A 56,591-nucleotide genomic window follows, 5' to 3' on the forward strand; every position below is an offset into this window, starting at 1 on the left:
CCTCACCGCAGTGACCGGCGGTCAGGAAGTAGTAGGTGCTCCCGCTGTGCACGTTGAAGCCGAGCGAGCAGCGGTAGGAGCCGCCGTAGATGGCGTCCCCGCCGGTGATCAGCTTCTTGAACGTACCCGGGGTGTGCTTGATGGTCAGGGCACCGGCGTTGCCGCCGGCCTGGCTCTTGATCTTCGCGATCTCGGCCTGGGAGACCGTGCTGTCGACGGTGACGACGACACGGTTGGTCCTGCTGTCGACGGACCAGGCGGTGCCCGGCACGTCGGCCTTCAGCACCGAGGCATTGGCGCTCTTGAGCTGGGCGGTGCTGAAGGGAGTGGCGGTGGACGCGTTCGCGCTGGGGACCGCGATCGCTGCGGCGGCCACGAGTCCGGTGGTGACGGCGATCAGCCGGGTCCGTCTCGCGATACCGCTGCGGGGGGTTGTGCGCTTGATCCTCACGTTCGTTCCTCCCAAGGGGAAGTAAGGGGCCCGCGTGGGGTCGGGGCCTGTGAGGCGCAGCCAGGGCACTGATCGTCCGGATTCCGGACAGGCCGTGCCCCTGACAAGCGCTTGCGGGGAGTATTCGGCCGAACGGCCGGTAGGCGCAAGGGCGCCTTTCGGCCGTCAGCCTTTGAACGAACTATGGGGTTTGGCCGCGCCTTGTCCGCCGGGCCGGGGCCGGCCACGAGCCGGAACTCACCGAGAGGACCTGCCGCAGCGATGTCGTGATGTCCACCATCAATGGCCTGCATTACGCGGCGGCCCACCGGCAAGGCGTGATGTTCCTCAGCGAATACCACCGCTTCGATGTCGGGTTTCGCCTTCAAGAGGAACCCGGAGCTCGCGCCCGCTTTCCAGTCGGCGGTGAACAGGCTGATAGCGGACGGCACTTACGCCAAGATCCTCAAGAAGGGGAGCACGACGGGCTCGGCGATCGAGAAGTCCCAGATCTCCCCTTCGGAACTGGACTCCCCGCCCGAACCGGAAAACTGACCCGCACCCGCTAAGGCACCATCACCACCCCCTTCCTGGACGCACCCCGAACACCCAGGACCCGGTCCATCAGCACCCCCAGAACATCCCGCACGGAGGACCGCTCCCGCGCATCGCACTCAAGTACCGGCACATCCTCACGCAGGCCCAACACCTCGCGAACCTCGTCCAGTTCGATGCGCTCGGCCCCGTCAAAGAGATTCACGGCAAGGACAAAGGGCACGCCCCGGGCTTCGAAGTAGTCAACAGCCGGAAAGCAGTCCTCGATCCGCCGGGTGTCCGCGAGGACCACCGTCCCCAGGGCCCCCTCCGCCAGCTCCTCCCACATGAAGGAGAACCGCCCCTGCCCGGGCGTGCCGAACAGATACAGCGTGATCGTCGGATCGAGAGTGATCCGCCCGAAGTCCAGCGCAACGGTCGTGGTCGTCTTCGACTCGACCCCTTCGAGCGAGTCCACACCCACGGAGACCTGTGTGATCGCAGCCTCCGTGTCCAGCGGCTCGATCTCCGAGATCGCCCCGATGAACGTGGTCTTGCCCACCCCGAGTCCCCCGCTCACCACGACCTTCACGGCGAGCGGGACGATCCTGCCAGAGCGCCCGGACATGATCCCCGATCCTTTCGAGCACGACTGTCACATCCCCAACAGGCTTTACGGGCATGGGCCGTTCACCGTTCATCGTGGACGCCAGGAAATGGCGGACCGCGGTTCAGCAGTCACACCCGCAGTCGCAGCAGTCGCAGCCATCACAGCAGTCGCAGTCGCAGCAGCTGCAGCACTCACAGCAATCGCCGCAGTCCGTGTCCTTGCAGAGTCCGTCCTTGCGCTCATGGCTCCACGGATCGTCGTACTCGCCGCAGCACATCTGGCACGTACAGGCCAGCCCGGCCCACACCGCACAGCCCGCCAGCAGCCCGCGCCTGTCGCGCCGAGGCGGCTGAGGGGGCAGCGGCGGACCGCCGGGCGGCGCGTACGACCCGGCCGGCGTCGGGGCCGGCCCGTGCGCACAGGCCGCCGTACCGAAGGCCCGGTCGACGGAGACGCGCAGCTCGTGCACGAGCAGCCGATGCGCCAGCTTGCCCTCCTCGAACTCCACCTCGCGCAGCGCGAGCCGTATTCCGTGCAGGGCGTCGTCGGCGAGCCGCCGGGCCTCGTCGAGCGAGGTCCCGGTCGCGGTGAGGGGGTTCCACGCACCCGACGAGGCGTCAGTTTCCTTGTCCTCCACGGCATCCAGCAGATGCGCGAGCCGACCGAAGAGCCGCCCGGCCTCGGCGAGCGGCTCGGCGTTGCCCGGCCGTCCCGCCAGGACAGCGGTGTGCGCGAAGGCCGCCGCGGTGGCCGTCTCCGTCGGTTCGGTGACCGTCAGCACCGGCGTCCCGGGCCCGGCGAGCGCCTCGATGCCGAGCTGCCGCTCCACGGCGTCCACGAGAACCGCCGTGTCGAACCCGACCTCGGATCCCGTACGGGCCCCTGCCGCACCCCAGCTCGACGCCACCCGGCGTGCGGCGAGCGCGACCGGCCTGCGCGCCAGCAGCCCGTCCCCGTCGGCGACATGGTCCCTGACCTTGGCCGAGGCGAGCACCAGCGAGACGGCGGCGGCGAGCCGCGCTCCTTCTCCCTGCGCGACCGACGCGGTGCGCATCCCGCGCAACGGACAGGGCCCGGCCGTACGCCGCCATGCCCCGGCCCGTTCCGCCTGAGCCTCCGTCAGAACCGATATGAGCAGTCCGTCATAGTTGGTGACGACCCGCGCGAACTGCCCGTGATCCTTGCGCAGCGCGAGACACAGCCCGCACAAGTGCGCCATCCACTGGGACTTGAGACGCTCACCGAGCCGATGACGGCAGGGCCTGACGATTCCGAACACGATGATCCCCCGTGACGCATGTGACTTCTGATGCGGCGTTGAGCGGCGGCCGCGTATCGACCACCCCGTTCACCCGTACGCCCCGCCCATCACCCGTACGCCGTGAAGAATCATATTTCACTCACAGTCAGCATCGGCATACTGCAACGCCCTTGGGATACCCGGGCTCTCGACGGATTCGCTCTGCACCAGTACCGTCACAAACCCCCCGCGCGGCGTCTATCCACTTGGCGCGCCAACCGCATCATGGATGACCATAGGGGTGCGGAAAGCAGAAGGACCGCTGTGAGAGGAGGCGTCCATGGGATCGGTACGCAAGGCAAGTGCCTGGCTTGGCCTCGTCGACGACAACGATGACGAGCGTTACTACGACGACGACTACTCCGAAGGGACCGAGCAGCCCGGGGAGGCCTGGGTCACGGACCCGCGGGTCAAGGTGGCCTCGGACGCCGCGGAGGAAAGGGACCGTCGCATCGGCACGGTGACCCCGGACAGCTTCCGGGACGCCCGCGCCATCGGCGAGCTGTTCCGTGAAGGCGTGCCGGTCATCGTGAACCTCACCGCCATGGAGGCGGGCGACGCCAAGCGCGTCGTCGACTTCGCGGCCGGGCTCATCTTCGGCCTGCGCGGTTCGATCGACCGCGTGTCCAACCGCGTTTTCCTGCTCACTCCGGCCGACACGGAGATCGTGAGCGGGGAACCGGCCGCGCGCCGTGCGGACGGTTTCTTCAACCAGAGCTGAGGCAGGGCCGCTCACCGGCCCTGCCCCCGCGCAGGGTTTACCGAAAGGCGTCGAGTCCGGTGAGCGCCTTGCCCAGTACGAGCTGGTGCATCTCGACGGTGCCTTCGTACGTCAGCACCGACTCGAGGTTGGTCGCATGCCGCATGACGGGGTATTCGAGCGAGATCCCGTTGGCGCCGAGGATCGTGCGTGACGTACGGCAGATCTCGATCGCCTCTCGTACGTTGTTGAGCTTGCCGAAGCTGACCTGCTCGGGACGCAGGCGGCCGGCGTCCATGCGCCGCCCCAGATGGTGGGCGAGCAGAATCCCCTTGTGCAGTTCGACCGCCATGTCGGCGAGTTTGGCCTGGGTGAGCTGGAACCCCCCGATGGGCCGCCCGAACTGTTCCCGCGACTTCGCGTAGTCGACGGCGGCCTCGAAGCAGCTGCGTGCCGCGCCCATCGCTCCCCAGACGATGCCGTAACGGGCGTGCGAGAGACAGCTGAGAGGGCCCTTGAGGCCGACGGCCTCGGGCAGTACGGCGTCGGCGGGCAGCCGTACGTCGTCGAGGACGAGTTCGCTCGTGACGCTGGCCCGCAGCGACCACTTGTGCTTGATCTCGGGCGCGGAGAACCCGGCGCTGTCGGTGGGCACGACGAACCCCCGGATCCCGGCATCGGTCTGTGCCCAGACCACCGCGACCCCGGCGACGGAGCCGTTGGTGATCCACATCTTCCGTCCGTTGAGGATCCAGTCGCCGCCGTCCCGCTTGGCGTACGTCCGCATCGCGGCGGGGTCGGAGCCGTGGTCGGGTTCGGTCAGCCCGAAGCAGCCGATGACCTCACCGGCGGCCATGCGCGGCAGCCAGGCCTGCTTCTGCTCCTCGCTCCCGAACCGGTGAATCGCGTACATCGCGAGCGATCCCTGCACCGAGACCAGGGACCGGATCCCGGAATCGGCGGCCTCCAGCTCCAGGCAGGCGAGCCCGTACTGCACGGCACTCGCCCCCGCGCACCCGTATCCGCTGAGCGACATGCCGAGGGCACCGATACCGCCGAGCTCACGGGCGAGTTCCCGGATCTGTGGCAGCTCCCCCTTCTCGTACCAGTCGGCCACGAACGGCAGCACCCGGTCCGCGGCCCAGGCCCGCACCGTGTCGCGGACGGCCAGGTCCTCCGGTTCCAGCAGGTCGTCGATCCCGAGCGGGTCGGCGGGATCGAAGGGTGGCAACTTCGAGGACGCGGACATGGGGCAACCTCCGGCACGCATGAAAACTAGCACCGCTAGTTACAGTTTGGTGCGACGTTACGACGCAGTGTCCCGTACGTCCAGTGGGAGGGGTCAGGCCGAGACGCGGGAGTCCGCGACCTCGCGGGGCGCCGGGAGTTCCACCGGCGGCGCCGCGGGCTCGCCGCACTGCATGACCCGCGGCAGCCGCAGCGCCATCACCGCACCCAGCAGCAACAGCCCCGCGCTGACCAGCAAGGTCACATGCAGCCCGTGCACGAAGGAGTCCCGGGCCGCCCGTCGCAGCGCCACTCCCAGGGGCCCGCCGAGCCGCGCGGCGACGTCGTACGCCTCACCCAGCGAATGCCCCGCGGCCGAGGACGCCGAGGCGGGGACGCCGGGCACCTTCGAGAGGCCGGGCGCGTAGGCCGCGTTCATGACGGTGCCCAGGAGGGCGATGCCCATGCCCGCCCCGAGCTGGTACGACGTCTCGCCGATCGCCGCCGCGCCACCCGCCTGAGCGGGCGGGGCCTCGCTCAGCATCGACTCGTACGCCCCGAAGAGCGTCGTCTCCAGGCCGAAGCCCAGCAGGAGGAACCCGAACAGCAGCAGGCCCGTGTTGTCGGTCGCGCCCATCGCCGTGAGCACCAGTACCGCCACGGCGGTGAGGCAGAACCCGAAGCAGACCATCCGGCGCGGGCCGAAACGACGGAGCATGCGTGCCCCCGCCAGGCCCGCCGCCATCGCCGCGAACGTCAGCGGCAGCAGTCGCAGGCCCGTTTCCAGCGGTGACAGATCCAGCACCAGCTGCAGATACTGCGCCGCGATCAGCTCAAGGCCCACCAGGGCGAGCATCGCGAGCACGATGCACCCCACGGCCGTGCTGAAGGCGGGCCGCGCGAACATTCCGAGGTCGACGAGCGGATGCGTACGGCGCCGCTGCCGTCGTACGAAAAGGACCAGCAGCAGGGCACCCACGGCCAGGGGCACCACGGCGAGCGCGCCCGGCCCGCCGCCGAGCTGCTTCACGCCCAGGACCACGCCGAACAGTCCGGCAGCGGCCATCAGCGCGCCGACGACATCCCAGGGGCCGTCGCCGACGCCCCGCGACTCGGGCAGCAGCAGCCGGCCCACCGGCAGGCTGACCAGCATCAGCGGGATGTTGACGAGGAAGACCGAGCCCCACCAGAAGTGCTCCAGCAGGAAGCCGCCGAGCAGCGGGCCGATCGCGGCGCCGACCGCGGCGACCGCGCTCCAGACGCCGATCGCGACCGCCCGCTCGCGCCGGTCGGGAAAGACCTGGCGGAGGATCGAGAGCGTCGCGGGCATGATCATCGCGCCGCCGACGCCGAGCAGCGCCCGCGCGAGAATCAGGACCAGCGGGTCGTGGGCGAGGGCCGCGAGACCGGAGGCGACGCCGAAGAGGCCGTAACCGAGCAGGAGGATCCGTCTGCGGCCGACCCGGTCACCGAGCGTGCCGAAGAGGATCAGCAGCGAGGCGCAGGCGAGCGGGTAGACATCGACGATCCAGAGCAGCGATATCGCGCCGGGCTTGAGGTCCTCGGTGACGGCGGGCACTGCGACGTGCAGCACCGTCGCGTCGACCGCGACGAGCAGCAGGCTCGTACAGAGGACGACGAGGACGACCCAGCGGTTTGCACCGGCCCCGGCCGCCCGACGGCGCAGCGCAGCGGCGGCCGTGGTCGTCCCGGACATGTACGTACCTCCCAGATGTTCCCTCGCGGTCGGCGGGCACACGGGGTGGGGGCTCCCCGTGATCTCGGCCGGAGAAGAGCGGTGGTCTCCGGCCCGCGCAACGAAGGCGAGTGACACATGAGCGTACGCGAGTTCGCGCCAGGGTCACGTGGCGGACCTCTCAGACTTCGCACCCACCCGTGTGGCGTACGCCACTCCTCTCCTCCTCGTCCACGCCCCGTCCGGCCTCCCGGTTCCGTGGGCCGTCGATAATCGAGCCCGTGACCGATCTCGCGACGCGCGTGACAGCCCCTGGCGACACGGCCCTGCGCAGAGCGGCCCCGGCCCTGCTCGGGTACGCGGCCGTGCGCGCCCTGGGTCTGCTCGCCCTGGTCCTGTGGACCGGTGCACGCGACAAGAGCGCGTACACACTGCTGACGGCCCGCTGGGACGCGCTGTGGTACTCGCGGGTCGCCGAGCTCGGCTACGGCTACGAGGTGCGCCTGCCGAACGGGGACGTGCACTCCAACCTGGCCTTCTTCCCGCTGCTGCCCTGGCTGGAGCGGCTGCTGCACGCCGTCACGCCCCTGTCGTACGCCGGCGCCGGCTTCGCCGTCAGCCTGCTCGCCTCGCTCGCGGCGGCCTGGGGGATCTTCGCGGTCGCGGACCATGTGTACGGCCGCAGGACCGGTGTCTGCGCGGTGCTGCTGTGGGCCGTGCTGCCGGTCGGGATCGTGCAGTCGATGGCGTACAGCGAGTCACTGTTCACGGCACTCGCCGCCTGGTCGCTGTACGCGGTGCTGACCGGGCGCTGGATGACGGCGGGCCTGTCGGCCGCGCTGGCGGGGCTGACCCGGCCGGTCGGGCTCGCCGTCGTCGCCGCCCTGTGGGCCGCCGCGGTGGTCTCGTTCGGGCGAGAGCGAAGCACGGCGGGCGGGCAGGTCGCTCGTCCGGGCGAACGCGCCCCAGCGCCGTCCGGGGATCGTCCCGCAGAGCGCGTGGCCGCGCTCGACGGCGCGCGAGATGCGGCGCGCGCCCCCAGCGTCGTACGACGCGCCCTGGCCATGCTGCTGGCCCCGCTCGGCGCCGCCGGCTACGTCCTGTGGGTCGGCCATCACACCGGCAAGGGCCCGCTGGGCTATCTGGACGTCCAGGCGGGCTGGCGCAACGGCTTCGACGGTGGGGCCGCCTTCGCCCGCTTCGTCGCCGGCAAGTTCACGTCGTTCCCGTCGGCCCTGGCGGGCGTCGGACTGATCGTCGGGGTCGGGCTGCTGGTCTGGCTGTACGTCGTCTGCGTACGGCAGCGTCAGCCGCTTGCGCTGCTGGTGTACGCGGGCGTGGTCACCGCGCTCGCCCTGTGCGCGTCGAGCTACTTCGGCTCGAAACCGCGCCTGCTGCTGCCCGCCTTCCCGCTGCTGCTGCCCCTCGCCACGGCCCTCGCGCGGCTGCGTATCCCCAGGTCGGCGCTGGTGGTCGGCGGTTTCGCGATGGTATCGGCCGTGTACGGAGCGTTCTGGCTGAACGGCTCCGGTCCACCGTGATCCGCCCGCCGGGCCGGGTGAGCGCCCGGAAAAATCCGCCCCAGCATTCGGTGAACGAATTCATAAGTCCCATAAAACTGATTCGCGGAATGATCAAAGGAATTGAAGGGACGCATCGTCCGGCATTGCGGATTCCTTGGAAATAGACGACCTCCTGAGAGGAATCCCACATCACATCGTCATCACAAAGCAGCTGATTCGACGGAGAACTGAGCTCCCCCGCTGTAACGTCGATTGGGTGCGTACCGAACGAAACCTCACCCGTCTGGACCGGGTGTTCGCGAGGCTGGACCGGGAGCCGGAACGGCCGGCCCACATCGATGTACCGAAGATGAGCAGGCACAGGGTCGCGTTGCTGACCGGGACCCTGGCCTTCTATCTGGCGATCGTGTGGGCCGTGGTGACCACCTCCTGGCTGGTCCGCCTGGACTGGCAGGTCATGTTCTTCCGGCCGTACCAGCAGTGGCAGGGCATCCACTGGTTCGTCGACTACTACGTGGTGCTCGGCCAGCGCGGCCCGACCGCGGTGATGGTCGCGGCCTGGCTGGGCTGGCGCTCCTGGCGGCAGCACACACTGCGCCCGCTGCTGACGCTGGGCGCCTCGCTGCTGCTGCTGAACATCACGGTCGGCGCCGCCAAACTCGGCATGGGCCGCCTGGGACCGCACTACGCGACCACGATCGGCTCGAACGAGATGGGTCTGGGCGGCGATATATTTCCCAGCGGCCACACCGCGAACGCCGTGGTGACCTGGGGAATCCTGGCCTACCTGGCCTCCACACCGCGAGCCCGCCGCTGGCTGTCCGCCGTCTCCGCGGTGACCTCGCTGGGCGTCGGGATGGCCACCGTCTACCTCGGTACGCACTGGCTGAGCGACGTGCTCCTCGGCTGGGCCGCCGGCCTGCTGATCCTGCTGGCCCTTCCGTGGTGCGAGCCGCTGATCGCCAGGGCCGAGGTCGCGATCTTCGACCTGCGCGACCGCTGGCGCGCTCGTGGCGGCGCCCCGGCACCGGCCGCTCCGGTCGGCTCTCCGGTACTGCTCAAGCGGCGGCCGGCCGCGCAGGAGGACGTCGCGGCGCGCGAGTCGGTCTCCTCCTCACCCCGCTCCGCCCGGGCGCCCGCCTACCTCGCCCCGGGCCCGCACACGGCCCGCTCGGAGCGCACCCCGGTCACTCCGGTCGGCAGCCGCCGCCCACCGCACTCGGACCGCCTCCCACGCGGCGCGACGGCCTCCACGGCCCGCCCCCTCACAGGCGGCTGACCCCCCAGGACAGCGGGGTCCGGTACGCACAGCCAATCCCCGCACACGAAGGCCCCGGTTCCCGTCCAGGAACCGGGGCCTTCGTCGTGCATCGGCCCCGCTCAGCCGTCGTGCATCGGCCCTGCTCAGCCCTTCCAGGCCCGGGCCACCATGCCGTCCTTGACCTCGAAGTTCAGCCGCCCGACGCGGTACTCCATGGTGATGATCGCGCCCGGCGGCAGTGAGCGCACCGTGGGCCAGCCCTTCTCGCGCGCGAGCCGCTCGGCCCTGGCCGCTTCGAGGCCGACGTACCCGTCCGGACTGTCCTGGGGCTCCGCTTGAGGAGTGGGAATCGGTGCCATGCCGCCACGCTAGGCCTTCCCCGTCGACCGGGGAAGCCCGGCCCAGTCCCAGGGGTCACGAGTCCCCCTCCGGTCACACTTCTGTCACAGGACCACGACAGGCGTTTCGGCTCGACTCACTCACACGTACGAGCGGTTCCGTACGCCTTACGCAGGCAATCGAACGTAATTCCCGCGTGTCGCGACGGCTTGTCGAATAGCCGGACGGAAAGTGCCGTGAGTACCGCCACCGGGACACTCCCGGATTCGATTTCCCGCCGATTCCGGGCGGGTTCGCGGGAGCTGACACCGCATAGGAAATGCACGGTTCCAGCACACAACCCCCGCACACCCCCTGTCGGAGCGAGCGGCGACGTGAGCATCATGACGTGAGATCGCGGGTACACGTGCGTGGGCTTCGGCGGACCCGCGGCGCGACGAGCGAAGGGGCGAGCGAGCGATGGCGAACCAGACGGTGCAGACGGCGGCGCGGCCCGTGCCGACCGGTCAGGGGCGGGTGATCGTCGACTGGCTGACGACCACCGACCACAAGAAGATCGGGCACCTCTACCTGATCACGTCGTTCGCCTTCTTCCTGGCCGGCGGGGTGATGGCGTTGCTGATGCGCGCCGAACTCGCCCGGCCGGGGCTGCAGATCATGGACAACAACCAGTTCAACCAGCTGTTCACCCTGCACGGCACGGTCATGCTGCTGCTGTTCGCGACCCCGATGTTCGCGGGCTTCGCCAACGAGTTGATGCCCCTGCAGATCGGCTCCCCCGACGTCGCCTTCCCGCGCCTGAACATGCTGTCGTACTGGTTCTTCCTGTTCGGCGGCCTGATCGTGCTCGGCTCGCTGATCGTGCCCGGGGGCCCAGCCGCCTTCGGCTGGTTCGCCTACGCGCCGCTCAACAGCGAGGTGCGCTCACCCGGTCTCGGACCCGACCTGTGGATCATGGGGCTCGCGCTGGCCGGCTTCGGCACCATCCTCGGCGCGGTCAACTTCATCACCACCATCATCGGGATGCGCGCCCCCGGCATGACGATGTTCCGGATGTCGATCTTCACCTGGAACACGCTGTTCACGTCGATCCTGATCCTGATGGCGTTCCCGGTGCTCGCGGCGGCGCTGCTGTGTCTGGAGGCGGACCGGCGCTTCGGGGCGCAGGTCTTCGACGCGGCCAACGGCGGGGCGCTGCTGTGGCAGCACCTCTTCTGGTTCTTCGGCCATCCCGAGGTGTACATCATCGCGCTGCCGTTCTTCGGGATCATCTCGGAGATCATCCCGGTCTTCAGCCGCAAGCCGATCTTCGGCTATCTGACGCTGGTCGGCGCGACGATGGCGATCACCGGGCTGTCAGTGGTGGTGTGGGCGCACCACATGTTCGTCACCGGAGCGGTGCTGCTGCCGTTCTTCGCCTTCATGACGTTCCTCATCGCCGTGCCCACCGGTGTGAAGTTCTTCAACTGGATCGGCACGATGATCAAGGGCTCGCTGTCCTTCGAGACGCCGATGCTGTGGTCGACGGGCTTCCTGGTGACGTTCCTGTTCGGCGGTCTGACCGGGGTGATCCTGGCCTCGCCGCCGCTGGACTTCCACGTCTCGGACACCTACTTCGTCGTCGCGCACTTCCACTATGTCGTGTTCGGCACGGTCGTCTTCGCGATCTTCGGAGGATTCTACTTCTGGTGGCCCAAGTTCACCGGCAGGATGCTCGACGAGCGGCTGGGGAAGATCCACTTCTGGACGCTGTTCGTCGGCTTCCACACCACGTTCCTGGTGCAGCACTGGCTGGGCGTGGAGGGCATGCCGCGCCGGTACGCCGACTACCTCGCGGCGGACGGGTTCACGGCCCTCAACACGATCTCGACGATCGGCGCGTTCCTGCTCGGCATGTCGACGCTGCCGTTCCTCTACAACGTCTGGAAGACCGCCAAGTACGGCGAGAAGGTCGAGGTCGACGACCCGTGGGGCTACGGCCGCTCCCTGGAGTGGGCGACCTCCTGCCCGCCGCCGCGGCACAACTTCACGACGCTGCCCCTGATCCGCTCCGAGTCCCCGGCGTTCGACCTGCACCATCCCGATTTCGCGGCGAGCCGTGAGGAGCCTCGCGGAGAAGAGCGCGAGACAGCCGGTCCCGAGCGGTCCTGATCGCCTCGGTGAGTTCGGCGGGTTCCAGCACCTCGAACTCGAAACCCATCAGCATCACGTGAATCACCATCACGTCGAGGCTCGCGGCCCCGGTGTTCAGGATGCAGCTGTCCGGGCCCTCCGCCTCCAGTCGGCCGGCCGAGGGCGAGACGCGCTCCCTGGCTTCCTCCAGTGGTACGAGCAGCCGGACGACGGCGTGCGAGGCGTACGCGCGCGTGGAGACGCCCTTGGAGACATACGCGGCGAGATCCTCGGCGGGCGGGGTGCGCGGGGCGAAGCGCGGGCCGTGCGGCGGCTTGGGTGTGACGCGGTCGACGCGGAACGTACGCCAGTCTTCGCGGTCCAGGTCCCAGGCGACCAGGTACCAGCGGCGCTCGGTGCACACCAGACGGTGCGGTTCGACGGTACGGCGGGTGGAGACGCCGTCGTGGCTGCGGTACTCGAAACGCAGGCGCTCGGAGTCCCGGCAGAGGTTGGCCACCTCGGTGAGGACCGCCGGGTCGACGGCGTCGGGCTGGGGGCCGCGCAGCATGGGCACGGTGAACGCGTTGAGGGCGCCGACACGGCGGCGCAGCCGGCCGGGCAGCACCTGCTCCAGCTTGGCGAGGGCCCGTACGGAGGTCTCGCCGATGCCCTCGATGCCCTGTCCGGCGGCCGTGCGCAGCCCGACGGCGACGGCGACCGCCTCGTCGTCGTCCAGCAGCAGCGGCGGCAGCTCGGCGCCCGCGCCCAGCTGGTAGCCGCCGCCGGTACCGGGGCTTGCGTTGACGGGGTAGCCCAGCTCACGCAGCCGGTCGACGTCCCGGCGCACGGTGCGCGGAGTGACGCCGAGACGGCCGGCGAGATCGGCGCCCGACCACTCTCGGTGTGCCTGGAGGAGCGAGAGCAGGCGCAGCAGTCGTGCCGAGGTCTCCAACATGGCGCCGAGTCTGCCAGGGATCGCGGACAGCTACGGTCCTCAACGGTGCCCTGCCCGGGGCACCGCGGTGACGGCCACGGACAGGTCGTTGTCCCGCGTGTAGTACGGCCCGGCCTCCACCGGCCCGTACGGCGCGTCCACGCGCACGCGTGGACAGGCGAACACGGGCTTCCTGTCTGCCACGTCGTCGAGCAGCCGGGCGATCCGCACCGCCGGCCCCGTCTCCCCGCGGGCCGCAGCCTCAGGTCCCACACGCCCGGCTCCAGGGCGCCGTACACCACCTTGAAGCGGAACTCGGTGCAGTCGGCGAGGACTTCGCTCCGCCGTGCCTGGACGGATGCGTGGCGGCCGCGGAGCTCGGCGTACGCGCGGGTGCCGAGCCCGACGCCGTACACGCGCCCGGTCGGCTTCACCGCGCTCGACGGTGTCGATCTCGACGTCAGCCCCGGCCAGGTCACCGCCGTCGTCGGCCCCAACGGCGCGGGAAAGAGCACCCTGTTCCACTGTCTGGCCGGCACGCTGCGCCCCACGCGCGGGCACGTACGTCTCGGGGACCGGGACATCACCCGGCTGACGGCGCAGGCACGCACCCGCCTCGGCATCGCGAGGACCTTCCAGCAGCTCGCCGTCTTCCCGTCGTTGACGGTCGCCGAGAACGTCCGCGTGGGTGCCGAGCAGGGCCGGGTGAGCGACCCGGGAGCGGTGGAGCGCGCGCTGCGGCTGCTGGCGCTCGACGGACCGGTACGCGCACTGCCCGCCGCGGGCCTGCCCACCGGCACACTGCGCCGCGTCGAGCTGGGACGCGCCGGCACCCTCTCCGGTGGCGAGCAGCGCATGCTCGCTCTCTCCCGCGCGCTGCTTGCACGCGCGCGCGTGGTCCTCGTCGACGAACCGGCCCAGGGCATGTCGCCCCCGGTGGCGGCCCGCACCTACGACCTGCTGGGCGCCCTCGACGCGTGTGTGGTCGTCGCCGAGCAGCGGTTGCCGCCCGGGCTCCAGGGCCGCAAGGGGGTCTTCGTCCACGAACTGCGCCGCGGCGCCGTCGTCTTCAGCGGAGAGGCGGGCGAGCGGGAACGGAGGTCAGGGGCGGGCCGAACACCGCGGGGGCCCGATGCGCCTCCCCGGCGCGGGCCGAGCCCTTCGGGATGAGCAGCAGCGTGCCGGCGTTCACCCGGTCAGGACGGCGGCCGATCATGTCCCTGTTGGCTCGGTAGAGCCCTCGCCAGCCGCCGTGGACGCCGTACATGCCGGCGATCGACACCAGTGTGTCGCCGCGCTGCACCTCCAGCATGCGCCCTTCGAGCTTGTACCGCTGGGAGCAGACGGGCCAGGACTCCCAGCCCTGCTCGGCCAGCACCTTCTCCGCGACGGCGATCTGCTCCTCGCGCGTGGCGAGATCCGCGCGCGCGGCGTACTTCAGGCCGCCGAACGCCTTCCAGGTGGACGGCGAGAACTGCAGACCCCCGTAGTAGCCGTTCCCGGTGTTGGCGTCCCAGCGCCCGCCGCTCTCGCACTCCGCCAGACAGCCCCAGGGCCAGTGGTCCTTGGCGCAGTCGAGGGACGCGGTCACCGGAAGCGCTCCGGGCTGCGGGGGTGGCGGCACCGCCTGGGCCGCGGCGGGCGCGAGGACGCCGAGCAGGGCGGCGGCCAGGACGAGGACGATCGGTGTGCGGTGCATGCGGTGCGTGCGTGGCCTGCGATGCGTGCGGAACATCGGGCCACGGTAAGCAGTGGGTGGCTCGCGGCCGCGTCGGCGCGTCCGGTACGCCCACGGGCCCCACCCGGTCGGACGACCGGACGGGGCCCGTGCCCTGGAAGGGGGAGCCTCTCAGAGTTCGAGTTGCTGCCCGGGCACGATCACGTCGGGATCACCGCCGATGACGCTTTTGTTGGCGGCGTACAGCCCCTGCCAGGTGGTCCCGTGCCGTGCGGCGATCCTGCTCAGGGTGTCGCCGGTGCGGACGGTGTAGTCGCCGCGCGAGGCGCCGCGGTTCGTGTGGCCCGTCGAACGTGCCGGCGCCTTCGACGGCTTCGACGCGGCGACCGATGAGGACTTGGGTGTCACGGGGCCGGAGGCGTCCGCGGGTGCGCTCCCGTACGCTCCGGCCCGTGCCGAGCAGGTCGGCCACGCGCCCCATCCCTGGGCGCGCTGGACCTTGGCGGCCACCGCGATCTGCTGCCCCTTGGAGGCCCGGTCGGCCGTCGGCGCATGGGCCGTGCCGCCGTAGGCGCGCCATGTGCCGGCGGAGAACTGGAGCCCGCCGTAGTAGCCGTTGCCGGTGTTGATGTGCCAGTTGCCGCCGCTCTCGCACCGGGCGATGCGGTCCCACACTCCGCCGTCCGCCGCGGCTGCGTTGCCGGCCGCGGCCAGCAGTCCGAGCGGGGCGGCGAGCAACGCGGCCCCGGCGAGGACCGCCGTCGTACGAGACTGTGCCTTACGGGCGTTGTCGCCGCCGGCGCCGTCGTGACGATTCTTGCCGTGAGTGGTATCGGCACATTCGGACATGAAGTTCCCTCTCGAACAACCCGGGGTCCCCCAGGGCGGGGCGCGCTTCCCACGCATGGACGCGGTCGTCGCGCTCCGCCCCGTCCGCCGGAGTGGTGGTGCTGGCTGGTCTGGTGCGGCCGGCGGACGTTCCCGAGCGGTGCTCGTTGCACACGGCCGAGGAATGTAGAGATTCCGTCGAGGCGTCAGCAAGCAACTGCTCGTCACTCCAGGCCAGTTCGCCGTTACCCCGGGTATCGACTATTTTCGGTCACCCACTTCATTCGCCGATTTCCTGATTTGTCGACCACTCATCCACCCGGGCTGTGACCCACTTCACGCAACCAACTCCCTTGGCTTTCCGGGGAATTGACGGTGAGTGCCCGCTTCCGCACCTGTGGTGACCCTCTGCGATGGATGGTTCGATTCCGTTCGCCGTGGGGCGTGACTCCGGCCACAGATCGCCCGTTGTCTCCTTCATGAGCCGGGGGCCCACCCGGTTCACGGGCCGGGAGCCACCCGGCCCCGCCACGCACCCCCGAGGGAGCCACCCGTGCCGCGCATGCTCGACGTCAGCGACGAGGTACGCGCCGAGATCGGCGACGAAGAAGCCGACCGGCTGCTCGCCGGAGACAACGCCCCTGGCAGTTACGACTGCACGTCCTGCCGCACTCCGGGCGACTCCGAACAGGAGCGCACCAGCACCGTCCTGTTCATCGGCGAGGAGACGGCCGTCCTCGCCTTCGCCCACGCCACCTGTCTGCCCTCGCAGGTCGTCCAGGTCACCGAGGAGCAGCTCCGGGGGGCGGTGCGGTCCATCTCCGGTGACACCGTGGACCTGGACCCCGAGCAGGTCGCCCCCGAGCCGGCCGTGCTCGGCGTGACCAGCGGACTCGTCCTGATCACCGGGGAGTTGCACCCGGCGCTGGTCGTCGAGCCGACCGGGCCCATCGTGCGGCCGGGCTCGGCCGGGCTCGGCGACGACTTCCTGCCGCTGCTCATCGAGCAGGGGTTCATGCCGCTGACGCACCTGGCCGAGGTGCCACCCGTGCTGCACGGCTGGTCGGTGCTGCTCGCCATGGGCCGGCTGCACGCCGTTCTGCAGCCCGGGTCGAACGCCGGGCAGCCCGTGGCCTGGTGGCAGGCGCACCAGCCGCTGCAGGTGACCGAGGGCTGGCGGGCCGCCGCCAACAAGCACCAGCAGGTGCTCATGTTCGCCGCGCCGGTGGGGTCCATCGGGCGTCAGCCCCGCGAGGACCTGCTGCGGGACGCGCTGGACAAGGCCGCTGCGAACGGGAAGCTGGTCGGCGTCGCCATGCCGCTGGCGGGGACCTGAGAGCTCCCAAAGGGGCATGTCCGAACCGCATCCCTTGAAGTTCGGGGTCGTTTGGACATACGTGCACACATACGACGTTCCCCGCCGCCAGTCCCTTCAGCCGATTCCGTCCGCGCGGTCGGCCCAGGACATGTCGGGCGACCCCTCGGCCACGCCCATCTACGACGCGCTCTACGCCGAGTACGTCAAGTCCTTCCGCACACTGCCGGGTGACCGCAGCGGCGAGGAGAACCTGGGCTTCACGGCCTTCGGGAACATCCCGCACAGTACGGTGCAGCACAGCGAGCACCGGCCGGGGTCGTTCAGCAGCTCCTACAGCGCCTACAGCGCCGGGGCCTTCAGCGCCCGGCAGCAGTCGCAGTGGCAGCGCGTCGGGCACGGCGGGCAGCCGGGCACGGGAATGCACCATGTGCCGGCGGCGCTGCCACCCGGTCCGCGCGGCATCCTGTGAGACACGGCGTGTGAGACATGGTGGAGGGGCGGCCCCGGTCGGGACCGCCCCTCCACCATGTCTGCGTCTGCGCTACTTCTTCCTGCCGCGCTTCTCGCGCACCCGCACCGAGATATGGATCGGCGTTCCCTCGAAGCCGAACTCCTCGCGCAGCCGGCGCTCGATGAAGCGTCGGTAGCCCGCCTCGATGAAGCCGGAGGCGAAGAGCACGAACCGCGGGGGCTTGGTGCCGGCCTGGGTGCCGAAGAGGATGCGCGGCTGCTTGCCACCGCGGATCGGGTGCGGGTGGGCGGCGACCAGCTCACCGAGGAAGGCGTTCAGACGGCCCGTGGGGACGCGGGTCTCCCAGCCGGCGAGGGCGGTCTCGATGCCCGGGACCAGCTTCTCCATGTGCCGGCCGGTGCGCGCCGAGACGTTCACCCGGGGCGCCCACGCGACCTGGGCCAGCTCCGTCTCGATCTCGCGCTCCAGGTAGTAGCGACGCTCCTCGTCGAGGGTGTCCCACTTGTTGAAGGCGAGGACGATCGCGCGGCCCGCCTCGACGGCCATGGTGACGATGCGCTGGTCCTGCACCGAGATGGACTCGCAGGCGTCGATCAGGATGACCGCGACCTCGGCCTTCTCGACGGCGGCCGCGGTGCGCAGCGAGGCGTAGTAGTCGGCGCCCTGCTGGAGGTGTACGCGCTTGCGGATACCGGCGGTGTCGACGAACTTCCATGTCACGCCGCCGAGTTCGATCAGCTCGTCGACCGGGTCGCGGGTGGTGCCCGCGATCTCGTTGACGACGACCCGCTCCTCGCCGGCCACCTTGTTCAGCAGCGAGGACTTGCCGACGTTCGGCCGGCCGATCAGGGCGATGCGGCGGGGACCGCCGACCGCGGTGCCGAAGGTCTGCTCGGGCGCCTCCGGCAGCGCCTCCAGGACCGCGTCCAGCATGTCGCCGGTGCCGCGGCCGTGCAGCGCGGAGACCGGGTGCGGCTCGCCGAGACCCAGCGCCCACAGGTAGGCCGCGTCCGCCTCGCCGCTCTGGCCGTCCACCTTGTTGGCGGCCAGCACGACGGGCTTGCCGGCCTTGCGCAGCAGTCGTACGACCGCCTCGTCGGTGTCGGTCGCGCCGACCTTGGCGTCGACGACGAACACGACGGCGTCGGCGGCCTCGATCGCGTACTCGGCCTGTGCGGCCACGGAGGCGTCGATGCCGAGGACGTCCTGCTCCCAGCCGCCGGTGTCGACGACCTTGAAGCGGCGGCCCGACCATTCGGCCTCGTAGGTCACGCGGTCGCGGGTGACGCCCGGCTTGTCCTCGACGACGGCCTCGCGGCGGCCGATGATGCGGTTGACGAGTGTCGACTTGCCGACGTTCGGGCGGCCGACGACGGCGAGGACGGGCAGCGGGCCGTGACCCGCCGCCTCGATGGCGCCCTCGACGTCCTCGATGTCGAAGCCCTCTTCCGCGGCGAGCTCCATGAAGTCCGCGTACTCGGCGTCGCCAAGCGCTCCGTGGTCGTGCTCCTCGCCCGAGCCGTCGGAGGGGATGTGGTCGTTCATGAAGTCCGTACCTCGTCGTTCATTCGTGGTGGTCGGTGGAGCACCCGGTTTCCGCCGGTTGATCCACTACTCAGTGTCGCCTAGCGCCCGGTGAGGCGCCTGGCGTTTTCCAGGTGGCTGGTGAGCTGCTTCTGGATGCGTTCGGTCGCCTCGTCGAGCGCCTTGCGCGTACGTCGCCCGCTTCCGTCGCCCGCCTCGAAGGGATCGCCGAAGACGACGTCGATGCGGGTGCGCAGCGGAGGCAGCGCCTTTATCAACCGTCCGGGTCTGTCGGAACTTCCCAGGACGGCGACCGGGACGATCGGGGCACCGCTGCGGACCGCGAAGTACGCCAGTCCGGCGCGCAGTGCGGCGAAGTCACCCTCGCCGCGGGTGCCCTCCGGGAAGATACCGAGGACTCCCCCGGCCGACAGGACGTCCAGGGCCTGCGTGATCGCCCCTCGGTCGGCGCCCGACCGGTCGACCTTCACCTGCCCGATGCCGAGCAGGAAGGGGTCGAGCGGGCCGATGAACGCCTCCTTCTTGATCAGGAAGTGCGTCGGCCTGGGCGCCACGCCCATGACCATCGGGCCGTCGACGTTGTGCGAGTGGTTGACGGCGAAGATCACCGGGCCGCTCGCGGGCACCTTCCAGGAACCCAGCACACGGGGCTTGAACAGCCCGTACATCAGGCCGACGCCGATACGCCGGCCGACCTCGGCGCCCTTCTCGGAGGGGAGGGAGGGTGCGGTCACTTGCCGGCCCGCTTCTCCTCGACGAGGGTGACGACGCACTCGATGACCTGCTGGAGCGTGAGCTCGGTGGTGTCCACCTCGACCGCGTCGTCCGCCTTGGCGAGCGGCGAGGTCTTGCGGGAGGAGTCGGCCGCGTCGCGCTTGATCAGCGCCTCGCGGGTGGCGTGCACGTCGGCGCCCTTCAGCTCGCCGCTGCGGCGGGCGGCGCGGGCCTCCGGGGAAGCGGTGAGGAAGATCTTGACGTCGGCGTCGGGCAGCACGGTCGTACCGATGTCGCGGCCCTCGACGACGATGCCGTGCTCCGCGGCGGCGGCCACCGATCGCTGCAGCTCGGTGATCCGGGTGCGCACCTCGGGCACCGCGCTGACCGCGCTGACCTTGGAGGACACCTCCTGGGTGCGGATCGGGCCGGCCACGTCGATGCCGTCGACCTCGATGGTCGGGCAGGCCGGGTCCGTGCCGGAGACGATCTCGGGCTTGCCCGTCACGGCGGCGATCGCGGACTGGTCGTCGATGTCGATCCCGTTGCTCACCATCCACCAGGTGATCGCCCGGTACTGGGCGCCGGTGTCCAGGTAGCTCAGGCCTAGCTGCGCGGCGACGGCCTTCGACGTGCTCGACTTGCCCGTGCCGGCCGGACCGTCGATGGCGACAATCACGGGCTTGGCGACGCCGTTTTCCACGGGGGGACACCTTCCTGGTGCGGTGCGGTGGCAGTGTGGGGCGCGATCGTGCCCTGCACAAGGTTACTGGGTGCGGACCACTCAACCGGACGAGTGGTCATTGGCCGGGGGGCGCCGCCGCACCCCAGCCCGTCCGGCGTTCGAGGACGAGGCCGTTCAGGCCGATCGTGCGTCCAGGGGGTTCCGCCCCCGGAGGACGCGACGGGCAGGGGCGGCGGGGGGCGAGAACCTACTGCCGGATCGCCCAGCCCCGCTCCCGCAGCGCCGCCGTCAGTACCGGCGCCGCCTGCGGCTCCACCATCAGCTGCACCAGGCCCGCCTGCTGCCCGGTCGCGTGCTCGATGCGTACGTCCTCGACGTTGACCCCGGCCCGCCCGGCGTCGGCGAAGATCCGTGCCAGCTGACCCGGCTGGTCGTCGATGAGGACGGCGACGATCTCGTACGCCCGCGGAGCGGATCCGTGCTTGCCGGGGACGCGGACCCGTCCGGCGTTGCCGCGCCGCAGGACGTCCTCGATGCCGGAGGTGCCCGCACGCCGCTTGGCCTCGTCGGAGGACTGCAGGGACCGCAGCGCCTGCACCGCCTCCTCCAGGTCGGCGGCGACGTCGGAGAGCAGGTCGGCCACCGGGCCGGGGTTCGCGGAGAGGATGTCGATCCACATCCCCGGGTCGGAGGCTGCGATCCGGGTCACGTCGCGGATGCCCTGACCGCACAGTCGTACGGCAGCCTCCTCGGCGTTCTGCAGGCGCGCGGCCACCAGGCTGGACATCAGGTGGGGCATGTGGGAGACGAGGGCGACGGCGCGGTCGTGCGCGTCGGCGTCCATGACGACCGGCACGGCACGGCAGTGCGAGACCAGCTCCAGGGCGAGGTTCAGCACCTCGGTGTCGGTGTCCCGGGTGGGCGTCAGCACCCAGGGCCGGCCTTCGAAGAGGTCGCCGGTCGCCGCCAGCGGACCGGACTTCTCCCGGCCGGACATGGGGTGCGTACCGATGTAGGCCGAAAGATCCAGGCCCCGCGTCTCCAGCTCGCGGCGCGGGCCGCCCTTGACGCTGGCCACGTCCAGGTAGCCGCGGGCCACGCCCCGGCGCATGGCGTCCGCCAGCACCCCGGCCACGTGCGCGGGAGGCGCGGCGATGATCGCGAGGTCGACCGGCCCGTCGGGGGCGTCGTCGGTGCCGGCGCCGAGCGCCGCGGCCGTACGGGCCTGCTCGGGGTCGTGGTCGGCGAGGTGCACGACGACGCCCCGCTGGGACAGGGCGATGGCGGCGGACGTACCGATGAGGCCGGTGCCGATGACGAGCGCGGTCCTCACTGGGCGATGTCCTTGCGCAGGGCCGCCGCGGCGCCGAGGTAGACGTGGGCGATGTCGGCGCGGGGCCGCTCGGACTCGATGTGCGCGAGGACGCGGACGACGCGGGGCAGGGCGCCCTCGATGTCCAGTTCCTGGGCACAGATCAGCGGTACGTCGACGATGCCGAGCTTGCGGGCGGCGGCCGCCGGGAAGTCGCTGTGCAGGTCGGGCGTCGCCGTGAACCAGATGCTGATCAGGTCGTCGCCGGTCAGGTCGTTCCGCTCGAGGATGGCGGTGAGCAGGGCTCCGACCTGCTCGTCCATGTGGCCGGCCTCGTCCCGTTCCAGTTGGACGGCTCCCCGGACCGCTCGTACCGCCACGGCTTGGCTCCTTGCTGATGTACGGATCGGCTCTACGACCGTCCAGCCTAGTCAGCCCACGGCGGGCGCTGTACGCGACGCCCGCCCGCTGAGACGGGGGAGCACCGCGTACACCGCTCGCCGCGCGTACCGGAGACATTGCCAATGTCACCGAATCACCCTGATTTCGCTACTTGGCGCGCGATGCCCCTCTGCGCCTCTTTACGCCGGGCCGCCGGTCCGCTCTGATGGCAGGACACTCGCCTCGGGGGAGGCCCGTATGAAGCGTCCTGGACCGCTGATCACCCTGCTCGCGGGACTGCTGCTCGGCCTGTTCATGCTGTCGCTCAACGTGACGACGGGTACGAAGACCGTCTCGTCCACGCCCAAGAAGGAGTCGCCGCCCGCCACGGCGTCGCCGGCTCCCACGAAGACCACCGCGTCGCCCGGCCCGTCGCCGTCGCGGGTACCGGCGCCCGACGCCAGTTACGCCGGCCGGACCGACGACGACTCCTCCGCCGTGGCCGTGACGGTGCGCGACCGCAAGGCGATCGCGTACTTCTGCGACGGCCACTCCAAGGAGTCGTGGCTGAAGGGCGACGTCAAGGACGACGGCAGCATGCGGCTGACCGGCAGGCGCGGCGACGAGCTGAACGGCACCCTGCAGCAGGGCAAGCGGATCCACGGCTCGGCCGACGTGGGCGGCGGACACTACGCCTTCACCGCCGACGAGGCCAGGAAGCCGTCCGGGCTGTACCGGGCCACCGCGACGGTGCGCGGTGCCAGGCTCGACGGCGGCTGGATCGTCCTGCCGGGCGGAAGGCAGGTCGGCGTCGTCACCCGCGGCAAAGACGCCTCGGCCGCACCCGCCATCGCCCCGGAGACGGGCGCGGTGACGGTCGACGGACAGCAGCTCACGGCACGTCCTGCCACCCCCTGACACCGTCGTCCGCTCCAGGGAGCCGACCATGACCGTCGACCCGAACGCCGCCACCCAGAACTTCCCCTCGCCCGAGCCCGCCCACCGCGCGCCCGGCCCTGCCCGCTACCTGGTGCCGGCCCTCGTCGCCGCAGCGGTGGCCGTCGGCCTCGGTGTGTACGGCAAGACCCACGACCCGGCCGGGACCGCCTACAACATCGCGGGGTTCAGCAGCACGGGCGCGGTGAAGTCGTGGCTGGCCACGACCGCTTTCTTCTTCGCGCTCGTCCAGGTCGTCAGCGCGTTCATGGTGTACGGCAAACTGCCGGGCCCGCGCTGGGCGCCGGCACTGCACCGCTGGTCCGGCCGCATCGCGTTCCTGGTGGCGGTCCCCGTCGCCGTGCACTGCCTGTACGCGCTGGGCTATCAGACATACGAAACGCGCGTTTTGTGGCACTCTGTCATGGGTTGTTTCTTCTTCGGTGCGTTCAGCGCCAAGATGCTGCTGCTCCGCTCGCAGCGGCTGCCCGGCTGGCTGCTGCCGCTCGTCGGCGGGCTGGTCTTCACCGCCCTGACCCTCATCTGGCTGACCTCCGCCCTCTGGTTCTTCCGTACCTTCGGAGTGACGACATGACCCAGCGCTCGACGCGGCGCACGGTTCTCCTGGCGACGGGCGCGGCGACGCTCGCCGCGGGCTGCAGCAAGTACGGCGACAACAACAGCGACTCCGGGTCCTCCTCCGTGAACGCCTCCGGTGGGCAGGAGCTGGCGAAGACGTCCGAGATCCCGGTCGGCGGCGGCAAGATCTTCAAGGACGAGAAGGTCGTGGTCACCCAGCCGAAGAAGAACGAGTTCAAGGCCTTCTCGGCGGTCTGCACCCACCAGGGCTGCACGGTGAGCAAGGTCGTGGACGGCACCATCGACTGCCCCTGCCACGGCAGCAAGTACCACGTCGCCGACGGCTCGGTGGCCGGCGGTCCGGCGCCCAGGCCCCTGCCCGCGAAGCAGATCAAGGTGGAGGGAAATTCGATCCGCCTGGCGTGAGGCTCCGCGTACGCTCCCGGGCATGCACCCGAAGACCCTGGTACGCGACCACACGATCTACGCGTGCGTGATGGGTTCGCGTGCCTTCGGTCTGGCGACGGAGGGCAGCGACACCGACCGCCGGGGCGTGTTCGTGGCCCCCACTCCCCTGTTCTGGCGCTTCGAGAAGCCGCCGACGCACGTGGAGGGCCCGGCCGAGGAGCAGTTCGGCTGGGAGCTGGAGCGCTTCTGCGAGCTGGCGCTGCGGGCGAACCCGAACATCCTGGAGTGCCTGCACTCCCCGCTCGTGGAGTACGTCGACGACACCGGCCGTGAGCTCCTCGCGCTGCGCGGGGCGTTCCTGTCCCGCCGGGCCCACGCGACGTTCACGCGCTACGCACTCGGCCAGCGCAAGAAGCTGGAGGCCGACGTCCGCACGCACGGAGCCCCGCGCTGGAAGCACGCCATGCACCTGCTGCGCCTGTTGATGACCTCCCGTGACCTGCTGCGCACGGGCACCCTCACCATCGACGTCGGCGACCGGCGCGAGCCGCTGCTGGCGGTCAGGCGTGGCGAGGTCTCCTGGCCGGACGTCGAGTCCTGGATGAACCGCCTGGCGGGCGAGTCGGACGAGGCGGCCCGGCACAGCCCGCTGCCCGAGGAACCGGACCACCGCCGCGTCGAGGACTTCCTCGTCCGCGTACGCCGTGCCTCAGCTCTCCGGCCGGTCGAGCCGGATGCGTACGACGAAGTCGTGCAGGGCGTCGTGGACGCCGGGGGCGTCGGGTAGGGCCGAGGTCGCCTGCTCCTCGTCCAGCACGACGTGCAGCCGCTCGATGTCGGCCTGCACGCGCGCGTGGTCGGCATCGGCGGCCCCGTGCTCGTGTTCCGCCTTCGCGGCGATCAGCTCCGGCAGATACGCGGGCGCCTCGTCGACCTCGCCCAGCAGCGTGGGCAGATGGGCCTGCACCTCGCCGCCGCGCATCAGATGGATACCGGTCAGCAGCACCCGGAACGTGTAGAGCAGCGGCTTGAGTTCGCCGGTCTTCTCGAACAGCCGCCACTGGGTGACGGCGAACCCCCGGTAGTGGTGGGCGTGGTGGCTGGTGAGGACGCCGGGAGCGAGCGCCGCCAGTTCCTGGTGTGCCTCGGTGGTGTGCACGACCAGGGGCGAGAGCAGCTGCTCCAGGACGTAGCCGTTGCGGCGCAGCATCAGCCGTACGAACTTGCGCAGGTCGTGGGTGACCAGGTCCATCTCGACGCCGTCCCGGTCCCACATCCGGGACCGGGTCTCCTCCGGCTCCCGCAGTCCCACCAGGTCGGCCGCGGGCAGCAGGTGCACACCCCGCAGATCGACGTCCGAGTCGCGGGACGGGAAGCCGTAGAGGTGGGCACCGGAGACGGTGGCGAACAGCACCGGGTCGGACTGCTCGGCCACCACGGGCGTCAGGTCGATGTCCAGGGCGTCGATCATCCCTCAAGAATCCCAGAGGGCTCCGAAGGTCAGCAGGTCGCCCCGGTACTCGATCCGGTCCACCCACTCGGTGGGCCAGGCCTCCGCGCCCAGCCACGCCCCCGCGAAGGCCCCCGTCAGACAGGCGATGGAGTCCGAGTCGCCGGAGGTGCAGGCGGCCCGCCGGACGGCCGTCACCGGTTCGTCGACAAACAGCAGGAAGCACAACAGGCCGGTCGCCAGAGCCTCTTCGGCGATCCAGCCGGCACCGGTGGCCAGACACGGGTCGGCCTCCGGGTCGGCCGAGTGCACGGCGTCGCGAAGGCGGCCGAGGGTCTCCAGGCACTCGTCCCAGCCGCGGGCGATGAACTGCTCGGGTGTGGGGTCCTCGCCGCGGGTCCACAGGTCGCCGAGCCAGCGGTGGTGGTACTGACTGCGGTTGTCGTGCGCGTACAGCTGCAGCAGGTCCACGAGTTCGGCCGGCCGGGCACCCTGCGCGAGCAGCCGTACGGCACGGGCGGTGAGGTCGGAGGCGGCCAGCGCCGTCGGGTGCCCGTGGGTGAGCGCGGACTGCAACTGGGCCGCGCCGGCCCGCTGTTCGTCGCTCAGACCGGGGGCGAGCCCGACGGGAGCGACCCGCATGTTGGCACCGCAGCCCTTGGAGCCGACCTGGCTGGCGTCCTGCCAGGGGAGGGTCTCGTCCTTGAGCAGGTTGCAGGCTCGCAGGCAGGTGTTTCCCGGCGCCCGGTTGTTCTGCGGCGACTGGTACCAGTCCACGAACTCCTCGCGCACCGGCCGCTCCAGCCTCTTCGGCGCGAGCACTCCCCGGTCCATCGCCGTCCGCAGTCCCCGCCCCAGCGCCAGCGTCATCTGGGTGTCGTCGCTGACGATCGCGGGTGTCGGCAGCCGCATCTCCCGCCACGGCCCGCACTTGGCGAGGATCGAGGGCACGTCGTTGAACTCGGTGGGGAAGCCGAGCGCGTCCCCGAGGGCGAGTCCGGTCAACGCGCCTGTGGCGGCTTGCTTCCTGACGGTTGTTGTGGTCATGCGGGGCGTCCTTCCGGGGGCGGTCGCAGAAGCGGCGGAGAGAGGCTGGTGGCCGGGCCCGCGCGGTAGAGCGCGGCCGGTTTTCCGCGGCCGCCGGTCAGGCGCGCACCGCCGGGGACCGGGTCGACGAAGCCGGGCGTGGCGAGCACCTTGCGGCGGAAGTTGGGCCGGTCGAGGGCGGTGCCCCACACGGTCTCGTAGACCTGCTGCAGCTCGCCGAGCGTGAACTCGGGCGGGCAGAAGGCGGTGGCGAGGCAGGTGTACTCGAGCTGGGCGCCGACGCGTTCGTGGGCGTCGGCCAGGATCCGGTCGTGGTCGAAGGCGAGCGGGCCCGCCGCGTCGTAAGGCAGCCAGCTCGCCCGCGCCGCGTCGCTGCCGGCGTGCGGTTCGGGCGCGTCGGGCAGCAGCGCGGTGAAGGCGACGGACACGACCCGCATCCGGGGGTCGCGGCCGGGCTCGCTGTACGTCCGCAGCTGCTCCAGGTGGAGACCGGTGACGTCCGCGAGGCCGGTCTCCTCGGCGAGTTCGCGCCGGGCGGCCGTCTCCGCCGACTCACGCGGCTCCACGAAGCCGCCGGGCAGCGCCCAGCGTCCGGCGTACGGCTCGTGTCCGCGCTCGACGAGCAGCACATGGAGCGCGCCGGATCGGACGGTGAGGACAGCGAGGTCGACGGTGACAGCGAAGGGCTCGTAGGCGTACTTGTCGTAACTCCTCTTGTCGAAGACCATGTTCACCCGCTCCCTTAATAGTCATTACGACTATAAACAGGCGTGGCGGGCTTCCACAACCCCTGCGGGGGTACCCGGGGCCCCATGGGCGAGATCCTCGTGGGCACGTGTTCGTGGACGGACCGGGCGCTGGTCGGCAGCGGCTGGTATCCGCCGGGGCGGCGGGACGCGGAGGGGAGACTGCGGCACTACGCCGGGCGCTTCCCGGTCGTCGAGGTCGACTCGGCGTACTACGCGCTGCCCGGCGCCCGCAACTGCCGGCTGTGGGCCGAGCGCACACCGGACGGCTTCGTCTTCGACGTGAAGGCGTTCTCGCTGCTCACCGGGCATCCGACGCGGACCTCGGTGATGCCGGACGGGCTGCCCGCCGATCCGGGGGACCCGAAGGTGCTCGACGAGGTGTGGGCGCGGTTCGCCGAGGGCATCGAGCCGCTGCGGGCGGCCGGTCGGCTCGGCAGCGTGCTGTTCCAGTTACCGCCGTGGGTCCGACCGGGGCAGCGGGCCGGGGAGTTCCTCCGTGAGTGCGCCGAGCGAACCGCCGGGTGGCCGGTCTCCGTGGAGTTCCGGCATCCCGCCTGGTGGCGGGAGGAGTGGGCGGACGCGACGTGCGCGCTGCTCGCCCGGTACGGCATGACCGCCGTCGCGGTCGACATGACGCAGACGCTCCCCTCGTCCGTGCCGCCGGTCACGCCGGTCACCTCGCCGCGGCTGTCCGTCGTCCGGTTCCACGGGCGGAGCGCCGCCTGGGGGTCGGGAAGCAAGGAGGACCGGTTCCGGTACGACTACGGCGAGGACGAACTCGCCGGGTGGCTGCCGCGGTTGCGGGCTCTGGCCACACGGGTCGACCAGCTCCACGTGCTGTTCAACAACTGCTGCGGCGCGGCCGCGGTCCGTGCCGCCGAGAGCATGCAGCGGCTGCTCGACGGCACGGACCGAGATCACGCGCGGGTGCGTGAGGGGGCGAACGCCGCCACCACCGCCCCGGCTCCCGCGGCCCCCGCCGACACCCACAGCGCCGGCGCGCAGCCGTCCAGGAAGGCGGACGGCGAGCCGTAGCCGCCGTATTGCGTGAAGACGAGGGCGGCGACGGCGACGCCGAAGACCCCGCCGAGTTCGCGCAGCGCGTTGTTCACGCCGGCCGCGACGCCCGCCTCGCCGAGGGGCACGGACGAGGTCACGGCGTTCGCGACGCTCGGGAACACCATGGAGATGCCGATGCCCGCGATGATCAGCGGGACGACCAACTGGCCGTACCCGACGCCGGGTTCGACCTGCCAGGCCAGCAGGGCCAGGCCGGTGGCCATCAGGACCATGCCGGCGAGCATGAAGGGCCGGGTGCCGAAGCGGTCCGCGAGCGCGCCCGCGACCGGGGCGACCAGCAGCGGCATGGCGTTCCAGACGAGGATGCGCACGCCGGCCTCCAGCGGGGAGTAGCCGAGCCCGGTCTGGAAGAGCTGCGTGATCATGAAGAGGGCGCCCAGCAGGGACCCGAAGAGAAGGAAGGCGACCGCGTTGGCGGTGGAGAAACCGCGGTTTCGGAAGTGCCCGAGCGGCAGCATCGGGTACCGGGCGCCCCTGCGCTCCCAGGCGAGGAAGGCCACCGTGAACACGATCCCCATGGCCAGCGCGGAGAGCACCTCGGCACTCCCCCACCCGGCCTGCGGCGCCCGCACCGGCGCCCAGGCCAGGCCCGTCAGACCGACGGCCGCCAACACCAGGCCAACAAGGTCGAGTTGGGGCCGGGTGCCGTAGCTCTCGCGGAGCTTCGTGGCAGCGAGAGGCAGCATCGCGAGCCCGATCGGCACATTCAGCCAGAAGATCCACTGCCAGGACAGGCCCTCGGTTACGGCCCCGCCGAGCACGGGTCCGGCGGCCACTCCCAGCCCGGTCACCCCGCCCCACACACCGATGGCCACGCCCCGCTTCTCGGCCGGGAACGCGTCGCTGATCAGGGTCAGGGTGAGCGGGAGGAGTACGGCCGCGCCGGCGCCCTGCACCACGCGCGCACCGATGAGCGGTCCGGGGCCGCCCGCCAGCGCGGAGGCGGCGGAGCCGAGGGTGAAGACGGCGAGCCCGACGAGGTACATACGGCGCCGTCCGAACCGGTCGCCGAGCGCGGCGCCGGTCAGGGTCAGGCAGGCGAAGACCAGGTTGTAGGCGTTGATCGTCCATTCCAGGTCCGACAGGCTCGCCCCGAAATCGGCCCGCAGGGCGGGCAGCGCGGTGGCGACGACCACGACGTCGAGGGAGCAGAGCAGCGCGCCCAGTCCGGCGAGGACGACGGTCCACACCCGGCGGGCCGGGGCCGTTTCGGTGGGTTGTTCGGGTACGGAGACACTCAGTGTGCCGGTCATGACGGGGGTTCCTTCCGTGAGCTCTTGAGGTCGCTCACGGAAGGCAGACCGCCCTCATCCCGCAAAGGAATCGCGCCGCCCCAGAAAGGCCAGCAGCCGGACCTGGGGCGGCGCGCACGCCCCCACGGTGACCGGCTCGGCGAACCGCACGCCCCGGTCCTCGTCGGCGACCAGGCACCGCGCGACGGGCAGCAGCTCGGCCGCGAGCGGGGCCGGGATGGGCCGCGGCCGCCCGCAGGCCTGCGCGACGTCCCATCCGTGCACGGCGATCTCCACGGACCCCACGGCGGCCATCACCCGCACGTCCAGCGGCAGTTCACCCACCAGGACCCGCACCCCGGGCCCGGCGGCCCAGGCACCGAGCACGGCACGCGCGCGCGTGCGGAACGCAACCGCGAGGTCGACGGCCTCCGGCTCCTGGGGAAACAGCCCGATCCGCCCGCCCGTCAGCCCCTCGTGCAGGGCGTCCAGCGAGTCGTCGAGATGCGTGAGCAGCTCCCGCAGGTCCCACCGCCCGCACGGCGTGCCCCGGCCCAGCCCACCGGGCGCCACCCCGGCGACGCTCCCCAGCGCATACGCCAGCGAACGCTCCAGCAAGTCCCCGGCGTTCACCGGAGTCCACCCTGCCCTGTCGGCTCGGGCGCGCTCCCGGACCGGCCCGGGGTCCGGCCCGCGGCGGAGCCCCTGTGGGATACGGCGCCTGCCACGGCGTCCCCCGGGAGCGCTCCGCACGACATCACCCGGGGAAACCCGAAGCGGCCGACCTGGTCCAGGTCGATGAAGGCCGTGATGCGGGCCACCGTGCCGCCTACGACGGTGAGCACCTGCACCGAGTGCGCGCGCAGAACACCGTCGGCTCCGCGCACGTACATGACGAGGGCCGGCTGCCCGTTCGCGCGCGTGGGCAGCATCCGGTAGCGGTCCTGCCCGTGCCCCCGCGACCGCAGGAACAGCAGCACGTCCTTCTTGCCGCGGAACCATTCCAGGTGGGGCGGCATCTCCAGCTCGACGCCGTCCTGGAGGAGGCCGAGCAGCGCGTCCATGTCGGCGTGCTCGAATGCGGCCATGTACCGGTCGAGCACGTCACGGTCCGCCGCTCCCTCGGGCTCGACGACGAGATCCTCGTCGGGGGCGACCTCGTCGAGCCGGGCACGCGCGCGTTGCAGAGTGCTCTTGACGGCCGCGTTCGACGTTCCGAGCAGTGCCGCGACCTCGGGCGACCGCCAGGCCAGTACGTCCCGCAGGATGAGCACGGCCCGCTGCCGCGCGGGCAGGTGCTGGAGCGCGGCGACCAGGGCGAGCCGCAGACTGCCGCGGGCGGTCACGACGGTCGCCGGGTCGAGGAGCGAGTCGGGCAGCGGCTGCAGCCAGGGAACGTCCGTGACGGGGGCCCTCAGCGCCTCCTCAGGCGCCTGGGACGGCGCGCCGAGCCCCGAGGGCAGGGGGCGCCTCGCGCGGCTCTCCAGCGCCGTCAGGCACGTGTTGGTGGCGATGCGGTGGAGCCAGGTCCGCAGGGAGGCCCGGCTCTCGTAGCCGTCGTAGGACCGCCAGGCCCGCAGATACGTCTCCTGCACCAGGTCCTCGGCCTCGTCCACCGAGCCGAGCATCCGGTAGCAGTGCGCGAGCAGCTCCCGCCGGTAGGGGTCCGTCAGCCGGACGAACTCGTCGCGGTCCGTCGTCGTAGCAGCCATGCCTGCCCACTCCTCTCGCCGGTCACGCAGTACAGACCGGCGAGGGAGCGAAAACGAATCGCTGGAAAGCGGATCTCTAGAGGTCGACTTCCTGCATCAACATCCCGACCTCGGTGTTGGACAGCCGCCGCAGCCAGCCCGACTTCTGGTCGCCCAGGGTGATCGGCCCGAAGGCGACGCGCACCAGTTTGTCGACAGGGAAGCCGGCCTCGGCGAGCATCCGGCGGACGATGTGCTTACGGCCCTCGTGCAGGGTGACCTCGACGAGGTAGTTCTTGCCGGTCTGCTCGACGACCCGGAAGTGGTCCGCCTTCGCGTACCCGTCCTCCAGTTGGATGCCGTCCTTGAGCCGCTTGCCCAGGTCGCGCGGGATCGGGCCCACGATGTGCGCGAGGTAGACCTTCTTCACGCCGTACTTGGGGTGGGTCAGCCGGTGCGCCAGTTCACCGTGGTTGGTGAGCAGGATGACACCCTCGGTCTCGGTGTCGAGCCGGCCGACGTGGAAGAGCCGCGTCTCGCGGTTCGTCACGTAGTCGCCGAGGCACTGCCGGCCCTCGTTGTCCTCCATCGTCGAGACGACGCCGGCCGGCTTGTTCAGCGAGAAGAACTGGTACGACTGGGTCGCGACCGTCAGGCCGTCGACCTTGACCTCGTCCTTCTCAGGGTCGACGCGCTTGCCCTGCTCCAGGACGATCTCGCCGTTGACCTCGACGCGTGCCTGCTCGATCAGCTCCTCGCAGGCACGCCGGGAGCCATAGCCCGCGCGCGCGAGGATCTTCTGCAGCCGCTCGCCCTCCTGCTCGGCGCCCGGGAAGGTCTTGGGCGGCTTGACGTCCTTCTTGCCCGCGTACCGCTCGCGGTTGCGCTCCTCGGCCCGCGCCTCGTACTCGCGGGAGGTCGCCGGGACCCAACGGCCACGCCCGGTGCCCTGGCCCTGCTTGGGTCCGCCCTTGGCCCCTCCCCGTGCGGAGGCGCCGCGCCCGGACTTCGGTCCTTCGTGGGTGGCGCCGGGGCCCACGTCGTAGCGGCGCTCCTCGGGACGGGGCTTGCCCGTGCGCTTCGGCCTGTCGTCGCGCCCTCCCCCGCCCTTCGGCTGGGAGCCGCCCCCACCGCTTCCGCGGGGGTTGCCGCGCCCGTTGTTCCTGCCACTGCCGCTGCCACTGCTTCGCATCAAAGTTCCGTCGTCGTCGTGTCGTCTGCATCTGCATCCGGTGCGTCCGGATCGAACGACGGGACCCCTTCCAGCGTCTCGGCCTCGATCGCCTCCGCCTCCGGGAGGAAGGGCGCGAGTTCCGGGAGCTCGTCCAGGCCGCGCAGGCCCATCCGCTCCAGGAAGTAGTTCGTCGTCGTGTACAGGATCGCACCTGTTTCGGGTTCCGTGCCCGCCTCCTGGACCAGACCGCGTTGCAGGAGGGTGCGCATGACCCCGTCGCAGTTGACTCCTCGTACGGCCGAGACGCGGCTGCGGCTCACCGGCTGACGGTAGGCGACGACCGCCAGTGTCTCCAGTGCGGCCTGGGTGAGACGGGCCTGCTGGCCGTCCAGCACGAAGGCCTCCACGGCCGCCGCGTACTCGGGGCGGGAGTAGAAACGCCAGCCGCCGGCGATCAGCCGCAGCTCGAAACCGCGGCCCTGGACGGTGTACTCGTCGGCGAGCTCCCGCAGCGCGTCCCCGATCTGCCGCTTGGGCCGCTGGAGGATCTTCGCGAGGTTCTCCTCGGTCGCCGGCTCGTCCACGACCATGAGGACGGCCTCCAGAGCGGGCTTGAGGTCGAGGTCGGCGACGGTGCGCAACCCGGCCGGAACATCGGTGGTCTCCTCGCTCACGCCTTCTCCTCCTTGCCTTCGCCCTTGCCGTCCTGGCCGTCCTTGCCGCTCGTGGGCGCCTCGGGTGGCCTGTCGAACTCGTCCGTCACCCTGGGCGTCTCGTCCCCGTCCCCACCGGTCCAGCGCACGAACAGCTCCCCGAGAGCCGTCTCCTGGTCCAGCGTCACGGCCTTCTCGCGGTAGAGCTCCAGCAGCGCCAGGAAGCGCGCCACGACGGTGAGCGTGTCGTCGGTGTCCTCGACCAGCACGCGGAAGCTGGCCCGGCCGAGTTCCCTCAGCCGGGCCACCACGATCCCGGCCTGTTCCTGCACGCTGACCAGGGGCGCGTGGATATGGTCGACGTACACCTGCGGTTTGGGCCTGGGCTGCATCGCCTTGACGGCGAGCTTGGCAAAGCCCTCCGCGCCGATGCTGATGACCACCTCGGGCAGCAGCTCGGCGTGATGCGGTTCGAGGCCGACGGTACGGGGATAGCGGCGGGCCTCTTCGTCGAGACGGCGGTTGAAGATGTCCGCGATCTGTTTGTACGCGCGGTACTGCAGCAGCCGCGCGAACAGCAGGTCGCGCGCTTCGAGAAGCGCGAGGTCGGCCTCGTCCTCGACCTCCGCGGAGGGCAGCAGCCGGGCGGCCTTGAGGTCGAGCAGTGTGGCCGCGACGACCAGGAACTCGGTCGTCTGGTCCAGATCCCAGTCCGGCCCCATCGCCCGGATGTGCGCCATGAACTCGTCGGTCACCTTGGACAGCGCGACCTCGGTGACGTCCATCTTGTGCTTCGAGATCAGCTGCAGGAGCAGGTCGAACGGGCCCTCGAAGTTGGACAGCCGGACCTTGAAGACACCGTCGTCGGCTTCATCAAGATCACCGGAAGCGCCTTCGGGCACCCCTCCCGCTTCCGAGGGCCCCGCGCCGACGCCGGACTCGACGAAGCCCTCCGGGAGCACGGCCTGGGGGGCGGAAACCGATGCCGGGACCACCGCCCGAGGCTCACGGCCCGGCTCCGGGACCACGGCCTGGGGCACGTGAGCCGCCTGAGGCGCCACGGCCTCCGGCTCGAAAACCGCCTCCGGCGCCGAGACCACAGGCGCCGGCTCGGGGACCGGCTCGGGGAAGACCGCCTCTGCTTGCGCCTCCGTCGGGGCCGGATCCTCCGCGACGGGCGGCTCCTCCGCGGGCGGTGCCGTGGGCTCGGCCCGCGGAACTCCCGCGGCCGGGCCTCTCCCCAGCGCACGCCGACGGCCGGCGGAGGCGCCGGGGGCGGGAACGTCGTCGGAGGTCATGGCCTCCGCAGGCTACCGCTACCGCCCGCGCAGTCGGCGTACGAGGATGCTCGCGTCCCCGCGGGACTCCAGATCGGCCAGCACCACGGCGACCGCCTCACGGACGATCCGCCCGCGGTCGATCGCCAGCCCGTGCTCGCCCCGGAGCACCAGGCGCGCGTGCTCCAGGTCCATGAGCTCCTCGGCGGACACATACACGGTGATCTTCTCGTCGTGCCGCTCGCGCCCGCTGGGGCGACGCGAGGGGCTCCGTCCGCGCTTGCGGGGCTGGCCGTTGCCGGAGGCCGCGGCAGAACCTTCCTGCACCCCCTGACGTCGCCCGGAGCTCTCCCCGGTCGCGGCCCGGCTGCGGGACTCTCCGCCGTCGGCCGACTCCGCGGCCGCATGCTCCGCCCCCTCGCCGTCGCCGCCCTGCACGGGCACCGACTGCGGGGCGTCCTCGGACGACGGGGCCGCGGCCCCGTCGCTCTCCCCCGCGGGGGCGGGCACACGGGCTTCGCCGTTGGCCCCCCGCCGCGGAGTGGACGGCTGGAGCGCCGTTCCCCCTGTCGTACGGAAGAGTTCGTCGGCCCCCGGCAGACTCACTCGGCGTGACACCGGGCGAGCACCTCCCTGGCGAGCTGACGGTAGGCGGCGGCGCCGACGGAGTTGGAGGCGTACGTGGTGATCGGCTCACCGGCGACCGTGGTCTCCGGGAAGCGGACCGTGCGCCCGATGACCGTGTGGTAGACGTGGTCGTCGAACGCCTCGACGACACGCGCGAGCACCTCACGGCTGTGCACGGTGCGCGAGTCGTACATCGTGGCGAGGATGCCGTCCAGTTCCAGCTCGGGGTTGAGCCGCTCCTGGACCTTCTCGATGGTCTCCGTCAGCAGGGCGACACCACGCAGCGCGAAGAACTCGCACTCGAGAGGCACTATCACCTTGTGCGCGGCCGTCAGCGCGTTGACGGTGAGCAGGCCGAGCGAGGGCTGGCAGTCGATCACGATGTAGTCGTAGTCGGCCATGAGCGGCTTCAGGGCGCGCTGGAGCGTGGACTCGCGCGCGACCTCGCTCACCAGCTGCACCTCGGCGGCGGACAGGTCGATGTTGCTGGGCAGCAGGTCCATGTTCGGGACCGCCGTCTTCAGGAGTACCTCGTCGGCCGCCATGCCCCGCTCCATGAGCAGGTTGTAGACGGTGAGGTCGAGCTCCATCGGATTGACGCCGAGGCCCACCGACAGCGCGCCCTGCGGGTCGAAGTCAACGAGGAGTACGCGTCGGCCGTACTCCGCGAGCGCGGCACCCAGGTTGATGGTCGACGTCGTCTTGCCCACGCCGCCCTTCTGGTTGCACATCGCGATGATCTTCGCGGGACCGTGGTCGGTCAGCGGGCCCGGGATCGGGAAGTACGGCAGCGGGCGCCCGGTCGGGCCGACTCGCTCACGGCGCTGCCGGGCGGCGTCGGGCGCGAGCGTGGCCGCGTACTCGGGATCCGGCTCGTACTCCGCGTCGGGGTCGTAGAAGTGCCCTTCGGGCAGTTCGTCGTAGACGGCGAGGTGGTTGTGGGGCGCGCCACTTCCGTCGCCGGCCATGGCGTTCACGTGATGGCCATCCATGCTCTTGTGTGCTGTCCGGATCACCTGCGGACCCGGGCTCTGTCGGGCTGCGAAGGTACGCACAGCAACGGAGCCGACAGCCTCGAACCCCGCGGGACCCTGGTCCCGTACAGGCGTTCCTGGTTGACCACCCCCGGGAGAAAATGTCGACTCATTCACAAGTCGTCTTACCTCCTTGGTGACCAGGAAACTTCTAGACAGGTCGGCGTGACACCAAGCCGACGGTTGGCGACTCTATGGCGTGTCGGGCATCCGCAGCAACACAATCCGCCGGACCCGGCAGGATGTGTCGGCAATGAAACATCCCTCTGTCAAGGGCGTACGGCCGTCGCACGGCAGGTATCACCGGTGTGCGAATCGACCAAAGGGTTACGTTCGAGGCGAGTTGGCCGAGAGCCGCAAAGTGACCATACACACATCCGGCCGGACCTTGTCGGGCAAGGTCCGGCCTGGTGCGCGCTGTTGACGACCTGTGTTGACGTATCGCCTTTTACCGAATGGTGACTTAGCGGCTCGACGACGAGCCGCTCGACCGGGGTTCAGCCGAGGAGGGTTTCGAGCTCCACGTGCTCAAGGCCGTGCGCCTCGGCGACCTCGCGGTAAACGACCTTGCCCTCATGGGTGTTGAGGCCCTTGGCGAGCGCGGGATCACGGCGCAGCGCCTCCACCCAGCCGCGGTCGGCGAGTTCGACGATGTAGGGCAGCGTGGCGTTGGTCAGCGCGTAGGTGGAGGTGTTGGGCACCGCGCCGGGCATGTTGGCGACGCAGTAGAAGACCGAGTTGTGGATCGTGAAGGTCGGCTCGGCGTGCGTGGTCGGACGGGAGTCCTCGAAGCAGCCGCCCTGATCGATCGCGATGTCGACAAGGACACTCCCCGGCTTCATCCGGGAGACCAGCTCGTTGGTGACCAGCTTCGGCGCCTTCGCGCCCGGGATGAGGACGGCGCCGATGACGAGGTCGGCGTCCAGGACGGCCTTCTCCAGCTCGAAGGCGTTGGACATGATCGCCCGGACCTTGGTGCCGAAGACCTTGTCCGCCTCGCGGAGCTTGTTGATGTCGCGGTCGAGCAGCGTGACGTGGAAGCCCATGCCGACGGCGATCTGCGTCGCGTTCCAGCCGGAGACCCCGCCGCCGATGACGACGGCCTTCGCGGGCTGGGTGCCGGGGACACCGCCGGGGAGCACACCGCGGCCGCCGGCCGAGCGCATCAGGTGGTAGGCGCCGACCTGCGGGGCCAGCCGGCCCGCGACCTCGGACATCGGGGCGAGCAGCGGCAGCGCGCGGCTGGGGAGCTCGACGGTCTCGTAGGCGATCGCCGTGGTGCCGGACTCGATGAGCGCGTCGGTGCACTCCTTGGAGGCGGCCAGGTGCAGGTACGTGAAGAGCGTCTGGTCCTTGCGGAGGCGGTGGTACTCCTCGGCGATGGGCTCCTTGACCTTCAGCAGCAGGTCGGCGGTGGCCCACACCTCGTCGGCGGTGTCCAGGATCCCGGCGCCGGCGGCGACGTACTCCTCGTCCGGGATCGAGGAGCCGATGCCGGCGCCCCGTTCGATGACGACCTGGTGGCCGTGGCGCACCAGCTCGTGCACACCGGCGGGGGTGATGGCCACCCGGAACTCGTTGTTCTTGACCTCGCGGGGGATGCCGACCTTCACGTGGATCACGGTCCTTGGCTCAGTGGGTGTAGGGCAATACAACACATACCCAGGCATGCACGAGCACACCGGGAGACACCGCAGGAGAAGGTGCGGCAGAGCCAGTCTAATGAAGGTGTTCTCTCTGTCTAGCCTTTCATTGCATCAATCTCTGTCGGAAGCACTACGGATTTCGTAGGCGTTAATGTCCTGTTGCTGTGGATCAAGGGGTTCCAGCTCCTGTTCTCCCTCCTCGCGCACCTCCCCCAGCAGCCGCTCGGCGGTGCCCCGGTGCAGCTGGGCCGAGGCGGGATCGCCCAGGCGCTCCAGCGTGTCGGCGAGCCGCAGCTGCAGCGCCGCCTGCAGCCGTACGTCCTCGGCGCGGCGCGCCAGCTCCACCGCCTCGTGGCAGGTGCGCAGCGACTCCTCGTGCCGTCCCGCGTACTCCTGGACGCGCGCGAGCTCGCTCAACGCCCGCGCGTGGGCGGCTACATCGCCGCTCTTGCGGTATCCGGCGACCGCCGCGCGCCAGCAGCGCAGCGCCTCCCCGTAGCGGCCCGCGTAGGTGTGGGCCACGGCGATCCGGCCGTAGAGGCGGGCGGCGCCCACGCGCTCGTCCCGGGCCAGACGCTCGGCGAGGGCGCGGCCGAACCAGTCGGCGGCCCGGTCGTAGTCCCCGACCTCCAGATGCGCACCGCCTACGGATTCCATCGCGCGACCGGTCGCATACGGGTCATTCGCCTGCCGTCCGGCGTCCAGCGCGGCCCGATACCGCGCCAGCGCCTCCCGGGTACGGCCGGTCTGGGCGTCCAGGTCGCCCAGGTTCAGCAGGGCGGCGGCCTTCTCGCGGGGCAGTTTCCGCCGCTCCGCCACGTCCAGGACGAGCCGGTGGATGCCGTACAGGTCGGGCGCGGCGGCCTGGGTGCCGAAGTGCGCGACCATGGCCTTGACCAGCTGGGACATCAGGCGGCGGGCGAGCGTGTCCAGTTCCCCGTCGGCGACGGCGAGCCGGGCCGCGGCCAGCAGGGCGGGCCTGCGGACGCTCAGCCATTCCTCGGCCGCGCGCGGGGTGGGGAAGCGCAGGGAGCGCGGCATGTCCTGGAGCTTCTCGCGCGCCTCGGGGTCGTCCGTCTCGGTGATCGTGCGGCACGACTGCAGCAACCGGACTGTCCGCTCCAGCATGCGGGCACGGGCCAGCTGCAGCTCGCCGGGGCGGTCCTGGGTCGCGGCGAGCGCTGCCAGCAGGGGTTGCAGACAGCTCGGCACCTCGTACTGCGGCTGCGGCGAGTCCGTCGCCCGCAGCAGGCCGAGGCCGACGAAGCCGTCCAGCGCGGTGCGGGCGTCGTTCACCGAGCAGCCGGCGAGTGCGGACGCCGTGTGCGGGTCGACGAGGCCCGCAGGGGCGAGGGAGAGCAGTCGCAGGGTCCGGGCGGTCGGCGCGGGCAGTGAGCTGTGGACGAGCCCGAAGAGCCGGCTGAGGGGCGTGCCCTCGTCACCCTCCGTGTGCAGCTGCTTGGCGAGGTCGGCGACCGCCACCTTGGGGCGGGCGGCGAGCCAGCCCCCGGCCAGCACCAGCGCGGCGGGCTGGCCCTGGCACTCCTCGACCAGACCCTCGGCGGCGCGGGGGTCGACGGTGATGCGGACCGAGCCGATGCGCCGGGTGAGCAGCTCCAGGCCGGACTTGGTGTCGAGGCCGCCCAGGGTGCAGGGGCGGACGTCGGAGATACCGGTGAGGGGACCGTCGGAGACGGCCACGACCAGGCAGTCCGGCGTGTCCGGCAACAGGGCGTCGACCTGCTCGGCGTGCGCCGCGTCGTCGAGCAGGACCAGGGCCCGGCGGTCGGCGAGGGCGGCGCGCAGCGCCTCGGCCAGGTCGTCGTCGGCGGCTCCGGCGGGAGTGGGCAGCTGCAGGGCGGCGAGCAGTTCGCGGGCGGTGCGCTCGACGGGGACGGGCGTGCCGTCGTGTTCACTCAGACGGGCCTGGAGCACCCCGTCGTCGTAACGGTCTGCAACCTGCCGGACCAGTTCCTCGGCGAGTGCGGTGCGACCGGATCCGGGTCTGCCGGCGATCAGCAGCACGCGCGCGCGGGGGGGCTTGCGGCCGGAGAGGGTGTCAAGGCCCGCGCGCTCGATGTCGGCGCGCAGCTCCTTCAACTCCCTTGTACGGCCCAGGAACGGGCTCTTGTCAGCAGCGTGCCTCGACCGCCCTGTGCCGTCTTTGTCCACCGCCTGATCCGTCACGGGCCACGCTCCCGTCCCACCGCACGCGCAAGCCCGCCGGGACTCCGGTTCGGGCGTGCTCAGAGCCTAGTTCACGCTCTGCTACCTACCGGGCGGAGCGCGGCGGACACGTCCCTCGATCGGATCAGCCGATGGTCACACTGGTACGGGTGCGGATGCGTTCAGGACTCGAAGGGACGCGCCGGCCACGGGGCCTCGGCCGGGCGCAGGGCGTCGAGCCCGTCCCCGTTCTGCGCGGCGATCAGCGAAAGGACGCCGACGACAAGGCAGTTGTTGTGCAGCTCGCCCGCGAGCACGCCTCGTACGAGCACGTCCAAGGGCACGCGCGCGAGTTCCATGTCGGCCTCCTCGTGCTCGACCTCGAAGCGCTCGCCTTCGGCTTCGGACAGGTCGCGGGCCAGGAAGATGCGCACGGCCTCGTCGCAGCCGCCGGGGGTGGTGTAGACGTCGGTCAGCACCCGCCAGTCCTCGGCCTTGACGTGCGCCTCCTCGTACAGCTCCCGCTGGGCGGCGTGCAGCGGGTTCTCGCCGGGCACGTCGAGCAGGCCGGCCGGAATCTCCCACAGCTTGTGGCGCACGGGGTGGCGGTACTGGCGGAGGACCAGGACCCGCCCGGTGCCGTCGAGGGCGAGGACGGCGACCGAACCGGGGTGGACCTGGTAGTCGCGGCGGGCCACATGCCCGTCGGGCATGACCACGTCGTCCGTGCGCACGGAGGTCTTGTTGCCGACGAAGGGGATCTCCGTCGCCCGGATCTCCCACTCCTCGGGAGAGTCCTTGATCGTCATGCCCAGTCCTTCCGCACGCATTGAGACGGCACACCACATGAAGCCGGGGTGCCCGCCTTTTGAATGCGGGCACCCCGGTCACCGTACAACTCTCGTGTCAGTTGGAATTCTTCCGCTCGACCGAGGCCTTCACCAGGCCCGCGAACAACGGGTGCGGCCGGGTCGGACGCGAGCGCAGCTCGGGGTGCGCCTGGGTCGCCACCAGGTAGGGGTGCGCCTCGCGCGGGTACTCCACGTACTCCACGAGCTTGCCGTCGGGCGACGTGCCGGAGAACAGGATGCCGGCCTTCTTCTCCAGTTCCCCGCGGTAGGCGTTGTTCACCTCGTAGCGATGACGGTGGCGCTCCTCGACGTACTCCTTGCCGTCGTACACCTCGCGCACGATCGAGCCCTCGGCCAGCTTGGCCGGGTACATGCCCAGCCGCATCGTGCCGCCCATGTCGCCCTCGCCGGCGACGATGTCGAGCTGCTCGGCCATGGTCGAGATGACCGGGTGGCCGGTGGCCGAGTCGAACTCGGTGGAGTTGGCGTCCGGGATGTCGGCCAGGTTGCGCGCGGCCTCGATCACGATGCACTGCAGGCCGAGACAGAGGCCGAGCAGCGGGATCTTGTTCTCGCGGGCGTACTTGATCGCACCGACCTTGCCGAGCACACCGCGGTCGCCGAAGCCGCCGGGGATGCAGATGCCGTCGACGTCGCCGAGCTGCGCCGCGGCACCGGCCGGGGTCTTGCAGTCGTCGGACGTGACCCACTTGATCTTCACGCGGGCCTTGTTGGCGAAGCCGCCGGCGCGCAGCGCCTCGGTGACCGAGAGGTAGGCGTCGGGCAGGTCGATGTACTTGCCGACCAGGGCGAGGGTGATCTCGTGGTCGGGGTTGTGGACGCGGTCGAGCAGGTCGTCCCAGGTCCGCCAGTCCACATCGCGGAAGGGCAGGTCCAGCTTGCGGACGACGTAGGCGTCCAGGCCCTCGCCGTGCACGGTCTTCGGGATGTCGTAGATCGAACGGGCGTCGGGGCAGGCGACCACGGCGGCCTCGTCGACGTCGCACATCAGCGAGATCTTGCGCTTGATCGCGGTCGGGACCTCGCGGTCGCAGCGCAGCACGATGGCGTCCGGCTGGATACCGATGTTCCGAAGGGCCGCAACCGAGTGCTGGGTCGGCTTCGTCTTCAGCTCTCCCGACGGGCCGATGTACGGCAGGAGCGAGATGTGGACGACGAAGACGTTGTCACGGCCGACCTCGTGACGGACCTGGCGGACCGTCTCCAGGAAGGGAAGCGACTCGATGTCGCCGACCGTGCCGCCGACCTCCGTGATGACGACGTCGACCTCGTCGGTCGCCATGCGGCGGATGCGGTGCTTGATCTCGTTGGTGATGTGCGGGATGACCTGCACGGTGTCGCCGAGGTACTCGCCGCGCCGCTCCTTGGCGATCACCGTCGAGTAGACCTGGCCCGTGGTGACATTGGCGGAGCCGTCCAAGTCGCGGTCGAGGAAGCGCTCGTAGTGTCCGATGTCCAGGTCGGTCTCGGCGCCGTCGTTGGTGACGAAGACCTCACCGTGCTGGAAGGGGTTCATCGTGCCCGGGTCGACGTTCAGGTACGGGTCGAGTTTCTGCATCACGACGCGCAGTCCCCGCGCCTTGAGCAGCATGCCGAGGCTGGAGGCGGTGAGGCCCTTGCCGAGCGAGGAGGCGACACCCCCGGTGACGAAGATGTGCTTGGTCGTCGTGGCTGTGCTGTTTCGGAAAGCAGCGGGCGGCATGGCCAAAGGGGGGCTCCCGTGGTCGCGGTCTGGGGTGCTGTGCGGCTGCCGACCGGAGATTTCCGGTGCTGCCGTCGCTGCGGTTCGGGGGTTTCGTGCCCACCGGTCCACGGGCTACCAGGGTATCAGCGCCCGGACGGCATGGCTTCCGGGCACGCTCCGTACACGAGTCACCACGGACGTGCACAGGCGCACATGTTTCTCACCCGTTGCTCACCCGTTCGGCCTATTCGGGTTGCCCGGAGCGGCACGCAGATCATCTACGTGCGTCGTATCCTGCTCGGACACTCGCTGCCGAGCCCGGCCTGCAACACGGCACCACCCCCGCCCGTACGCACCGGAAAACGAGAGCTCGTCAGTTCGTTGAGCAGAGATTGTCGTTTTGCCACACGGCTTGACGCCTGCTTTGCTTCACCGCTCAACGACGCATTACAACGACCCCTTGACCGCATCAGCGACAGCCCCCTTTGGGGGTGACGTGGCCGTTCGACTGGAGTTGCACGTGGCCGGGCGCATCGAAGACTACGCACTCATCGGAGACATGCAGACCGCTGCCTTGGTCTGCCGGGACGGCACGGTGGACTGGCTGTGCCTGCCCCGCTTCGACTCGCACGCCATCTTCGCCGGCCTGCTGGGCACCGAGGAACACGGCTTCTGGCGGCTCGGCCCCGCCCACGCGTCCGACGCGCAGCCGCCCACCGCGGCCCGGCGCAGCTATCGCGGCGACTCCCTGATCCTGGAATCCGAGTGGGACACCCCGCGCGGCACGGTCAGGGTGACCGATTTCATGCCCCCGCGTGACGGCGCCCCCCAGCTGATCCGCATCGTCGAGGGCGTCTCGGGCCGCGTGCCGATGCGCTCGGCCCTGCGGATGCGTTTCTCGTACGGCCGTGTGGTGCCGTGGGTGCACAAGCACGAGGGTCGTACGGTCGCCGTCGCCGGTCCGGACTCGGTGTGGTTCGACACGGAGGCCGAGACCTACGGCAAGTCGCTCACGACGTACGCGGACTTCACGGTCGCGCCGGGTGACCGGATCGCGTTCACCATCTCGTGGGAGCCCTCGCACAAGGAACCGCCCGCGCTGCCGGAGCCGGAGCAGTCGCTGCAGGCGACGGAGGAGTTCTGGCGCGAGTGGGTGGAGCACTGCACGTACCACGGTCCCTACCGTGAGGCCGTGATCCGCTCGCTGATCACGCTCAAGGCGCTCACCTACGGCCCGACCGGCGGCATCGTCGCCGCCCCCACCACCTCCCTCCCCGAGGACATCGGCGGCGTCCGCAACTGGGACTACCGCTACACCTGGCTGCGCGACGCGGCCATCACCCTCTCCTCGCTGCTGCGCACCGGCTACCGCGAGGAGGCCCGCGCCTGGCGCGAGTGGCTCCTGCGGGCGGTGGCCGGCGACCCCGAGAACCTGCAGATCATGTACGGCATCGCAGGCGAGCGCGAGCTCGGCGAGGCGGAGCTGGACTGGCTGCCCGGGTACGAGAGCTCGGCCCCGGTGCGCGTCGGCAACGGCGCGGCACACCAGCTCCAGCTGGACGTGTACGGCGAGGTCACCGAGGCCCTGCACCTCGGCCACATGACGGGCCTGGCCCGTAACGACTACGCCTCCCTGCTCCAGCTCAAGCTCATCCGCTACCTGGAGCGGCACTGGGACGAGCCGGACGAGGGCATCTGGGAGGTGCGCGGCCCGCGCCGGCACTTCGTGCACTCCAAGGTCATGGCGTGGGTCGCCGTGGACCGCACGATCAAGCTCATCGAGTCCGGCGACGCCGATGGCCCGCTGGAGCGGTGGCGCGAGCTGCGCGACGACATCCACCGGGACGTGTGCGAGAAGGGGTACGACAAGGAGCGCAACACCTTCACGCAGTCGTACGGCTCGAAGGAGCTGGACGCGTCGCTGCTGCTGATCCCGCAGATGGGCTTCCTCCCCCCGGACGACAAGCGGGTGATCGGCACCATCGAGGCGATCCAGCGCGAGCTGTCGACGCCGGACGGCTTCATCCTGCGCTACCCGACCGAGGGCGAGAGCGAGGGCGTCGACGGGCTTCCCGGCGACGAAGGTGCCTTCCTCGCCTGCTCGTTCTGGATGGCGGACGACCTGGCGATGATCGGCCGCGTCGACGAGGCCCGCAAGCTGTTCGAGAAGCTGCTCGCGCTCCGCAACGACCTGGGCCTGCTCGCCGAGGAGTGGGACCCCAAGCACCAGCGCCAGGTCGGCAACTTCCCGCAGGCCTTCAGCCACGTCCCGCTGATCGACACGGCGCTGCGCCTGACGGCGTCGGGGGCGTACGGCGGCTGAACCTTACGGATCGGTGACCGACGGCGGCTGAACAGGACCGCCGGACCGGGCCCGCCTACGCTGGAGCCAACAGCCCCTGCACGGAAGGGGCGCCGCATGGCCTCCCCATCGAAGGCGGGCGCGGCCGTAGCCGCGCTGCGCGAGGATCTGGTCGGCGACGTGTTCGCCCCGGGGGATCCGGGCTACGACGAGGCCCGGACCGTGTTCAACGCGACGATCGACCGGCGTCCGGCCGTGATCGCGCAGTGCGTGGACGAGGCCGACGTCGTGCGGTCGGTGCCCTTCGCCCGTGAGCTGGACCTGCCGGTCGCGGTACCGCCCGTTCGGTGACCCGGCCGATCGCGGCGGCCGGCACGAAGGAGTCCCAGGTCGGACCCTCCCCGACCCACACCTCGCGGTATCCGAGCAGGTCGGCGACCGCCGCCACCCGCAACGGCTCGTCCACCGCGCCGTCGTCCTCCCGTCCCGCGGCGACCACGCTGAAGTCCATGCCCGGGCCGCTACCCGGCCGGCTGAGCCCCAACCCCGCCCGGAGATGTCCCACGGGCGCGGGCACGGGTAGCGTCCGGCTCATGGACAGCGGTATGGACAGCAGATTCGGCACCCAGGGCGCGGGGATCACCGTTCAGCGGGCGCTGGAGCTGCCCGGCCTGCGCAGCGGGCTGCCGGAGGTCCTCGCGGGCGCCGACCGGCTGCAGCGCACCGTGCGCTGGGTGCACGCGGGCGAGGTGCCGAACATCGCGTCGCTGCTGAAGGGCGGCGAACTGCTGCTGACGACGGGGTACGGCCTCGGGACCCGGCCGGCCGACCAGCGGGCGTTCGTCCGCACCCTGGCCGAGCGGGGCATCGCGGCGCTCGTCGTGGAGCTCGGCCCACGCTTCACGCGCCTGCCCGCCGCGCTCGTCGACACGGCCCGCTCGGCGGGGCTCCCGCTGGTCCAGCTGCACCGCGAGGTGCCCTTCGTGGCTGTCACCGAGGAGGTCCACACCGAGATCGTCAACGGCCACTACGCGCTGCTGCAGCAGGCGGAGGAGGTGCACCGCCGGTGTACCGAGGCCCTGCTCGGCGGCGGCGGGGTGCCGCAGGTGCTGGGCATCCTGGCGGACTTCAGCGGCAACCCGGTCTTCCTGGAGACCACGGACGGCCGGCTGCTGTACGCGGCCGGCGCCGGCCCCGAGGGGGCCGACCCGCTCCAGGTGTGGGAGGGGCTGCGCGGCCAGCACAAGGACACCCCGCCGCCATCGGGGTCGGCCCTCGTGGACGTTCCCGGGGGCGGAACGGGATCGGGGTCGGTGCGGGCCCGCCTGGTCCTCCTCCCCGTCCGGGCCCCGCTGGCCCCGGTGCACCGGATCGCGGCCGAGCGGGCCGCCGCCATCCTGGCCGTGGTCCTGATGCAGGCGCGCCAGGAGGAGGAACTGGCGGCGCGCGGCCGCGGTGACTTCCTCACGGATCTCGCCGAAGGCCGTATCGCCGCGGAGGACGCGCCCGCGCAGGCGCGCGTGCTGGGCTTCAAGCCCGGCAACGGTCCGCTGCTGCCGGTCGTGATGCGGCTGGGCGACACCGTGTCACCGGGCGGGGGCTGGGCGGTGCTGGCGCGCGCGGTCGCGGAGGAGCTGGCCTCGGTGGGGGTTCCGGTCCTGCTGGGCGTACGACCCGTCGAGGGCCGTGTCCCGGTGCTGCTGGGCCTGCGCTCGGAGTCGGAGCGGCCGGCGGTCGCGGACCGGGTCGCTGCGGCGCTGCGGGCGGGTGTGGAGCGTGCCGGGATGCAGCGGCCCGGGGCTCAGCCGCCGGTGGTGGTCGTCGGGGTGGCGGGCGGCTGGGCAGCGGCGTCGGCGGGAATGCGGCACGCGGCGGAGACGGCGACGGCGGCGCAGGGCCTGTCGGACCGGGCGTGGTACGACGCCCGCCGCCTGGACATCGACCTGCTCCTGTGGCGACTGCGTGACCAACCGGACCTGGCGGCCTTCGTGGACCGTGCGATCGGCCCCCTGCGCGACCACGACAACCGCTCCCGGCCGCCCCTTCTGCCCACTCTGGAGACGTATTTGGCGCACGCGGGCCGCAAGGCGGAGACGGCCCGCGAGCTCCATCTCAACCGGCAGACCCTCTACAACCGGCTCGCCCGGATCGGCGAGTTGCTCGGCACGGACCTCGACGACCCGCAGACGGTGCTGGCGTTGAGCCTCGCTCTGCGAGCACGCCGGCACGTCCCCTAGGCGAACGGGCGGTGCTGGGTCAACTCGTCGTAGACGCTGAGTACTTGGGCCACGGTCTCGTCCTCGCTCGGCCAGCCGGCGGCCTGCCGGGTGCCCTTCTCCCTGAGCAGCTCGCGGCGCTCCGGATCCGCGAGGAGACCGGTGACGGCGTCGGCGAGGGCCTGCGCGTCGCCGTACGGGACGAGTTCGGCGGCGTCGCCGACGAGTTCGGGGATGCCACCGACGCGGGTCGCGACGAGCGGCACGCGCGCGCGGAGGGCCTCCTGCGCGAGCACGGAACGCGATTCCCAACTGCTGGGCAGCAGCGCGAGTTCGGCTGCCGCGAGCAGGTCGGCGATGTCGTCACGCCGTCCGATGAGCCGGACCGGCAGCCCTTCGTCCTCGATACGGCGCTGCAGGGGGGTGCGCAGCGGTCCCTCCCCCGCGATCACCACGAGCGGCACGGGGTCCAGGCATCGCCACGTACGCGTGGCATCCAGCAGGGTGTCGTAACCGCGATGCCGGTCGAGCGAGCCGACGGCCATCAGCAACGGGCGTCCGGTGGCGCCGAGTTCGGCCCGGATCTTGGAGCCGATCCGCTCGGGGTCCTCCTGATCGGCGGACCGGCGCGGTCCGGGCATCGCGACGGCGGCGAGCCGTGCGTCCCGTGCTCCGGTCCTGCGGGCCTGCTCCACGAGGTCCGAGGTGGTGCCGAGGACCACCGTGGCGGCCTTCACCACCCTCCGCTCCAGCAGCCGCAGCAGATGCGCCCGCGCGCCCTCGGCCTGTGCGCGGTTGTGCCAGGTGACGACGAGCGGGGTCCGCCGCCCGCTGAGGGCGAGCACGGCACGGAAGGAGGCGTGCAGCCCGTGCGCGTGCACGAGGTCGGCGTCCCTGCAGGCCTCCCGCAGCGCGGCCACGGATCCCGGATCGCTGCTGCGCGGCACGTGCACGTGTTCGGCGCCGGTCCCCGTGAAGTCGTAGGTGCGATCGGCCTCGTCGGGGGCGCACACGGTGACCCGCACGCCCCGCGCGACGAGCCCTGACGCCAGCGAACGCACATGTGCGCTGCTGCCGGCGTTGCCTCCGCCCAGCACCTGCACGGTGCGCAGCGAGGACTGGCCGTGCGGTGAGTGGCTGCTCACGGGGCTCACGTGGCCGGGGCTCCTGGTTCGGCGTCGGGCGGTCACGAAGAAAGTACAGAAGGATCGAGCGGAGGGGGTGAACCGCGCGCTTTCCTCCACGTACTACGCCAAGGATGCCAGCACGCACGGGTGTTCCGGCACCGTGGAGGCGGGACGGGGGCGGCGTCGCGGTGGGGTTGGTCACTCACACGAGTGAGAAGAGGCCGTTTACGCGCGGGGTGAGGGTGCTGAATGCCTTCACGGCAGGCGGCCCGTGACACCTCACACGAGACCGATCACAACGCCGTCGCCGCCGCGCTCACCTTGTCGCCGTACACGGCCGCGGCCACGAGGGCGGCGGCGTGGGCGAGGAGACCTGCGCGCCCGTTGCCCGCGACGACGGCGGCGCCCAGAGCCGCGCCGAGCGCGTGTGCGCCCGTGTCACCGAGCATCGCGCGTTCGCCGAGGTCGTCGGGCAGGACGGCCGCGGCGGCGCCCATCGCGACGGCCGCCAGTTCAGCGCCGGCGCCCGGGAGCAGCAGCCCGGGTGCCCCCAGCGCGACCACCGCCCCGGCCGCCCTGCCCGGTCGTAGGTCCACCAGGTTCACGAAGTGGGCCGCTCCGGCGATCACGACGCCCGCCAGCACCTTGTCGAAGGCCCGCTCCTTGAGCAGCGCGCCGGTGACGAGCCCCGCGGCGGAGATCCCGAACAGCTTGACCGCCCCGCTGGTCACCTCGCCGTCCCGAAGCGCACGGAGATGGTCCCGGAACCCGCGGCGCGGGTCACCGGCCCCGGCGACGTCGTCGTAGGCCCCGCAGGCCCCGGCCACGAGCACCGCGAACCCCGCGGCGGGCCGGACCCGCCCGGCCCCGACAGCGGCCGCCGCGGCGGCGGCGGGCCCGGCGTACAACTCGACGGTCCGTCCTGCGTAGTTCGTCCGCTCCCAACGCCCGCGGCCCCCAGGAGCCTCGGCCCGCAGGCCGGCGATCCCGGCACGGGCGAGGGAGGCGGCAAGTCCGAACGAACGGGTTCTGCGAGCACGGTTGGCCATCCGGCCACCCTACGAGTCGACGCCCCACGCGCACCGCCCGCGCAAGTGCCCCGCCAGGCGACGTTCGCCCCGTCGCGACGCCCGGCAGGCTCCCCCACTGCCTCAAGGGCGTGGGAGGTGCAGGTGCCCCCACTCGCCGCACCCGGCCGAAAGCCCAGGTACGTCCAGTACGAGGGCCCGCACCCGGCACTCCCCCGCCTCCGGCCGGGGACCCCCGGAGCACGCGCCGGACGCCGCTCCTTTACGGGCAAACGCTGCCCGCGTGGGCACTAGCCGTCCGCCCGAGCCGTGGCCAGCAGCTCCTCGGCGTGTGCCCGGGCCGTCTCCGAGTCCTCCTGGCCTGCCAGCATGCGGGACAGCTCCCGCACCCGCTCCTCGCCCTCCAGCACCTTCACGCCGGACCGCGTCACGGACCCGTCGTTCGTCTTCTCGACCAGCAGCTGCCGGTCGGCGAACGCGGCCACCTGCGGAAGGTGGGTCACGACCACGACCTGCGCGGACTTGGCGAGCTTGGCAAGCCGGCGCCCGATCTCGACCGCCGCCTTGCCGCCGACGCCGGCGTCGACCTCGTCGAAGAGATACGTCGGCACGGGATCCGTCCCCGCGAACACGACCTCCACGGCGAGCATCACGCGCGACAGCTCACCACCGGACGCACCCTTGGCGATGGGCCGCGGCGGCGCCCCCGGGTGCGGGGCTAGCAGCAGTTCGACCTCGTCGGCGCCGGACGGCCCGTAGGCGACCGTACGACCGCCGACCTCCACGCCCTCCGCATCCTCGGTCTGCCGGATCTCGAACGACACGCGCGCGTGGGGCATGGCCAGCGAGGCGAGCTCCGCGGTCACGGCGGCCGCGAAGCGCTCCGCAGCCTCCGCCCGTGCATCCGTCAACGCCTGTGCCAGCCCGCCCAGTTCGGTCCTGAGCGCGTCCCGCTCGGCGGTCAGCTCGTCGATCCGCTCGTCGTCACCGTCCAGCTCCGTCAGCCGCGTGGCACTCTGCTCGGCCCACGCCAGCACCGAGGCGACGTCCTCGCCGTACTTCCGCGTCAGCGCCCCGAGCGCCGCCCGCCGTTCCTCAACCGCCGCCAGCCGCAGGGGATCCGCGTCCAGATCGTCGGCGTACCCCGCCAACTCCCCTGCCACATCGCCCAGCAGGATCCCGATCTCCCCGATCCGGTCGGTGAGCGCGGCCAGCGAGGGGTCGTGCGACCGCACGGCGTCCAGCGCGCGCTGGGCTCCCGCGACGAGTGTGGCGGCGTCGATGCCCTCGGGGTCCTCGGGGTTGCCCGCCAGGGCCGCGTGGGCGGCCGTGGCGGCGGACGACAGTGCCTCCGCGTGCCCGAGCCGCTCCGCCTCCTCCGCCAGCTCGACGTCCTCCCCGGCGCGCGGCTCGACACCCGCGATCTCGTCGAGCCCGAAGCGCAGCATGTCGGCTTCCTGGACCCGCTCACGCGCGCGCGTGACGATCTCCTCCAGCTCGACGGTGACGGCCCGCAGCCGCCGGTAGGCCTCGCCGTACTTCGCGAGCGGCCCGGCGACGGCGTCCCCGGCATACCGGTCGAGCGCCTGCCGCTGCCGGGACAGCTTCAGCAGCCCCTGCTGATCGGTCTGCCCGTGCACGGCCACGAGGTCGTCGGCGAGGTCGGCGAGCAGCCCGACCGGCACACTGCGCCCGCCGACATGCGCCCGGGACCGTCCTTCGGCGGAAACGGTACGGCTGATGAGCAGCGCCCCGTCGTCGAGCTCGGCCCCGGCCTCCTCGGCACGCAGGACGGCCGCAGCGCCCGGGGGTACGGCGATCCGCCCCTCCACGACCGCCTTCCCGGCCCCGATCCGCACGAGCGCCGGGTCCGCCCGCCCACCCAGCAGCAGCCCGAGGCTGGTGACCACCATGGTCTTGCCCGCACCCGTCTCACCGGTGACGGCAGTGAACCCGGGCGACAGCTCGACGACCGCGTCGTCGATGACTCCGAGCGACCGTATCCGCATCTCTTCCAGCACGGCTACGACCTTACGAGGTCCGCACCGGGGAGTGCGACGGCCCCCGGGCTCGTTATGTGAAGGTGCAGGTGACGAATGTGCATCGGCCGCGCATTATCACCCGGCCGAGTGGAGGTTCCTCAGGGTGCGGCGCTGTGTCGATGTACGGCGCCGCCGCGTAGGCGCGACAGGCCACGACGGACCCGTACACGCCAACGCTGCTTGGGACCGGGCTCTAGTGCGGAGCCCCGCGCCACCCGGAAACCGGCAACGCGAACTTCGCCACGAGCCGGTCCGTGAACGACGCGTGATGCAGCCGGGCCAGCCGCACCGGCACGGCCCCTCGCCGCACCTCGACCCTGGCCCCCGGCGGCAGCTCGACCGTCCGCCGTCCGTCGCACCACAGAACACCCGGCGGAATGTGCGGCAGGACCTCCACCGCGAGCACCGAGTCCGGTGACGTCACCAACGGTTTCGCGAACAGCGCGTGCGCCGAGATCGGCACCATCAGCAGCGCCTCGACCTCGGGCCACACCACGGGTCCGCCCGCGGAGAACGCGTAGGCCGTGGACCCGGTCGGCGTCGACAGGACGATCCCGTCGCAGCCGAACCCGGTGACGGGCCGGCCGTCGATCTCCAGGACGACTTCGAGGAGCTTCTCGGCGGACACCTTCTGCACGGCGGCCTCGTTCAGCGCCCAGTCCGTGTGCACGATGTCGCCGTTGCGGTGAACGACGACGTCGACGGTCATCCGCTCCTCGACCTCGTACGCCTTCGTCACCACCCGGTCGACAACCTTGTCGAGATCGTCCCGCTCGGCCTCCGCGAGGAAACCGACGCGCCCGAGGTTGACGCCGAGCATCGGCACCCCGGAGGCCCGGGCGAACTCGGCGCCCCGCAGCAGCGTCCCGTCGCCGCCCAGCACGATGAGCAGCTCGCACCCGTCGAGGCACTGCGGAGTGGCCTCCTTGACCAGCTCCACCTCCTCGGGCAGCGGCAGATCGGCGGCCTCGTACTCCAGGACGCGCACGCCGATGCCCTCGCGGAGCAGCCCCTTGACCACGAGTTCGGCGCTGCGGATGGCCGCCGGCCGGCCCGTGTGGGCGAGCAGGAAAACAGTACGAGCTCGGTTCTGTGTCAACGCGGCCCCTCCGCCACTGCACGGTCAACATCTGACGGGTCCAGTTCGGGTGCCCCGGCCCGCAGCCACAGAAAATACTCGACATTCCCGGAGGGTCCGGGCAACGGACTGGCGGTGACACCCTTCACTCCGAGCCCGAGTTCCCACGCCCTGTGGGCCACACCCCGCACGGCGTCCGCCCGCAGCTGCGAACTCCGTACGACTCCCCCGCTCCCCAGTCGTTCCTTCCCCACCTCGAACTGCGGCTTGACCATCATCACCAGGTCGGCGTCCGGCTTCACGCACCGCACCAGAGCGGGCAGAACCAGCCCGAGCGGAATGAAGGACAGATCCCCCACGACAAGATCCACAGGCTCCCCATCGATCTCTTCAAGCGTCAACTCGCGTACGTTCGTACGGTCCTTGACGGTGACGCGTTCATCGCTGCGAAGAGTCCAGGCGAGTTGTCCGTATCCGACGTCGACCGCGACGACGTGTACGGCCCCCGAGCGGAGCAGGACATCCGTGAAGCCGCCGGTGGAGGCGCCGGCGTCGAGCGCCCGCCGGCCCTCGACGACGAGCCCCTGCGGTACGAACGCCTGCAGCGCGCCCGCAAGCTTGTGCCCGCCCCGGGACACGTAGTCGGGATCGCTGCCGTCGGCCGTGACCACGATCGCCGCCGCGGTCTCCACCTGCGTGGCGGACTTGGTCGCGACGGTCTTGCCGACGGTGACCCGTCCGGCCGCGATCAGCTGGCCGGCATGCTCACGCGAGCGCGCGAGCTTCCGGCGGACCAGCTCCGCGTCCAGCCGGCGGCGTGCGACTCCTGCCACGTTCGGTTCAGCTCCTCTTTCCGTACGAGGGCGAAGGCGTCCTCGTGTCATACGTCGGTGAGGGCGCCGGAGGTCCCGGGCGGGCGTCGAGCGCGGTGAGCGCGTCGCGCAGCCCCCGGTGTACATCCTCGTACACCTCGAGATGTCCGTCGGTGGCGAGGTGGTCGGCGTCGGTGAGCCGCTCAAGCTGGGCGTCCACGTCGGCGTTACCGGTGGGAGTCCGGGGCACGTTCAGCGGGGCGGGGGCGGCAGGGTCGTACACGGGTTCGACCACCGGCTCCTGGGGAGCCTCGCTCTCCGGCACTGTGTCGCTCATGCCCAGACGCTACCCCGAAGCCCTGGGGTACCGTCGATCGCGATGGCCACGATCGAGGAGTGCCGCGCCGCACTCGAAAAGCTCTCGGACAACATGCAGCACGCCGAAGGGGACGTCCGCACGGCCGCTGCCCTGGACCGCTCGGTGAGCTGCCGGATCACCGACCTGGACGTCACCTTCATGGGCCGGCTCACCGGCGGCCGGATCGTGGTGCACGACACGATCCAGGGGCCACCACCCGAAAAGGCCCAGATCAGGCTGACCATGGCGGGCGACGACCTGGTGGCGCTGGTCGACGGCGAGCTGAACTTCGCCAAGGCCTGGGGCTCGGGCCGGGTGAAACTGGAGGCCGGCCTGCGCGACCTGCTCCAGCTCAGAAAGCTTCTGTAGCAGTCATCTTCCTGCGGTCGGCCCTCGCCTCAGTCCGCGAACTCCGCGCCGCCGGCACCACCAGCGGTGTCCCCGTCTCCGGGTCGTCGATGACCTGGCAGCGCAGCCCGAAGACCTCCTCGACCAGTGCGGCCGTGACGATGTCGTTCGGCGTGCCCTCGGCGATGATCCGCCCCTCGCGCAGCGCGATCAGGTGGGTGGCGTACCGGGCGGCGTGGTTGAGGTCGTGCAGCACGGCGACCAGCGTGCGCCCCTCTTCCTCGTGCAGCTCGGCGCACAGGTCGAGGACGTCGATCTGGTGCTGGATGTCGAGGTAGGTCGTCGGCTCGTCGAGCAGCAGCAGCGGGGTCTGCTGGGCGAGCGCCATGGCGATCCACACGCGCTGCCGCTGTCCTCCCGACAGTTCGTCGACATATCGATCGGCGAGTTCGGCGACCCCGGTCCGCGCCATCGACTCCTGCACCACCCGCTCGTCCTCCGCCGACCACTGGCGCAGAATGCCCTGGTGCGGGTACCTGCCACGGCCCACCAGGTCGGCGACGGTGATCCCGTCGGGCGCGATCGACGACTGCGGCAGCAGGCCCAGCGTCCGCGCGACCTTCTTCGCCGGCATCGACTGGATGACCTGCCCGTCGAGCAGCACCCGGCCCCGGCTCGGCTTCAGCATCCGCGAAAGGGCACGCAGCAGCGTCGACTTGCCGCACGCGTTGGGACCGACGATCACGGTGAACGAGTGGTCAGGAATCTCCACCGCTAGCTGCTCCGCGATGACCCGCTGGTCGTAGGCGAGGGTGACGTTCTCGGCGGACAGACGGTTCACGGTGCTCCTTTGGTTGTTCGGCCCGCTTGGTTGTTCGGCCCGCTTGGTTGTTCGGCCCGCTGCCGGTGGTGGCGTGGGCGCTCATATCCGGCCCGCCCCGCGCTCGGTGACCAGCAGACACAGCAGGTAGACGCCGCCGAGCACTCCGGTGACCACGCCCACGGGCAGCTGGTCGGCGCCGAAGACGCGCTGCGAGGCCCAGTCGGCGGTGACCAGGAGGGCGGCGCCCATGCAGAGGGACGACAACAGGTGGGGGCCGGGCGCGGGGGTACCTCCCGCGCCCTTGAGGCAGCGGGGGAAGGCCAGGCGGCGGGCGAGCTGCGGCGCGGTGAGGGCCACGAAGCTGACGGGGCCCGCGGCGGCGGTGGCGGCTGCGGTGAGCAGGACGGCGGCCACCATCAGCAGCCCCCGTAGGCGCTCCACGCGCACCCCGAGGGCGTTCGCGACGTCGTCGCCCATCTCCATCATTCGCAGCCCGCGCGCGTTGGCGAGCACGAGCGGTACGAGCACGGCGCACAGCCCGAGCAGCGGCCAGACCTGGTCCCAGTCGCGGCCGCTGAGGGACCCGGTCATCCAGACGACCGCGCGGGTGGCGTCGACGATGTCGGAGACGGTGAGCAGATAGCCGTTGACCGCCGTGAGGATCGCGGAGACGCCGATACCGACCAGGACCAGTCGGTAACCGTGCACGCCCTGCTTCCAGGCGAGCAGATGGATGGCGAGTCCGGTCGCCAGACCGCCCACGAGCGCACCCAGGGTGACCTGGGCGGCGGTTCCGGAGAACAGCACGATCACCACGAGCGCCCCGGCCGTCGCCCCCTGCCCGAGTCCGAGCACGTCCGGGCTGCCCAGCGGATTACGGGTGAGGGCCTGGAACAGCGCACCGCCGAGCCCCAGAGAGGCGCCGGCCAGCAGCCCGACCAGCACGCGCGGCAGGCGCAGCTCGTTGACGACGAACTCCTGCCCCGCGTCTCCGTTCCCGGCCAGCGTCTTCAGTACGTCGCCCGCCGGGATCGGGAAGTCGCCGGTGCCGATCAGCGCGACGCTCGCGGCGAGCGCGGCAAGCAGCAGCAGACCGACGACGGTGACGGCCCGGACGTCCAGGCGCACGGACAGCCCGCCCGGCGCCCTCACCACACGGTTGGCCCTCACACCTGCGCCGTCCTTCGCCGTCGTACCAGAAAGATGAAGACCGGCCCGCCGATGAGCGCGGTGACGATGCCGGCCTGCAGCTCCGAGGGGCGGGCGACGACCCGGCCGATCACATCGGCCCCGAGCAGCAGCACGGGCGACAGGATCGTGGCGTACGGCAGGATCCAGCGCAGGTCGGGGCCGGTGAAGGACCGTACGACGTGCGGGACCATCAGACCCACGAAGGCGATCGGCCCGCAGGCGGCGGTCGCCGCCCCGCTCAGCACGGTCGCGGCGAGCATGGACAGCGCCCGGGTGCGGTTCAGGTTCGCGCCGAGCGCCTTGGCGGTGTCGTCGCCCATGGCCACCGCGTTGAGCGGCCGGGCCAGCGCGAGGGCGAGGACCGTGCCGACCGCGAGGAACGGCAGCACCTGCAGGATCGTCGAGTTGGTCGCCGAGGACAGTGAACCGACCGTCCAGAAGCGCATCTTGCCGAGCGCCGCCTGGTCCGTGATCATCACGGCCTGCAGATAGCCGTAGAGCGCGGCACTGATCGCGGTACCGGCGAGCGCGAGCCGCACGGGCGTCGCACCCCGGCTGCCGCCGAGGAACCAGACCAGCGCTCCTACGGCGGCCGCTCCGAGGAAGGCGAACCAGACGTAGCCGTTGAGGCTCGTGACACCGAAGCAGGTCATCGCCGTGACGACCGCGGCCGACGCGCCCGCGTTGACGCCGAGCAGCCCCGGATCGGCGAGCGGATTGCGGGTGAGTGCCTGGAGCACCGCCCCGGAGAGGCCGAGCGCCGCGCCGGCGAGCAGGCCGAGGACGGTCCGCGACAGCCGCTCGCCGACCACGACGTCGCCGTAGGTCCCCGTGTCCTGGAACAGCCCGTGCCAGACCTGCTCCGGGGAGAGCTCTTTCGCGCCGATCGCGATGCTCGTCAGGGCGACGAGCACCAGGACGGCGACGGGCACGAGAAGCCCAATGGCACGTATCGCCCGGCGGGTTGGGGGCGCGGGGGCGGTCTCCGCGCACTGTTCGGGAGGACTGTCGACCAACACCTAATTAGGTTAGCCTACCCTTACATTCACCCTTGACCCTACCCCTTGTCTCGGCGGCCATGCGATGCACAGGTTCCCTGCTCCCGCCCGGCACCGTGCGTCGGCTCACAACCCCAGCCGCGCCAGCGCCTTCGCCGCATCCAGCTTGCACACACCCTCACCCGCCGCCGTCCAGGCCGCCGCGCACAACGCCCGCAGTCCGTCCAGGGCTTCACCGTCACCGTCCAGCTCAAGCCGGTCCGTGCCCGCCGTCGCCGTCCAGCCGCCGCACCGGAATCCCTCTCCCGTCTCGCTGACCTCGGACTGTCCCGTCAGCATCCCGCGCAGATCGGCGTCGACA

At 71.2% G+C, this 56,591-nt stretch carries 54 protein-coding genes and 3 pseudogenes (2 of these 57 running past the window's edge); 17 read left to right on the plus strand and 40 right to left on the minus strand.

Going from position 1 to position 56,591, the window contains the following annotated elements:
• A protein-coding gene (locus tag OOK07_RS08730; RefSeq protein WP_266795805.1) for a S1 family peptidase crosses the window boundary here: on the minus strand, positions 1–451 show its 5' portion. Its footprint begins 449 nt before the window's first position; the window shows 451 of its 900 coding nt (coding positions 1–451); the start codon lies at positions 449–451; its stop codon lies off the left edge, out of view.
• A gap of 254 nt (positions 452–705) precedes the next feature.
• On the opposite strand from OOK07_RS08730, the pseudogene OOK07_RS08735 reads away from it, so the two are divergent.
• Positions 706–985 (plus strand): annotated as a pseudogene (locus tag OOK07_RS08735) (ABC transporter substrate-binding protein); the annotation flags it as partial.
• 10 nt (positions 986–995) lie between these two features.
• On the opposite strand, the gene OOK07_RS08740 reads toward OOK07_RS08735, so the two are convergent.
• Together OOK07_RS08740 and OOK07_RS08745 are read right to left on the minus strand one after the other, a co-directional pair.
• Entirely contained in the window at positions 996–1,592 is a 597-nt protein-coding gene (locus OOK07_RS08740) for a GTP-binding protein (protein WP_266795807.1), read from the minus strand.
• A gap of 103 nt (positions 1,593–1,695) precedes the next feature.
• Positions 1,696–2,853, minus strand: coding sequence for a DUF5685 family protein (locus OOK07_RS08745; protein WP_266678511.1), 1,158 nt, complete (start codon positions 2,851–2,853; stop codon positions 1,696–1,698).
• A 301-nt stretch (positions 2,854–3,154) separates the two neighbouring features.
• Between OOK07_RS08745 and OOK07_RS08750 the strand changes: the two genes are divergently transcribed.
• On the plus strand, positions 3,155–3,595 hold the full coding sequence (locus OOK07_RS08750; RefSeq protein WP_266678513.1) for a cell division protein SepF: 441 nt from the start codon (positions 3,155–3,157) through the stop codon (positions 3,593–3,595).
• A gap of 37 nt (positions 3,596–3,632) precedes the next feature.
• Here OOK07_RS08750 and OOK07_RS08755 read toward each other — a convergent pair whose 3' ends face one another.
• Complete coding sequence (locus OOK07_RS08755) at positions 3,633–4,823, minus strand: acyl-CoA dehydrogenase family protein (RefSeq protein WP_266795809.1); 1,191 nt, start codon at positions 4,821–4,823, stop codon at positions 3,633–3,635.
• 93 nt (positions 4,824–4,916) lie between these two features.
• On the minus strand, positions 4,917–6,518 hold the full coding sequence (locus OOK07_RS08760) for an MFS transporter (protein ID WP_266678517.1): 1,602 nt from the start codon (positions 6,516–6,518) through the stop codon (positions 4,917–4,919).
• Between the two features lie 260 nt (positions 6,519–6,778).
• Between OOK07_RS08760 and OOK07_RS08765 the strand changes: the two genes are divergently transcribed.
• Together OOK07_RS08765 and OOK07_RS08770 are read left to right on the plus strand one after the other, a co-directional pair.
• Positions 6,779–8,038: a glycosyltransferase family 39 protein gene (locus OOK07_RS08765; protein ID WP_266795810.1), complete on the plus strand. Its 1,260-nt coding sequence runs from the start codon at positions 6,779–6,781 to the stop codon at positions 8,036–8,038.
• Positions 8,039–8,276: 238 nt separating this feature from the next.
• A complete protein-coding gene (locus OOK07_RS08770) occupies positions 8,277–9,299 on the plus strand; it encodes a phosphatase PAP2 family protein (protein WP_266678521.1) in 1,023 nt (340 codons plus the stop codon).
• A gap of 125 nt (positions 9,300–9,424) precedes the next feature.
• Here the strand turns inward: OOK07_RS08770 and OOK07_RS08775 are convergent, their stop codons facing one another.
• Positions 9,425–9,640 (minus strand): I78 family peptidase inhibitor, encoded by a 216-nt coding sequence (locus OOK07_RS08775; protein ID WP_266678523.1) that lies wholly within the window; start codon positions 9,638–9,640, stop codon positions 9,425–9,427.
• 439 nt (positions 9,641–10,079) lie between these two features.
• Here OOK07_RS08775 and ctaD point away from each other — a divergent pair.
• Positions 10,080–11,648 (plus strand): annotated as a pseudogene (ctaD, locus tag OOK07_RS08780) (aa3-type cytochrome oxidase subunit I); the annotation flags it as partial.
• Here the strand turns inward: ctaD and OOK07_RS08785 are convergent.
• Positions 11,647–12,690, minus strand: a complete 1,044-nt coding sequence (locus OOK07_RS08785; RefSeq protein WP_266795812.1) for a helix-turn-helix transcriptional regulator — start codon at positions 12,688–12,690, stop codon at positions 11,647–11,649. The pseudogene ctaD and the gene OOK07_RS08785 sit on opposite strands and share 2 nt — an antisense overlap.
• Positions 12,691–12,729: 39 nt before the next feature.
• Positions 12,730–12,942 carry a hypothetical protein gene (locus OOK07_RS43245; protein WP_323182939.1) on the minus strand — a complete coding sequence of 71 codons (213 nt, stop codon included), beginning with the start codon at positions 12,940–12,942 and terminating at the stop codon, positions 12,730–12,732.
• Positions 12,943–13,062: 120 nt separating this feature from the next.
• On the opposite strand from OOK07_RS43245, the gene OOK07_RS08795 reads away from it, so the two are divergent.
• Positions 13,063–13,839 (plus strand): ATP-binding cassette domain-containing protein, encoded by a 777-nt coding sequence (locus OOK07_RS08795; RefSeq protein WP_406311383.1) that lies wholly within the window; start codon positions 13,063–13,065, stop codon positions 13,837–13,839.
• Here OOK07_RS08795 and OOK07_RS08800 read toward each other — a convergent pair.
• Together OOK07_RS08800 and OOK07_RS08805 are read right to left on the minus strand one after the other, a co-directional pair.
• On the minus strand, positions 13,739–14,404 hold the full coding sequence (locus tag OOK07_RS08800) for a LysM peptidoglycan-binding domain-containing protein (RefSeq protein WP_266678529.1): 666 nt from the start codon (positions 14,402–14,404) through the stop codon (positions 13,739–13,741). The two genes, OOK07_RS08795 and OOK07_RS08800, sit on opposite strands and share 101 nt — an antisense overlap.
• A 114-nt stretch (positions 14,405–14,518) precedes the next feature.
• Positions 14,519–15,196: a LysM peptidoglycan-binding domain-containing protein gene (locus OOK07_RS08805; protein ID WP_266795814.1), complete on the minus strand. Its 678-nt coding sequence runs from the start codon at positions 15,194–15,196 to the stop codon at positions 14,519–14,521.
• Positions 15,197–15,728: 532 nt separating this feature from the next.
• On the opposite strand from OOK07_RS08805, the gene OOK07_RS08810 reads away from it, so the two are divergent.
• A complete protein-coding gene (locus OOK07_RS08810) occupies positions 15,729–16,511 on the plus strand; it encodes a DUF8842 C-terminal domain-containing protein (protein ID WP_266678538.1) in 783 nt (260 codons plus the stop codon).
• 61 nt (positions 16,512–16,572) lie between these two features.
• Positions 16,573–16,962, plus strand: coding sequence for a hypothetical protein (locus OOK07_RS08815; protein ID WP_266678540.1), 390 nt, complete (start codon positions 16,573–16,575; stop codon positions 16,960–16,962).
• Between the two features lie 72 nt (positions 16,963–17,034).
• Here the strand turns inward: OOK07_RS08815 and der are convergent, their stop codons facing one another.
• The 5 genes from der to aroH form a co-directional block, all read right to left on the minus strand.
• Entirely contained in the window at positions 17,035–18,510 is a 1,476-nt protein-coding gene (der, locus tag OOK07_RS08820) for a ribosome biogenesis GTPase Der (RefSeq protein WP_266795816.1), read from the minus strand.
• A gap of 80 nt (positions 18,511–18,590) precedes the next feature.
• The gene (locus OOK07_RS08825; RefSeq protein ID WP_266795817.1) at positions 18,591–19,244 is read right to left on the minus strand and encodes a lysophospholipid acyltransferase family protein; all 654 of its coding nucleotides are present in this window, start codon (positions 19,242–19,244) and stop codon (positions 18,591–18,593) included.
• Entirely contained in the window at positions 19,241–19,927 is a 687-nt protein-coding gene (gene cmk / locus OOK07_RS08830; RefSeq protein ID WP_266795819.1) for a (d)CMP kinase, read from the minus strand. The genes OOK07_RS08825 and cmk overlap by 4 nt, the downstream gene beginning before the upstream one ends.
• Positions 19,928–20,156: 229 nt before the next feature.
• A complete protein-coding gene (locus tag OOK07_RS08835; protein ID WP_266795821.1) occupies positions 20,157–21,242 on the minus strand; it encodes a prephenate dehydrogenase in 1,086 nt (361 codons plus the stop codon).
• Positions 21,239–21,601, minus strand: coding sequence for a chorismate mutase (aroH, locus tag OOK07_RS08840; RefSeq protein ID WP_266511659.1), 363 nt, complete (start codon positions 21,599–21,601; stop codon positions 21,239–21,241). Before aroH ends, OOK07_RS08835 begins: the two co-directional genes overlap by 4 nt.
• Before the next feature lie 259 nt (positions 21,602–21,860).
• Between aroH and OOK07_RS08845 the strand changes: the two genes are divergently transcribed.
• Genes OOK07_RS08845 through OOK07_RS08860 form a run of 4 tightly spaced genes read left to right on the plus strand, consistent with a single transcriptional unit; the run spans position 21,861 to position 24,312 of the window.
• Positions 21,861–22,520, plus strand: a complete 660-nt coding sequence (locus OOK07_RS08845) for a hypothetical protein (RefSeq protein WP_266795823.1) — start codon at positions 21,861–21,863, stop codon at positions 22,518–22,520.
• A 28-nt stretch (positions 22,521–22,548) separates the two neighbouring features.
• Positions 22,549–23,133, plus strand: coding sequence for a DUF6529 family protein (locus OOK07_RS08850; protein ID WP_266795825.1), 585 nt, complete (start codon positions 22,549–22,551; stop codon positions 23,131–23,133).
• Positions 23,130–23,543 (plus strand): Rieske (2Fe-2S) protein, encoded by a 414-nt coding sequence (locus OOK07_RS08855; RefSeq protein ID WP_266795827.1) that lies wholly within the window; start codon positions 23,130–23,132, stop codon positions 23,541–23,543. The genes OOK07_RS08850 and OOK07_RS08855 overlap by 4 nt, the downstream gene beginning before the upstream one ends.
• Before the next feature lie 22 nt (positions 23,544–23,565).
• Entirely contained in the window at positions 23,566–24,312 is a 747-nt protein-coding gene (locus tag OOK07_RS08860) for a nucleotidyltransferase domain-containing protein (protein WP_266795828.1), read from the plus strand.
• Here OOK07_RS08860 and OOK07_RS08865 read toward each other — a convergent pair.
• Genes OOK07_RS08865 through OOK07_RS08875 form a run of 3 tightly spaced genes read right to left on the minus strand, consistent with a single transcriptional unit; the run spans position 24,235 to position 26,750 of the window.
• A complete protein-coding gene (locus OOK07_RS08865) occupies positions 24,235–24,996 on the minus strand; it encodes a nucleotidyltransferase domain-containing protein (RefSeq protein WP_266795830.1) in 762 nt (253 codons plus the stop codon). The two genes, OOK07_RS08860 and OOK07_RS08865, sit on opposite strands and share 78 nt — an antisense overlap.
• A gap of 3 nt (positions 24,997–24,999) precedes the next feature.
• A complete protein-coding gene (locus OOK07_RS08870) occupies positions 25,000–26,022 on the minus strand; it encodes an ADP-ribosylglycohydrolase family protein (RefSeq protein WP_266795831.1) in 1,023 nt (340 codons plus the stop codon).
• Positions 26,019–26,750 (minus strand): NUDIX hydrolase, encoded by a 732-nt coding sequence (locus OOK07_RS08875; RefSeq protein WP_266795832.1) that lies wholly within the window; start codon positions 26,748–26,750, stop codon positions 26,019–26,021. Before OOK07_RS08875 ends, OOK07_RS08870 begins: the two co-directional genes overlap by 4 nt.
• An 84-nt stretch (positions 26,751–26,834) precedes the next feature.
• Here OOK07_RS08875 and OOK07_RS08880 point away from each other — a divergent pair, with 84 nt between their 5' ends.
• The gene (locus OOK07_RS08880; RefSeq protein ID WP_266795834.1) at positions 26,835–27,806 is read left to right on the plus strand and encodes a DUF72 domain-containing protein; all 972 of its coding nucleotides are present in this window, start codon (positions 26,835–26,837) and stop codon (positions 27,804–27,806) included.
• Here OOK07_RS08880 and OOK07_RS08885 read toward each other — a convergent pair.
• The 12 genes from OOK07_RS08885 to pyrG all read right to left on the minus strand — a co-directional run bounded on the left by OOK07_RS08885 (position 27,689) and on the right by pyrG (position 41,925).
• Positions 27,689–29,104, minus strand: coding sequence for an MFS transporter (locus OOK07_RS08885; RefSeq protein WP_266795836.1), 1,416 nt, complete (start codon positions 29,102–29,104; stop codon positions 27,689–27,691). The genes OOK07_RS08880 and OOK07_RS08885 overlap by 118 nt on opposite strands.
• A gap of 54 nt (positions 29,105–29,158) precedes the next feature.
• Positions 29,159–29,716: a TIGR03086 family metal-binding protein gene (locus tag OOK07_RS08890; protein WP_266795837.1), complete on the minus strand. Its 558-nt coding sequence runs from the start codon at positions 29,714–29,716 to the stop codon at positions 29,159–29,161.
• Entirely contained in the window at positions 29,713–30,795 is a 1,083-nt protein-coding gene (locus OOK07_RS08895; protein WP_266795838.1) for a sigma-70 family RNA polymerase sigma factor, read from the minus strand. The genes OOK07_RS08890 and OOK07_RS08895 overlap by 4 nt, the downstream gene beginning before the upstream one ends.
• Positions 30,796–30,871: 76 nt before the next feature.
• Entirely contained in the window at positions 30,872–31,966 is a 1,095-nt protein-coding gene (locus tag OOK07_RS08900; protein WP_266795839.1) for a pseudouridine synthase, read from the minus strand.
• The gene (scpB, locus tag OOK07_RS08905) at positions 31,966–32,622 is read right to left on the minus strand and encodes an SMC-Scp complex subunit ScpB (protein WP_266678545.1); all 657 of its coding nucleotides are present in this window, start codon (positions 32,620–32,622) and stop codon (positions 31,966–31,968) included. Before scpB ends, OOK07_RS08900 begins: the two co-directional genes overlap by 1 nt.
• The gene (locus tag OOK07_RS08910; protein WP_266795840.1) at positions 32,619–33,899 is read right to left on the minus strand and encodes a segregation and condensation protein A; all 1,281 of its coding nucleotides are present in this window, start codon (positions 33,897–33,899) and stop codon (positions 32,619–32,621) included. The genes scpB and OOK07_RS08910 overlap by 4 nt, the downstream gene beginning before the upstream one ends.
• An 18-nt stretch (positions 33,900–33,917) precedes the next feature.
• Entirely contained in the window at positions 33,918–34,496 is a 579-nt protein-coding gene (locus tag OOK07_RS08915) for a hypothetical protein (protein ID WP_266678549.1), read from the minus strand.
• The gene (locus OOK07_RS08920) at positions 34,481–35,656 is read right to left on the minus strand and encodes a ParA family protein (protein WP_266795841.1); all 1,176 of its coding nucleotides are present in this window, start codon (positions 35,654–35,656) and stop codon (positions 34,481–34,483) included. The genes OOK07_RS08915 and OOK07_RS08920 overlap by 16 nt, the downstream gene beginning before the upstream one ends.
• Before the next feature lie 380 nt (positions 35,657–36,036).
• Positions 36,037–37,152 (minus strand): alanine dehydrogenase, encoded by a 1,116-nt coding sequence (gene ald / locus OOK07_RS08925; protein ID WP_266678553.1) that lies wholly within the window; start codon positions 37,150–37,152, stop codon positions 36,037–36,039.
• 144 nt (positions 37,153–37,296) lie between these two features.
• Positions 37,297–39,372, minus strand: coding sequence for a tetratricopeptide repeat protein (locus OOK07_RS08930; protein ID WP_266795843.1), 2,076 nt, complete (start codon positions 39,370–39,372; stop codon positions 37,297–37,299).
• Between the two features lie 161 nt (positions 39,373–39,533).
• Entirely contained in the window at positions 39,534–40,160 is a 627-nt protein-coding gene (locus OOK07_RS08935) for an NUDIX domain-containing protein (protein WP_266795844.1), read from the minus strand.
• A gap of 97 nt (positions 40,161–40,257) precedes the next feature.
• A complete protein-coding gene (gene pyrG, locus OOK07_RS08940) occupies positions 40,258–41,925 on the minus strand; it encodes a CTP synthase (RefSeq protein ID WP_266678559.1) in 1,668 nt (555 codons plus the stop codon).
• A gap of 502 nt (positions 41,926–42,427) precedes the next feature.
• Between pyrG and OOK07_RS08945 the strand changes: the two genes are divergently transcribed.
• From OOK07_RS08945 to OOK07_RS08955, 3 genes and pseudogenes are all read left to right on the plus strand, one after another.
• Positions 42,428–44,230 carry a glycoside hydrolase family 15 protein gene (locus OOK07_RS08945; RefSeq protein ID WP_266683407.1) on the plus strand — a complete coding sequence of 601 codons (1,803 nt, stop codon included), beginning with the start codon at positions 42,428–42,430 and terminating at the stop codon, positions 44,228–44,230.
• 96 nt (positions 44,231–44,326) lie between these two features.
• A pseudogene (locus OOK07_RS08950) lies at positions 44,327–44,545 on the plus strand (FAD-binding protein); the annotation flags it as partial.
• Positions 44,546–44,802: 257 nt separating this feature from the next.
• A complete protein-coding gene (locus tag OOK07_RS08955; protein ID WP_266801915.1) occupies positions 44,803–46,446 on the plus strand; it encodes a PucR family transcriptional regulator in 1,644 nt (547 codons plus the stop codon).
• On the opposite strand, the gene OOK07_RS08960 is transcribed toward OOK07_RS08955, so the two are convergent.
• The 6 genes from OOK07_RS08960 to OOK07_RS08985 all read right to left on the minus strand — a co-directional run bounded on the left by OOK07_RS08960 (position 46,443) and on the right by OOK07_RS08985 (position 52,849).
• A complete protein-coding gene (locus OOK07_RS08960) occupies positions 46,443–47,579 on the minus strand; it encodes a glycosyltransferase family 4 protein (protein ID WP_266795846.1) in 1,137 nt (378 codons plus the stop codon). The genes OOK07_RS08955 and OOK07_RS08960 overlap by 4 nt on opposite strands.
• A gap of 266 nt (positions 47,580–47,845) precedes the next feature.
• Positions 47,846–48,601 carry a hypothetical protein gene (locus OOK07_RS08965; protein WP_266795848.1) on the minus strand — a complete coding sequence of 252 codons (756 nt, stop codon included), beginning with the start codon at positions 48,599–48,601 and terminating at the stop codon, positions 47,846–47,848.
• Positions 48,602–48,870: 269 nt separating this feature from the next.
• Complete coding sequence (gene recN / locus OOK07_RS08970; RefSeq protein WP_266683411.1) at positions 48,871–50,589, minus strand: DNA repair protein RecN; 1,719 nt, start codon at positions 50,587–50,589, stop codon at positions 48,871–48,873.
• Positions 50,590–50,815: 226 nt separating this feature from the next.
• Positions 50,816–51,721, minus strand: a complete 906-nt coding sequence (locus OOK07_RS08975; RefSeq protein WP_266511738.1) for an NAD kinase — start codon at positions 51,719–51,721, stop codon at positions 50,816–50,818.
• Positions 51,718–52,533, minus strand: a complete 816-nt coding sequence (locus OOK07_RS08980) for a TlyA family RNA methyltransferase (protein ID WP_266678565.1) — start codon at positions 52,531–52,533, stop codon at positions 51,718–51,720. The genes OOK07_RS08975 and OOK07_RS08980 overlap by 4 nt, the downstream gene beginning before the upstream one ends.
• 7 nt (positions 52,534–52,540) lie before the next feature.
• Positions 52,541–52,849, minus strand: coding sequence for a hypothetical protein (locus OOK07_RS08985; protein ID WP_266678567.1), 309 nt, complete (start codon positions 52,847–52,849; stop codon positions 52,541–52,543).
• 42 nt (positions 52,850–52,891) lie between these two features.
• Between OOK07_RS08985 and OOK07_RS08990 the strand changes: the two genes are divergently transcribed.
• The gene (locus OOK07_RS08990) at positions 52,892–53,239 is read left to right on the plus strand and encodes an SCP2 sterol-binding domain-containing protein (protein ID WP_266678569.1); all 348 of its coding nucleotides are present in this window, start codon (positions 52,892–52,894) and stop codon (positions 53,237–53,239) included.
• On the opposite strand, the gene OOK07_RS08995 is transcribed toward OOK07_RS08990, so the two are convergent.
• The 4 genes from OOK07_RS08995 to OOK07_RS09010 form a co-directional block, all read right to left on the minus strand.
• Entirely contained in the window at positions 53,223–54,059 is an 837-nt protein-coding gene (locus tag OOK07_RS08995) for an ABC transporter ATP-binding protein (RefSeq protein WP_266678571.1), read from the minus strand. The genes OOK07_RS08990 and OOK07_RS08995 overlap by 17 nt on opposite strands.
• Positions 54,060–54,140: 81 nt before the next feature.
• Positions 54,141–55,211, minus strand: a complete 1,071-nt coding sequence (locus OOK07_RS09000; protein WP_266795851.1) for a FecCD family ABC transporter permease — start codon at positions 55,209–55,211, stop codon at positions 54,141–54,143.
• A complete protein-coding gene (locus tag OOK07_RS09005; RefSeq protein ID WP_266795852.1) occupies positions 55,208–56,251 on the minus strand; it encodes a FecCD family ABC transporter permease in 1,044 nt (347 codons plus the stop codon). Before OOK07_RS09005 ends, OOK07_RS09000 begins: the two co-directional genes overlap by 4 nt.
• Positions 56,252–56,356: 105 nt before the next feature.
• Positions 56,357–56,591, minus strand: partial view of an HAD hydrolase-like protein gene (locus OOK07_RS09010; RefSeq protein ID WP_266795853.1) — the end only. Its footprint extends 794 nt past the window's final position; the window shows 235 of its 1,029 coding nt (coding positions 795–1,029); the start codon falls outside the window, past its right edge; its stop codon occupies positions 56,357–56,359.

The sequence above is a fragment of the Streptomyces sp. NBC_00078 genome (assembly GCF_026343335.1).
In the GTDB taxonomy this organism is placed as follows: domain Bacteria; phylum Actinomycetota; class Actinomycetes; order Streptomycetales; family Streptomycetaceae; genus Streptomyces.

Coding starts and splice junctions, on each gene's coding strand:
- OOK07_RS08740 (WP_266795807.1), bottom strand. CDS start 1,592: ATGTCCGGGCGCTCTGGCAGGATCGTCCCGCTCGCCGTGAAGGTCGTG.
- OOK07_RS08750 (WP_266678513.1), top strand. CDS start 3,155: ATGGGATCGGTACGCAAGGCAAGTGCCTGGCTTGGCCTCGTCGACGAC.
- OOK07_RS08755 (WP_266795809.1), bottom strand. CDS start 4,823: ATGTCCGCGTCCTCGAAGTTGCCACCCTTCGATCCCGCCGACCCGCTC.
- OOK07_RS08760 (WP_266678517.1), bottom strand. CDS start 6,518: ATGTCCGGGACGACCACGGCCGCCGCTGCGCTGCGCCGTCGGGCGGCC.
- OOK07_RS08775 (WP_266678523.1), bottom strand. CDS start 9,640: ATGGCACCGATTCCCACTCCTCAAGCGGAGCCCCAGGACAGTCCGGAC.
- OOK07_RS08785 (WP_266795812.1), bottom strand. CDS start 12,690: ATGTTGGAGACCTCGGCACGACTGCTGCGCCTGCTCTCGCTCCTCCAG.
- OOK07_RS08800 (WP_266678529.1), bottom strand. CDS start 14,404: ATGTTCCGCACGCATCGCAGGCCACGCACGCACCGCATGCACCGCACA.
- OOK07_RS08805 (WP_266795814.1), bottom strand. CDS start 15,196: ATGTCCGAATGTGCCGATACCACTCACGGCAAGAATCGTCACGACGGC.
- der (WP_266795816.1), bottom strand. CDS start 18,510: ATGAACGACCACATCCCCTCCGACGGCTCGGGCGAGGAGCACGACCAC.
- OOK07_RS08845 (WP_266795823.1), top strand. CDS start 21,861: ATGAAGCGTCCTGGACCGCTGATCACCCTGCTCGCGGGACTGCTGCTC.
- OOK07_RS08850 (WP_266795825.1), top strand. CDS start 22,549: ATGACCGTCGACCCGAACGCCGCCACCCAGAACTTCCCCTCGCCCGAG.
- OOK07_RS08855 (WP_266795827.1), top strand. CDS start 23,130: ATGACCCAGCGCTCGACGCGGCGCACGGTTCTCCTGGCGACGGGCGCG.
- OOK07_RS08860 (WP_266795828.1), top strand. CDS start 23,566: ATGCACCCGAAGACCCTGGTACGCGACCACACGATCTACGCGTGCGTG.
- OOK07_RS08865 (WP_266795830.1), bottom strand. CDS start 24,996: ATGATCGACGCCCTGGACATCGACCTGACGCCCGTGGTGGCCGAGCAG.
- OOK07_RS08870 (WP_266795831.1), bottom strand. CDS start 26,022: ATGACCACAACAACCGTCAGGAAGCAAGCCGCCACAGGCGCGTTGACC.
- OOK07_RS08875 (WP_266795832.1), bottom strand. CDS start 26,750: ATGGTCTTCGACAAGAGGAGTTACGACAAGTACGCCTACGAGCCCTTC.
- OOK07_RS08880 (WP_266795834.1), top strand. CDS start 26,835: ATGGGCGAGATCCTCGTGGGCACGTGTTCGTGGACGGACCGGGCGCTG.
- OOK07_RS08885 (WP_266795836.1), bottom strand. CDS start 29,104: ATGACCGGCACACTGAGTGTCTCCGTACCCGAACAACCCACCGAAACG.
- OOK07_RS08895 (WP_266795838.1), bottom strand. CDS start 30,795: ATGGCTGCTACGACGACGGACCGCGACGAGTTCGTCCGGCTGACGGAC.
- OOK07_RS08900 (WP_266795839.1), bottom strand. CDS start 31,966: ATGCGAAGCAGTGGCAGCGGCAGTGGCAGGAACAACGGGCGCGGCAAC.
- OOK07_RS08910 (WP_266795840.1), bottom strand. CDS start 33,899: ATGACCTCCGACGACGTTCCCGCCCCCGGCGCCTCCGCCGGCCGTCGG.
- OOK07_RS08935 (WP_266795844.1), bottom strand. CDS start 40,160: ATGACGATCAAGGACTCTCCCGAGGAGTGGGAGATCCGGGCGACGGAG.
- pyrG (WP_266678559.1), bottom strand. CDS start 41,925: ATGCCGCCCGCTGCTTTCCGAAACAGCACAGCCACGACGACCAAGCAC.
- OOK07_RS08955 (WP_266801915.1), top strand. CDS start 44,803: ATGGACAGCGGTATGGACAGCAGATTCGGCACCCAGGGCGCGGGGATC.
- OOK07_RS08965 (WP_266795848.1), bottom strand. CDS start 48,601: ATGGCCAACCGTGCTCGCAGAACCCGTTCGTTCGGACTTGCCGCCTCC.
- recN (WP_266683411.1), bottom strand. CDS start 50,589: ATGCGGATACGGTCGCTCGGAGTCATCGACGACGCGGTCGTCGAGCTG.
- OOK07_RS08985 (WP_266678567.1), bottom strand. CDS start 52,849: ATGAGCGACACAGTGCCGGAGAGCGAGGCTCCCCAGGAGCCGGTGGTC.
- OOK07_RS08990 (WP_266678569.1), top strand. CDS start 52,892: ATGGCCACGATCGAGGAGTGCCGCGCCGCACTCGAAAAGCTCTCGGAC.